General features: G+C 55.4%; 60 protein-coding genes and 1 pseudogene (1 of these 61 cut by a window edge). 56 read left to right on the forward strand and 5 right to left on the reverse strand.

Annotated features, from left to right (window positions below; translation table 11 throughout):
• Positions 1-161: 161 nt before the first annotated feature.
• From trkA to EV680_RS06250, 9 genes are all read left to right on the forward strand, one after another.
• Positions 162-1562, forward strand: a complete 1401-nt coding sequence (gene trkA / locus EV680_RS06210) for a Trk system potassium transporter TrkA (RefSeq protein ID WP_132953880.1) — start codon at positions 162-164, stop codon at positions 1560-1562.
• Positions 1563-1730: 168 nt separating this feature from the next.
• The gene (gene phoU / locus EV680_RS06215; protein WP_132953881.1) at positions 1731-2432 is read left to right on the forward strand and encodes a phosphate signaling complex protein PhoU; all 702 of its coding nucleotides are present in this window, start codon (positions 1731-1733) and stop codon (positions 2430-2432) included.
• Between the two features lie 455 nt (positions 2433-2887).
• Entirely contained in the window at positions 2888-3997 is a 1110-nt protein-coding gene (gene pstS / locus EV680_RS06220) for a phosphate ABC transporter substrate-binding protein PstS (RefSeq protein WP_132953882.1), read from the forward strand.
• A 120-nt stretch (positions 3998-4117) separates the two neighbouring features.
• Positions 4118-5074 (forward strand): phosphate ABC transporter permease subunit PstC, encoded by a 957-nt coding sequence (gene pstC / locus EV680_RS06225; RefSeq protein ID WP_132953883.1) that lies wholly within the window; start codon positions 4118-4120, stop codon positions 5072-5074.
• Positions 5075-5103: 29 nt separating this feature from the next.
• Positions 5104-5943: a phosphate ABC transporter permease PstA gene (gene pstA / locus EV680_RS06230; RefSeq protein ID WP_207894301.1), complete on the forward strand. Its 840-nt coding sequence runs from the start codon at positions 5104-5106 to the stop codon at positions 5941-5943.
• A gap of 62 nt (positions 5944-6005) precedes the next feature.
• Complete coding sequence (gene pstB, locus EV680_RS06235; protein ID WP_132953885.1) at positions 6006-6761, forward strand: phosphate ABC transporter ATP-binding protein PstB; 756 nt, start codon at positions 6006-6008, stop codon at positions 6759-6761.
• Positions 6762-7010: 249 nt separating this feature from the next.
• Complete coding sequence (locus tag EV680_RS06240; RefSeq protein ID WP_132953886.1) at positions 7011-8468, forward strand: TrkH family potassium uptake protein; 1458 nt, start codon at positions 7011-7013, stop codon at positions 8466-8468.
• A gap of 260 nt (positions 8469-8728) precedes the next feature.
• Positions 8729-10570, forward strand: a complete 1842-nt coding sequence (locus EV680_RS06245; RefSeq protein WP_132953887.1) for a lytic transglycosylase domain-containing protein — start codon at positions 8729-8731, stop codon at positions 10568-10570.
• A gap of 146 nt (positions 10571-10716) precedes the next feature.
• A complete protein-coding gene (locus EV680_RS06250; protein ID WP_132953888.1) occupies positions 10717-11013 on the forward strand; it encodes a hypothetical protein in 297 nt (98 codons plus the stop codon).
• 9 nt (positions 11014-11022) lie between these two features.
• On the opposite strand, the gene EV680_RS06255 is transcribed toward EV680_RS06250, so the two are convergent.
• Positions 11023-11406: a hypothetical protein gene (locus tag EV680_RS06255; protein ID WP_132953889.1), complete on the reverse strand. Its 384-nt coding sequence runs from the start codon at positions 11404-11406 to the stop codon at positions 11023-11025.
• Positions 11407-11589: 183 nt separating this feature from the next.
• Positions 11590-12660, reverse strand: a complete 1071-nt coding sequence (gene tsaD / locus EV680_RS06260) for a tRNA (adenosine(37)-N6)-threonylcarbamoyltransferase complex transferase subunit TsaD (RefSeq protein ID WP_132953890.1) — start codon at positions 12658-12660, stop codon at positions 11590-11592.
• 204 nt (positions 12661-12864) lie between these two features.
• Between tsaD and queC the strand changes: the two genes are divergently transcribed.
• From queC to hemE, 33 genes and pseudogenes are all read left to right on the forward strand, one after another.
• The gene (gene queC / locus EV680_RS06265) at positions 12865-13521 is read left to right on the forward strand and encodes a 7-cyano-7-deazaguanine synthase QueC (RefSeq protein ID WP_132953891.1); all 657 of its coding nucleotides are present in this window, start codon (positions 12865-12867) and stop codon (positions 13519-13521) included.
• A 172-nt stretch (positions 13522-13693) separates the two neighbouring features.
• The gene (locus EV680_RS06270) at positions 13694-13981 is read left to right on the forward strand and encodes a GIY-YIG nuclease family protein (RefSeq protein ID WP_132953946.1); all 288 of its coding nucleotides are present in this window, start codon (positions 13694-13696) and stop codon (positions 13979-13981) included.
• A 61-nt stretch (positions 13982-14042) separates the two neighbouring features.
• The gene (queD, locus tag EV680_RS06275) at positions 14043-14465 is read left to right on the forward strand and encodes a 6-carboxytetrahydropterin synthase QueD (protein WP_132953947.1); all 423 of its coding nucleotides are present in this window, start codon (positions 14043-14045) and stop codon (positions 14463-14465) included.
• A gap of 11 nt (positions 14466-14476) precedes the next feature.
• On the forward strand, positions 14477-15109 hold the full coding sequence (locus tag EV680_RS06280) for a 7-carboxy-7-deazaguanine synthase QueE (RefSeq protein WP_132953892.1): 633 nt from the start codon (positions 14477-14479) through the stop codon (positions 15107-15109).
• A gap of 456 nt (positions 15110-15565) precedes the next feature.
• Positions 15566-16648, forward strand: coding sequence for a histidinol-phosphate transaminase (gene hisC / locus EV680_RS06285; RefSeq protein WP_132953893.1), 1083 nt, complete (start codon positions 15566-15568; stop codon positions 16646-16648).
• Positions 16649-16727: 79 nt separating this feature from the next.
• Positions 16728-17642: an imidazoleglycerol-phosphate dehydratase HisB gene (gene hisB, locus EV680_RS06290; protein ID WP_132953894.1), complete on the forward strand. Its 915-nt coding sequence runs from the start codon at positions 16728-16730 to the stop codon at positions 17640-17642.
• 209 nt (positions 17643-17851) lie between these two features.
• Positions 17852-18235 (forward strand): hypothetical protein, encoded by a 384-nt coding sequence (locus EV680_RS06295; protein ID WP_132953895.1) that lies wholly within the window; start codon positions 17852-17854, stop codon positions 18233-18235.
• A 325-nt stretch (positions 18236-18560) separates the two neighbouring features.
• Positions 18561-19511 carry a transporter substrate-binding domain-containing protein gene (locus EV680_RS06300; protein ID WP_481557202.1) on the forward strand — a complete coding sequence of 317 codons (951 nt, stop codon included), beginning with the start codon at positions 18561-18563 and terminating at the stop codon, positions 19509-19511.
• A gap of 385 nt (positions 19512-19896) precedes the next feature.
• Positions 19897-20640, forward strand: a complete 744-nt coding sequence (locus EV680_RS06305; RefSeq protein ID WP_132953897.1) for an amino acid ABC transporter permease — start codon at positions 19897-19899, stop codon at positions 20638-20640.
• Position 20641: 1 nt separating this feature from the next.
• Positions 20642-21316, forward strand: a complete 675-nt coding sequence (locus EV680_RS06310) for an amino acid ABC transporter permease (RefSeq protein WP_132953898.1) — start codon at positions 20642-20644, stop codon at positions 21314-21316.
• Between the two features lie 2 nt (positions 21317-21318).
• Positions 21319-22047, forward strand: coding sequence for an amino acid ABC transporter ATP-binding protein (locus EV680_RS06315; RefSeq protein ID WP_132953899.1), 729 nt, complete (start codon positions 21319-21321; stop codon positions 22045-22047).
• Between the two features lie 241 nt (positions 22048-22288).
• Entirely contained in the window at positions 22289-22711 is a 423-nt protein-coding gene (locus tag EV680_RS06320) for a hypothetical protein (RefSeq protein WP_132953900.1), read from the forward strand.
• A 7-nt stretch (positions 22712-22718) separates the two neighbouring features.
• Complete coding sequence (locus EV680_RS06325; protein ID WP_132953901.1) at positions 22719-23024, forward strand: hypothetical protein; 306 nt, start codon at positions 22719-22721, stop codon at positions 23022-23024.
• A 344-nt stretch (positions 23025-23368) separates the two neighbouring features.
• A complete protein-coding gene (gene hisH, locus EV680_RS06330) occupies positions 23369-24013 on the forward strand; it encodes an imidazole glycerol phosphate synthase subunit HisH (RefSeq protein WP_132953902.1) in 645 nt (214 codons plus the stop codon).
• 124 nt (positions 24014-24137) lie between these two features.
• On the forward strand, positions 24138-24878 hold the full coding sequence (gene hisA, locus EV680_RS06335; protein WP_132953903.1) for a 1-(5-phosphoribosyl)-5-[(5-phosphoribosylamino)methylideneamino]imidazole-4-carboxamide isomerase: 741 nt from the start codon (positions 24138-24140) through the stop codon (positions 24876-24878).
• Positions 24879-24968: 90 nt separating this feature from the next.
• The gene (locus EV680_RS06340) at positions 24969-25286 is read left to right on the forward strand and encodes a multidrug transporter MatE (protein WP_132953904.1); all 318 of its coding nucleotides are present in this window, start codon (positions 24969-24971) and stop codon (positions 25284-25286) included.
• A gap of 34 nt (positions 25287-25320) precedes the next feature.
• Positions 25321-26088, forward strand: a complete 768-nt coding sequence (hisF, locus tag EV680_RS06345; RefSeq protein ID WP_132953905.1) for an imidazole glycerol phosphate synthase subunit HisF — start codon at positions 25321-25323, stop codon at positions 26086-26088.
• A 316-nt stretch (positions 26089-26404) separates the two neighbouring features.
• Positions 26405-27004 (forward strand): hypothetical protein, encoded by a 600-nt coding sequence (locus EV680_RS06350; RefSeq protein ID WP_132953906.1) that lies wholly within the window; start codon positions 26405-26407, stop codon positions 27002-27004.
• Positions 27005-27146: 142 nt separating this feature from the next.
• On the forward strand, positions 27147-27905 hold the full coding sequence (locus tag EV680_RS06355) for a sulfite exporter TauE/SafE family protein (protein WP_132953907.1): 759 nt from the start codon (positions 27147-27149) through the stop codon (positions 27903-27905).
• A gap of 64 nt (positions 27906-27969) precedes the next feature.
• The gene (locus tag EV680_RS06360) at positions 27970-29460 is read left to right on the forward strand and encodes an amidase (RefSeq protein WP_132953908.1); all 1491 of its coding nucleotides are present in this window, start codon (positions 27970-27972) and stop codon (positions 29458-29460) included.
• A 23-nt stretch (positions 29461-29483) separates the two neighbouring features.
• Positions 29484-29885 (forward strand): phosphoribosyl-AMP cyclohydrolase, encoded by a 402-nt coding sequence (hisI, locus tag EV680_RS06365; protein ID WP_132953909.1) that lies wholly within the window; start codon positions 29484-29486, stop codon positions 29883-29885.
• 41 nt (positions 29886-29926) lie between these two features.
• Complete coding sequence (locus EV680_RS06370; RefSeq protein WP_132953910.1) at positions 29927-30691, forward strand: RsiV family protein; 765 nt, start codon at positions 29927-29929, stop codon at positions 30689-30691.
• 64 nt (positions 30692-30755) lie between these two features.
• Positions 30756-31076 carry a phosphoribosyl-ATP diphosphatase gene (locus EV680_RS06375; RefSeq protein WP_132953911.1) on the forward strand — a complete coding sequence of 107 codons (321 nt, stop codon included), beginning with the start codon at positions 30756-30758 and terminating at the stop codon, positions 31074-31076.
• 85 nt (positions 31077-31161) lie between these two features.
• A complete protein-coding gene (locus EV680_RS06380) occupies positions 31162-31485 on the forward strand; it encodes a histidine triad nucleotide-binding protein (protein WP_132953912.1) in 324 nt (107 codons plus the stop codon).
• A gap of 41 nt (positions 31486-31526) precedes the next feature.
• Positions 31527-31730 carry a Sec-independent protein translocase subunit TatA gene (gene tatA, locus EV680_RS06385; RefSeq protein ID WP_132953913.1) on the forward strand — a complete coding sequence of 68 codons (204 nt, stop codon included), beginning with the start codon at positions 31527-31529 and terminating at the stop codon, positions 31728-31730.
• A gap of 2 nt (positions 31731-31732) precedes the next feature.
• On the forward strand, positions 31733-32287 hold the full coding sequence (gene tatB / locus EV680_RS06390; protein WP_132953914.1) for a Sec-independent protein translocase protein TatB: 555 nt from the start codon (positions 31733-31735) through the stop codon (positions 32285-32287).
• 6 nt (positions 32288-32293) lie between these two features.
• Positions 32294-33034 carry a twin-arginine translocase subunit TatC gene (gene tatC / locus EV680_RS06395; RefSeq protein ID WP_132953915.1) on the forward strand — a complete coding sequence of 247 codons (741 nt, stop codon included), beginning with the start codon at positions 32294-32296 and terminating at the stop codon, positions 33032-33034.
• Between the two features lie 117 nt (positions 33035-33151).
• Entirely contained in the window at positions 33152-33523 is a 372-nt protein-coding gene (locus EV680_RS06400; RefSeq protein WP_132953916.1) for a DUF2069 domain-containing protein, read from the forward strand.
• Positions 33516-35333 (forward strand): PglL family O-oligosaccharyltransferase, encoded by a 1818-nt coding sequence (locus tag EV680_RS06405; protein ID WP_132953917.1) that lies wholly within the window; start codon positions 33516-33518, stop codon positions 35331-35333. The genes EV680_RS06400 and EV680_RS06405 overlap by 8 nt, the downstream gene beginning before the upstream one ends.
• A 162-nt stretch (positions 35334-35495) precedes the next feature.
• Positions 35496-36173, forward strand: a complete 678-nt coding sequence (locus tag EV680_RS06410) for a response regulator transcription factor (protein ID WP_132953918.1) — start codon at positions 35496-35498, stop codon at positions 36171-36173.
• Between the two features lie 23 nt (positions 36174-36196).
• On the forward strand, positions 36197-37642 hold the full coding sequence (locus tag EV680_RS06415) for a HAMP domain-containing sensor histidine kinase (protein WP_132953919.1): 1446 nt from the start codon (positions 36197-36199) through the stop codon (positions 37640-37642).
• 100 nt (positions 37643-37742) lie between these two features.
• A pseudogene (locus EV680_RS12220) lies at positions 37743-37864 on the forward strand (IS3 family transposase); the annotation flags it as partial.
• A 168-nt stretch (positions 37865-38032) separates the two neighbouring features.
• Positions 38033-39094, forward strand: a complete 1062-nt coding sequence (hemE, locus tag EV680_RS06425; protein WP_132953921.1) for a uroporphyrinogen decarboxylase — start codon at positions 38033-38035, stop codon at positions 39092-39094.
• Positions 39095-39343: 249 nt separating this feature from the next.
• Here hemE and EV680_RS06430 read toward each other — a convergent pair whose 3' ends face one another.
• Positions 39344-40288, reverse strand: a complete 945-nt coding sequence (locus EV680_RS06430) for a serine hydrolase (RefSeq protein WP_132953922.1) — start codon at positions 40286-40288, stop codon at positions 39344-39346.
• A 317-nt stretch (positions 40289-40605) separates the two neighbouring features.
• Between EV680_RS06430 and clpX the strand changes: the two genes are divergently transcribed.
• Complete coding sequence (clpX, locus tag EV680_RS06435; RefSeq protein WP_132953923.1) at positions 40606-41907, forward strand: ATP-dependent Clp protease ATP-binding subunit ClpX; 1302 nt, start codon at positions 40606-40608, stop codon at positions 41905-41907.
• A 460-nt stretch (positions 41908-42367) separates the two neighbouring features.
• On the opposite strand, the gene EV680_RS06440 is transcribed toward clpX, so the two are convergent.
• A complete protein-coding gene (locus tag EV680_RS06440; RefSeq protein WP_243650347.1) occupies positions 42368-42838 on the reverse strand; it encodes a type IV pilin protein in 471 nt (156 codons plus the stop codon).
• 263 nt (positions 42839-43101) lie between these two features.
• Positions 43102-43521 carry a type IV pilin protein gene (locus tag EV680_RS06445; RefSeq protein ID WP_132953924.1) on the reverse strand — a complete coding sequence of 140 codons (420 nt, stop codon included), beginning with the start codon at positions 43519-43521 and terminating at the stop codon, positions 43102-43104.
• Between the two features lie 396 nt (positions 43522-43917).
• On the opposite strand from EV680_RS06445, the gene EV680_RS06450 reads away from it, so the two are divergent.
• The 13 genes from EV680_RS06450 to EV680_RS06510 all read left to right on the forward strand — a co-directional run.
• Positions 43918-45093 (forward strand): efflux RND transporter periplasmic adaptor subunit, encoded by a 1176-nt coding sequence (locus tag EV680_RS06450; RefSeq protein ID WP_132953949.1) that lies wholly within the window; start codon positions 43918-43920, stop codon positions 45091-45093.
• Positions 45094-45106: 13 nt separating this feature from the next.
• Entirely contained in the window at positions 45107-47044 is a 1938-nt protein-coding gene (locus tag EV680_RS06455; RefSeq protein WP_132953925.1) for a MacB family efflux pump subunit, read from the forward strand.
• A gap of 67 nt (positions 47045-47111) precedes the next feature.
• Positions 47112-48503: a TolC family protein gene (locus EV680_RS06460; protein ID WP_132953926.1), complete on the forward strand. Its 1392-nt coding sequence runs from the start codon at positions 47112-47114 to the stop codon at positions 48501-48503.
• Between the two features lie 412 nt (positions 48504-48915).
• Positions 48916-49662: a DNA repair protein RecO gene (gene recO, locus EV680_RS06465; RefSeq protein ID WP_132953927.1), complete on the forward strand. Its 747-nt coding sequence runs from the start codon at positions 48916-48918 to the stop codon at positions 49660-49662.
• A 35-nt stretch (positions 49663-49697) separates the two neighbouring features.
• A complete protein-coding gene (gene pdxJ / locus EV680_RS06470; protein ID WP_132953928.1) occupies positions 49698-50429 on the forward strand; it encodes a pyridoxine 5'-phosphate synthase in 732 nt (243 codons plus the stop codon).
• Between the two features lie 53 nt (positions 50430-50482).
• The gene (gene acpS / locus EV680_RS06475) at positions 50483-50863 is read left to right on the forward strand and encodes a holo-ACP synthase (RefSeq protein ID WP_132953929.1); all 381 of its coding nucleotides are present in this window, start codon (positions 50483-50485) and stop codon (positions 50861-50863) included.
• Between the two features lie 21 nt (positions 50864-50884).
• Positions 50885-51688: an NUDIX domain-containing protein gene (locus EV680_RS06480; protein WP_132953930.1), complete on the forward strand. Its 804-nt coding sequence runs from the start codon at positions 50885-50887 to the stop codon at positions 51686-51688.
• A gap of 12 nt (positions 51689-51700) precedes the next feature.
• Positions 51701-52141, forward strand: a complete 441-nt coding sequence (locus tag EV680_RS06485; RefSeq protein ID WP_132953931.1) for a hypothetical protein — start codon at positions 51701-51703, stop codon at positions 52139-52141.
• Positions 52142-52217: 76 nt separating this feature from the next.
• Complete coding sequence (locus EV680_RS06490; protein ID WP_341539394.1) at positions 52218-52520, forward strand: accessory factor UbiK family protein; 303 nt, start codon at positions 52218-52220, stop codon at positions 52518-52520.
• A 15-nt stretch (positions 52521-52535) separates the two neighbouring features.
• Positions 52536-54029 (forward strand): YifB family Mg chelatase-like AAA ATPase, encoded by a 1494-nt coding sequence (locus tag EV680_RS06495; RefSeq protein WP_132953932.1) that lies wholly within the window; start codon positions 52536-52538, stop codon positions 54027-54029.
• A gap of 118 nt (positions 54030-54147) precedes the next feature.
• Entirely contained in the window at positions 54148-54897 is a 750-nt protein-coding gene (locus EV680_RS06500) for an SPOR domain-containing protein (RefSeq protein WP_132953933.1), read from the forward strand.
• Between the two features lie 39 nt (positions 54898-54936).
• Positions 54937-55353: a VOC family protein gene (locus tag EV680_RS06505; protein ID WP_132953934.1), complete on the forward strand. Its 417-nt coding sequence runs from the start codon at positions 54937-54939 to the stop codon at positions 55351-55353.
• A 66-nt stretch (positions 55354-55419) separates the two neighbouring features.
• Positions 55420-55969 carry the 5' portion of a thiol:disulfide interchange protein DsbA/DsbL gene (locus EV680_RS06510; protein WP_132953935.1) on the forward strand. The gene runs 149 nt beyond the window's last position, so the window shows 550 of its 699 coding nt (coding positions 1-550); it begins with the start codon at positions 55420-55422; its stop codon lies beyond the right edge, outside the window.

A 55969-nucleotide genomic window follows, 5' to 3' on the forward strand; every position in this document is an offset into this window, starting at 1 on the left:
AGCCGCTACGATAAGCTAAAGCGCAACTTCCACAGCACGGTTTTATTGGGATGCATTGTGATGTGGCTACCTTTATGACAAGTAATTGTGAACAGCCCCTAGGCCGTCTGAAACAAGTGGTTTACAATAGCTGCTGTTTCTTTGAATAACGGCATTCAAACGTGAAAATCCTCATTCTCGGCAGCGGCCAGGTCGGCTCGACCGTGGCGCAAAATCTGGCCAGCATGCCCAATAACGATGTGACCATTATCGATATCGACGAAACGGCGCTGCACAATTTGGGCAGCAAGCTCGATGTGCAAACGCTGCACGGCAATGCCGCGTCGCCCATGGTGCTGGAGCGCGCCGGTGCGGCCGATGCCGATTTGATGCTGGCGCTCACCCGCAGCGATGAAACCAATCTGGTGGCCTGCAAGCTGGGCGCGGATATGTTTAACATTCCCAGCCGCATCGCGCGCGTGCGCTCGGTGGATTATCTGGAATACCAGCCCGATGAAGAAGAATGCGGCAGCAGCCTGAAGGTGTTTGACGTTACCGAATCCATCAGCCCCGAGCAGCTCGTTACCGAGCGGCTGGCAGGGCTGATCAACTATACCAGCACTTTGCAGGTGCTGCGTTTTGCCGACGATAAAGCCAAAATGGTGATTGTGCAGGCGCACAAAGGCGGCTTGCTGGTGAATAAGGAAATCGCCGAAATCAACCGCCACCTGCCCGATAATGTGGATTGCCAGATTTGCGCCATCTACCGCAACAACCGCTTTATCGTGCCCTCGGCGCAAACCGTGATTATCGAGGGCGACGAAGTGTGTTTTGTGGCAGCTGCGGCCAATGTGAAAACCATTATGCGCGAATTGCGCCCGCTGGAGCAGCGCACCCGCCGCGTGATGATTGCCGGCGGCGGCAACATCGGCTACCGGCTGGCCAAACAGCTAGAAGCGCAATACGACATTAAAATCATCGAATTCAACCCCGGCCGCGCCGAATGGCTGGCCGAGCATTTGGATAATGCACTGGTGTTGCAGGGCACGGCCACCGACGAATCGCTGCTCGATGAAGAATACATTGATGAAATCGACGTGTTTTGCGCGCTCACCAATGATGATGAAAACAACATCATGGCCAGCCTGCTGGCGAAAAACCTCGGTGCCAAGCGCGTGATTGCGATTGTGAACCGCTCGAGCTATGTGGATTTGCTCGAAGGCAACAAAATCGACATTGTGGTGTCGCCGCATTTGGTCACCATCGGCTCGATTTTGGCGCACATCCGCCGCGGCGACGTGGTGGCGGTGCACCCCTTGCGCCGCGGCACCGCCGAAGCGATTGAAGTGGTGGCGCACGGCGACCCGCAAACTTCCGCGCTGGTGGGGCGGCGCGTGTCGGAAGTGAAGTGGCCGCAAGGCTGCCATTTCGCCGCGCTGGTGCGCGATGACGAAGTGATTATGGGCCACAAAGAAGATGCGGTGATGGCCGATGGCGATCACCTCATTTTCTTCGTGTCGCGCCGGCGCGTGCTGCGCGAGCTGGAAAAGTTGATTCAGGTGAAGATGGGCTTTTTCGGCTGAATATGAAAGGCCGTCTGAAAGAAAAGTTTCAGACGGCCTTATGCATCATTTTCAGCGCAGTAAAGATTCTGTCATCAAACTGTTTTATCATGCTCCGATGCAGCCGAAAGCTTTGCAGCAGCGCCCGCGCGGCCGGCTTCGGCGTTTACACACAACAGGAGAGAGGCTATGGCCGAACATATTTCATCCCATTTCAATCAAGAGCTGGAAAACGTGCGCAGCGAAGTGATGCGCATGGGCGGGCTGGTGGAAGCGCGTTTGCAGCAAGTGCTGGCCGCTTTAGACGAAGGCAGCAGCAGCGGGCTCACCGAAGTAATTGATGGCGATGCCGACATCAACAAGCTCGAAGTGGAAATCGACGATGCCTGCCAAACCATTATCGCGCGCCGCCAGCCGGCTGCCGGTGATTTGCGTTTTGTGCTGGCGGTGAGCCGGGTGATTGTGGATTTGGAGCGCATCGGCGATGAGGTGAAAAAAATAGCCCTCAAAGCACACGAGCTTTTGGGCAACAACCGCGTGGCCGCGCCCGAGCTTTACAACACCCACCGCATGGGCACGGTCACGCTGGGCATGATACACCGCGCGCTGGATGCGTTTGCCCGGCTCGACACCGGCGCCGTGATCGAGCTTTCCGAAACCGACAAACACCTCGATGCCGATTACCGCGCCCAATTGCGCAGCCTGATTACCTTTATGATGGAAGACCCGCGCAGCATCAGCGCCACCATCGACATTATGTTTATGAACAAATCCATCGAGCGCATCGGCGATCATGCCGAAAACATTGCCGAGCATGTGGTGTATCTCACCCGCGGCATTGATGTGCGCCACCGACCGCTGGAGCAGATTAAGGCCGATTTGTCAGAATAGTTTCAGCGCTTTCTTTAGCAGCCTTCGGGCTGCTTTTTTGTGGGCGCAAATGTTTCATACCCATTCAAAAAATAATAAACAAACAGGCAGCCTGTAGGTCGGATTCTCGAATCCGACACTTGTTCGCAGAACAAGGCACGCACATTGCTTTGGCCGATGGCCAAACGTCGGATTCAAGAATCCGACCTACGCGTATGATGCTGCCGAACTGCTTTTATTTTGTAAGGTTATTTTTGGAATGGGTATCAGACGGCCTTTGCCAAAACCGACACGCTGCCCTGAAACGCTTTGCCGGATGAAGGTTGTTTCATTTGAAATTTAATTAAAATCAATTGCTTATTAAATGTTTCAGCGAATATGTAAGGCTTTGTAAGTTTTGTCACACAGTTGAAACAAAGCTTGCTTAAACTGGCAACGTTTGAAACCGCCCCTTCTTTACGATAGAGAGAAACATTATGCAAATCCGTATTTTGAGCGCTGCGCTGATCGCCGCTTTCGCCCTGGCCGCCTGCGGCGGCTCCAACAACACTGCTCCGGCCGCACAAGAGGGCGCTTCTGCCGCTTCGCCTGCTGCCGCTTCCGATAAAGTGGTGCTGGACATCACCGGCGCCGGTGCTTCGTTTCCGCAGCCGATTTATGTGCAATGGGCGCAAGCCTATCAGGCGGCAAGCGGCGGCCGCATTAATTATCAATCTATCGGCTCTTCGGGCGGCGTGAAACAGATTGCCGCCAAAACCGTGGATTTCGGCGCGTCTGATTCGCCCCTGAAAGCGGAAGATTTGGAAAAAGAAGGCTTGGTGCAGTTTCCGACTGTGATCGGCGGCGTGGTGCCGGTGGTAAATGTGGAAGGCATCAAGCCGGGTGAATTGAAGCTCACCGGCGAGGTGTTGGCCGATATTTATCTGGGCACCATCAGCAAATGGAACGACCCGAAAATCGCCGCTTTAAACGAAGGCCTGAAGCTGCCTGATGCGCCGATTACCACCGTGTTCCGCTCCGACGGCTCGGGCACCAGCTTTATTTTCACCACTTATCTGAGCCAGGTTTCGCCCAAGTGGCAGGAATCGGTGGGCGCGGCCAACACGGTGAAATGGCCCACTTCCAGCTCGGGCGCGGCCGGCAAGGGCAATGAAGGCGTGTCGACTTATGTAAACCGCGTGAAAAATTCCATCGGCTATGTGGAATATGCTTATGCCAAGCAAAACAATATGTCGCACGTGCAGCTGCAAAACAAAGCCGGCCATTTTGTGCAGCCTTCGCAAGAGAGCTTTGCCGCTGCGGCCGATGTGGATTGGAAAAGCGTGCCGGGCTTCAGCTTGGTGCTGACCAATCAGCCGGCTGAAAAAGCGTGGCCCTTGGCTGCCGCCACCTTTATTTTGGTGCACAAAAAAGCCGATGATGCGGCCAAAGCCAAAGCGGCGCTGAGCTTCTTCGACTGGGCTTATCAAAACGGCGACGATGCGGCTGCCAAGCTTGATTATGTGCCGCTGCCCGCATCGGTGAAAGATTTGGTGCGCGCCGAGTGGAAGCAGATCACCGATGCCAACGGTGCGGCGATCTACTGATGAAGCAAAAGGCCGTCTGAACGGCAATCCGGCGGTTGCGGATTGTTTCAGACGGCCTTTTTAAAGTTGTGCAAACGATGGTGCTTGTGCAGCAAACACTTATGCAAAAGAACACATCTTATGAGCTCACTCCAACAAAAGCTCAAGCAGCAGCGCCTGCTTGACACCTTATTTGTCGGCACCACCCGTTTGTTTGCCTTTTTGGTGCTGGCCAGCTTGGGCGGCATTCTGATTTCGCTGGTGATCGGCGCTTTGCCCAGCATGCGCGAATTCGGCTTCGGCTTTTTTACATCTTCCAATTGGGACACGGTGCAAGGCCAATATGGCGCACTCGCGCCCATCTACGGCACTTTGGTTACCTCGGCCATCGCCTTGCTGATTGCCGTGCCGGTGAGCTTCGGCATTGCCGTGTTTCTCACCGAATTGTGCCCGGCATTTTTGCGCCGGCCGCTGGGCATTGCGGTGGAACTTTTAGCGGGCATTCCCTCGATTATCTACGGCATGTGGGGCTTGTTTGTGTTTGCACCCGTGTTTGCCGATTATATCCAGCCGTTTTTCATTAAATATTTCGGCGATCTGCCGCTGATCGGCATGCTGTTTCAAGGCGCGCCCATGGGCATCGGCATGTTTGCCGCCGGCCTGATTCTGGCGATTATGATTATTCCGTTTATCGCCTCGGTGATGCGCGATGTGTTTGAGGTAACGCCGCCGATGCTGAAAGAATCGGCCTACGGCTTGGGCAGCACCACTTGGGAAGTGGTGCGCCATGTGGTGCTGCCTTACACCAAAGCCGGTGTGGTGGGCGGCATCATTCTCGGCCTCGGTCGCGCGTTGGGCGAAACCATGGCGGTTACCTTTATTATCGGCAACACCTTCAACATCAGCGCCAGCCTGTATAACTCGGGCGTGTCGATCACCTCGGCGCTGGCCAACGAATTTGCCGAAGCGGTGGACCCGTTGCATTTATCATCGCTCTTATATCTGGGCCTGATTCTCTTCCTGATTACCTTTGTGGTGTTGTGCATTTCCAAAGTGATGTTGTTGCGCATGCAGCGCAATGAAGGCCGCTCACACTAAAGCTCGAGGAAAACCTGATGCAAAGCAATATGAATAACGCGGTTTACCGCCGCCGCCGCTTGGTGAGCCGCTTCAATCTCACCATGGCATGGCTCACAATGGCCTTCGGCCTTTTCTGGCTGGGTTGGATTTTCTACACCTTGTTTTATGAAGGCTTCAGCGGCCTGGGCACGCATATTTTCACGCTCGACACACCGCCGCCGGGCATGGAAGGCGGCTTGCGCAATGCCATTTTGGGCAGCCTGATGATTACGCTCTTCGGCCTTTTGATCGGCACACCCATCGGCATTTTGTGCGGCATTTTTCTGGCCGAATTCGGCCAGCGCAGCAAATTGGCCGCCGCCACCCGCTTTATGAACGACATTTTGCTCTCCGCGCCCTCTATCGTAATCGGCCTGTTTATTTACGAATTGGTGGTGGTGCAGCAAGGCCATTTTTCCGGCTGGGCAGGCTCGCTGGCCTTATCGCTGTTGGTGATTCCGGTGGTGGTGCGCACCACGGAAAACATGCTCAAGCTCGTGCCCAACAGCCTGCGCGAAGCCGCTTATGCGCTGGGCACGCCCAAATGGAAGCTCGTGATGATGGTCACGCTGCGGGCGGCGCAGGCCGGTGTGCTCACCGGCGTGTTGCTGGCATTTGCCCGCATTTCCGGCGAAACCGCGCCCTTGCTCTTCACCGCGCTCAACAACCAATTTTTCAGCACCAACATGAATCAGCCGATTGCCAACCTGCCCAACGTGATTTACCAATTCGCCATGAGCCCTTACAGCGATTGGCACGACTTGGCCTGGGCTGCCGCGCTGCTGATTACGCTCACCGTGCTGATTGCCAATATTCTGGCGCGCTACATCAGCAGCAGAAACAGCTGACCGAGGCCGCCTGAAACACCGAACACTTGCTTACACTTATTTGATTACACCAAGGAATCACAATGGAAACCAAAATCGCCGTGCGCAATTTCAACTTTTACTACGGCTCTTTCCACGCGCTGAAAAACATCAATCTGGATATTCCCGCCAACAAAGTCACCGCCTTTATCGGCCCCTCCGGCTGCGGAAAATCCACCTTGCTGCGCACCTTCAACCGCATGTACGACCTTTATCCGGGCATGAAAGCCGAGGGCGATTTGCTGCTGGACGATAAAAACATTCTCGGCAAAGATATCGACCTGAACCTCTTGCGCGCCAAAGTGGGCATGGTGTTTCAAAAGCCCACGCCCTTTCCCATGTCGATTTACGACAACGTCACCTTCGGCGTGAAGCTTTACGAAAAGCTGAGCAAAAGCGAATTGGACGACCGCGTGGAATGGGCTTTGCGCAAAGCCGCGCTGTGGGGCGAAGTGAAAGACAAGCTCAAGCAAAGCGGCAACTCGCTCTCCGGCGGCCAGCAGCAGCGCCTGTGCATCGCGCGCGCCGTGGCCAACAAGCCCGAAGTGGTGCTGCTCGACGAGCCCACTTCCGCACTCGACCCGATTTCCACCGCCCACATCGAAGAATTGGTAACCGAGCTGAAAAAAGACTACACCATCGCCATGGTCACCCACAACATGCAGCAAGCCGCGCGCGTGTCCGATTTCACCGCCTATATGTATTTGGGCGAATTAATCGAAGTGGACCGCACCGAAAAAGTGTTTAAAAACCCCTCGCGCAAAGAAACCGAAGATTACATCACCGGCAAATTCGGCTGATGGGTTTTGAAGCGGTGGGATGATGAATCTTGCCAAGAGGCCGTCTGAAAACTTTTCAGACGGCCTTGTGGCATCATCAGCCATAAGCCGCGCAACACCTCTTGCGCTGCCCGCTGCCCGATAGCAATGATAGATAGCTTATTCCCTGTATCCGCTATAAAATAAGGTTTCAGACGGCCTCGGGCAAACTAGGCCGTCTGAATGCATTTGTTTTCTTTTAATCAAAGGCCGTCTGAACGCTGTTGCGCCATGCATAAAATTATTCCGATTATCCACGTGCTCTCCAAGCTCGGCGTGTTGTTTTCCGTGCTGCTGTTGGTGCCGACGTTTGTGTCGTATCTGTTTCTCGACGATGCGCTGCCCGCATTCGGCCGCACCGCGCTGGTGACCATTATCGGCTCGGTATCGGTGTGGCTGCTCACCTGGCACTACAACCGCGAGCTGCGCCAGCGCGACGGCTTCACGCTGGTGTTTATGCTGTGGGTGGGCTTTGCCGCCATCGCCGCGATGCCGTTTTATCTTTATTTTCCCAATATGAGCTACACCGATGCGTTTTTCGAGGCGATGTCGGGGCTCACCACCACCGGCGCCAGCGTGATCAACAGCCTCGACACGCTCGCGCCTTCGCTCAATTTTTGGCGCCATATGCTCAATTGGCTCGGCGGCATGGGGATTATCGTGCTGGCGGTGGCGATTCTGCCCATGCTCGGCGTGGGCGGCAGGCAGCTTTTCAAAGCCGAAATCCCGGGCGTGGATAAAGACAGCAAATTGGCACCGCGCATTTCGCAAGTGGCCAAAAAACTGTGGATGGCCTATCTTTCCATCACCGTGGCGTGTTTTTTGGCGCTGCATTGGGCGGGCATGAGCTGGTTTGACGCCATCTGCCACGCCATGTCGGCGGTGTCGCTGGGCGGCTTTTCCACCCACGACAACAGCATTGCCTATTTCAATTCCGTGGCCATTGAAATGGTGATTATCGTGGCCACAGTTACCGGCGCCATCAACTATGCCAGCCATTTCGCCGCCGTGCGCAACCGCTCGCTCAAAAGCTATTGGCGCGATGAAGAATGCCGGGTGATGCTGGTGGTGCTGGGCGGCAGCATTGTCGCCGCCAGCCTTTATCTGTGGCAGCAGCAGTATTACACGAGCCTCTCGGATGCGTTTCGCTTTGTGGGCTTCAATTTTGTGTCTATCGGCTTGGCCAGCGGCTTTGCCAACACCGATTTTGCCACCTGGCCGCTCTTGGCCTCGCTGTGGATGTTTTTCCTCTCCAACCTTTTAGCCAGCTCAGGCTCGATGGGCGGCGGCATTAAAAACGTGCGCGCGCTGGTGCTGTTTAAATTCAGCCTGCGCGAAGTGGTGCTGCTTTTGCACCCGCATGCCGTGCGCACAGTGAAAATCAACAAGCGCAGCATACCCGACCGCACGGCGCTGACGATTTTGGCCTTTATTTCGGTGTATTTCATCACCGTGGTGCTGTTTACCTTTTTGATGATGGCCACCGGGCTCGATTTTATGTCGGCCTTCACCGCCGTGATCGCCTGCATCACCAATGCCGGCCCCGGCTTGGGCGAAGTAGGCCCCGCCAGCAACTATGCCTTGCTCACCGACAGCCAAAAATGGTTTTGCACCATGGTGATGCTGCTGGGGCGGCTGGAAATTTTCACCGTGCTGGTGTTGCTCACCCCCGCTTATTGGAAAAAATAATTTCAGACGGCCTGCATGCACAGGTACGACATGCGTAGGTACGATTAGCGCAGCGTAATCGTACGCATGCCCCCGCCGTGTTGCTTGGTTTTTAGGCCGTCTGAATGCCGGATAATGTAAATCTTCTACCGCACACGCCCGCGCCGCGCCCAAAATGCTTGTCATTCACTATAATGGCCGTCAAAGCCGCATAGGCCAAACCCCTTTCCCGCCACACCATGTGCTGACCCCGTCAGCCCGCATTTATCAAGAGGCCACACATGTCTGCATACCGCACCTTCAAATTCACCGCATTGGCCGCCGCCGCCTTGGCGCTGGCCGCCTGCTCCTCGCCCGAGCAGCCGCTGGAGCCGATCAACACCCGCGACACCTCCGGCGTAAGCCTGCCCGGCAGCCGCAGTGTGGAAACGCCCGCCAAAATCATGTCGGATTACAGCCTTTACCGCAGTGCGCTGGAAGCCGTCAAGCGCAACGATGATGTATTGCCCGCCCAATTTTTAAGCCAAGCCGGCAGCAGCGCCATGGCCGAAACCGTGCGCAACGAATGGCTCAAAAGCCTCGGCCGGCGCGGCCAATGGCCGCAATTTCAGCAGCAATATGCCTTGCTCGATAAAGAAGGGCGCGCGCAAGAAGTGCAATGCTATGCCGACTATATCGGCGGCGGCAAGAGCGCGCTGGCCGATGAATTGGTGCGCGAAATCGGCCGCCTGCCGCAAGGCTGCAACACCTTGCTCGAATCCGCCGCTGCCGGCGGCCGCCTGAACCAGGCCGATGCCTGGCGGCGCGTGCGCGGCTTAATCAGCAACAACCAAATCACCGATGCCCGCAACTTGGCCGCCGCTTTGGGCAGCCCGTTTGAGGGCACAGGGCAGGGCGCGCAGGAATACAGCATGGTCAACATCATCGGCCGCAATGCCAAATCCACGCCCGAAGCCGCCGCCCGCTTAGAAGCCATGTCCGGCAGCCTTAGCCGCGCGCAAAGCGGCTTTGCTTGGGGCGTGCTCGGCCACGCGCAAGCGCTCAACCAAAACATGCCCGCCGCGCTGAGCTATTACAACCGCGCCGATCGCAGCCAGCTTTCCAACGACCAATTCGAATGGTATGCCCGCGCCGCCTTGCGCCTGCAACGATGGAGCGATTTGGCCGGCATCATCAACAGCATGCCCGATAAATTGAAAAACACCCCCGACTGGCGCTATTGGCTCGCCCGCAGCTATGCTGCACAAGGGCAGCAGGCGCGTGCCAAAGCCCTTTATGAAAAAGTGGCCGAGAGCGGGCGCAATTTCTATGCCGTGCTGGCCACCGAAGAGCTGGGCGGGCGCATCAACACCCGCAATAATGTGGGCACAGCGCCCAAAAGCGATGTTAACAAACTTGCACGCGACGGCGCCGTCGACCGCTCGCTCACCCTGTTTCGCGCCGCCCAAAATGGCGATGATTGGAACATGCGCCGCCAAGCGCAAGCCGAATGGCGCTATGCCACCCGTGGTGCCGATGAAAACACTTTGCTCGCCGCCGCCCAATTGGCATTTGACAACCAATTTTACGAAATGGCCATCAACAGCGCCGAGCGCACCGACAAAAAGCTCAACTACAACCTGCGCTATATCTCGCCCTTCCGCGACCTCACCGAACGCTACGCAGCGCAGGCCGGCGTAGATCCGGCCTGGGTATACGGCCTGATCCGCCAGGAAAGCCGCTTTATGATAGGCGCACGCTCCAATGTGGGCGCGCACGGCCTGATGCAGGTGATGCCCGCCACCGCGCGCGAAATCGCCGGCAAAATCGGCATGAGCCCCGACCAATTGCACACCATGGACGGCAACATCCGCATGGGCACTTGGTATTTGGGCGACGCCAAACGCCGCCTGAGCAACGATGAAGTGATGGCCACCGCCGGCTACAACGCAGGCCCCAGCCGCGCGCGCCGCTGGCAGGCCGCCACCCCGCTCGAGGGCGCGATTTATGCCGAAACCATTCCGTTTAACGAAACCCGCGATTACGTGAAAAAAGTGATGACCAACGCCACTTATTACGCCAGCCTCTTCAACGAGCCGCAAACCTCGCTGAAACAGCGCATGGGCACGGTGCCGGGGCGTTAAGCGTTTAGCGGCAAACATCAAAACCAAGGCCGTCTGAAAGTTTTTCAGACGGCCTTGACTTTATCAGCAGCGTAAGCCGCAGCTTTTGCGGTGCAATCGTACACATACAGTCTGTCGCTCCTGCGTAGGCAGGAGCCTGTAGTGGAATGCACGAAAAAGTGACACAACAAGCCCATAGGCCGTCTGAAACGTTGGCTTATCAACATAAGCTGTTCCGTTATAGAGCATTGTTTTGTATCACTTGTTCTTGCATTTCACTATGGCGCAGCAAGGTGAGACAAGGCCGTATGATTATTTTTTGGATTGGCATTAAATTTCATTATGTGCAGCTACGCACGCCGCGCTTTGGCGGCGTCATCATGCGCATGAATATGCATGGCTGCATAAAACGCAAAGGCCGTCTGAAAGTTTTTTCAGACGGCCTGAAACATTGTTTTACCTGAGGGATTGCGTTATCCGCTTTGGCGCGGATTCGTATCCAAATCGGCTTTATAGGCAATCGTGCCGTGCCGGTTGCGACCGATAGACACATCCAGCGCCTGGCCGCGGCGGGTGAATTTCAAATCGGCGTCATCCGGCTCGATGGCCGAGGCCACCACTTTGAAGCCGTGCCGTTGGGCGTGGTTGCGTACTTGCCGCGCCAGCGCCTGCACGCTGTTTTGCCCCGCTTGCAGGCTGAATTCGGCGGCAAATCCGCCGCTGCTTTTTTGGTCGGCCAAAACCGTTTGCGCGCCGCGCGGCTGGAAAATCTCGTTGGGCAGCGCGGCGGAAAAGGCGCTGGCGGAAAAGAGCGCCATAATGCCGGAGAGCGCGAGTGCAGTTGTCGGCTTTTTCATGCTTGTCCTTTCGGGTTGTGCAGAATCGGCTGTTTGGAGTGCGCTTGGGGCAGAGGGTTCGGCAATGTGGGCATTTTCTGCCGGATTTTACGGTTTGATGGCGCGATATGGCATGTTTTGTGGTTTTTTTACACAAACAGGCCGTCTGAATGCGGCGTTCAGACGGCCTGTTTGTTGTTTTTCTCAAGCGCTTTTCACAATCTCGGTGAGCGGCCAGCGCGGCTTCACATTAAACGCGCCGGCGCTGTGGCCGCTTTGCAAACGCATGGCGCCGGCAAAGGCAATCATCGCGCCGTTGTCGGTGCAGTATTCGAGCGGCGGGAAAAACACGTTTATTTTTTCGGCCGCCGGTTTCGGGCGGCCTTTTTCAGACGGCCTGCGCACGCTCAAGCGGGCGAACACTTCGCGCAGCTTCCAGTTGGCACCCACGCCGCCGGCCACCACCAGCGTGCGAAAACCCGTGTCGAGCAGGGCTTTTTGCGCTTTGGCGGCGAGCACGTCCACCACCGCATCTTGAAAAGCGCGGCAGATGTCGTTGCGGGTTTGCGCGGGTATTTCATCGCTGCCGCTTTGCGCGCGCACTTTTTGCACGGCGGTGAGCACGGCGGTTTTGAGGCCGGAAAAGCTCATCTGCAAATCGGGCGAATGCAGCATCGGGCGCGGCAATTGAAAGGCATCGGGCGAGCCGAGCCTGGCCAGCTCGGATAATTTCGCGCCGCCCGGATAAGGCAGGCCGAGCAGCTTGGCGGTTTTGTCGAAGGCTTCGCCGGCCGCGTCGTCGACACTTTCGCCGAGCAAGGTGTAGTCGCCTATGCCGCGCACGGCCATCAATTGCGTGTGGCCGCCGGAAACCAGCAAGGCCACAAAAGGAAATTCGGGCTTTTCAGCGGCCAATAAGGGCGAGAGCAGGTGGCCTTCGAGATGGTGCACCGCAATGGCGGGCTTGCCCAGCGAAAAAGCCAGCGCGTTGGCAAAGCTTGCACCGGCCAAAAGCGCGCCGCCCAAGCCCGGGCCCTGTGTAAAGGCCACGGCATCGATATCGGCATAGCTTTTGCCGGCTTCTTGCAAGGCTGCTTCGGTGAGCGGCACCAGCCGGCGGATGTGGTCGCGGCTGGCCAATTCGGGCACCACGCCGCCGTATTCCGCGTGCATCGCCATTTGCGTGTGCAATTGGTGCGCCAACAAGCCGTGCGTGTGCTCGTAAAGCGCCACGCCGGTTTCATCGCATGAAGATTCGATTCCCAATACCAACATTTGCTGCCAGCTCCTGCCTAAAATAGCGATCGGTTTCAGACGGCCTTTTTTTGTGAATCAACACAGAGGCCGTCTGAAAAGTAAAGCATGATATTTTAACGGATTTCCCGATTGATTTGGCTTATAATGCCGATTCTTTTTTAGCGGCGGTTCGCAACCATCCCGCCCGGAACCTGCGTTCCCAATCAAAACTAGGAAACCGAAATGCCACAGCAAAAAGCCTTGGTTATCTTTTCAGGCGGCCAAGATTCTACCACCTGCCTGATTCAGGCGATTCAAACTTACGGCCGCGAAAATGTCGAGGCCGTCACTTTTCAATACGGCCAGCGCCACGCCGTCGAGCTGGAAAAAGCGCGCTGGATTGCCGCCGATTTGGGCGTGCCGCAAACCGTGCTCGATTTGAGCCTGATGCAGCAAATCACCCACAATGCGCTGATGGACGATAAAGCCGAAATCCGCACCGCCGATAGCGGCCCGCCCAACACGTTTGTAGACGGGCGCAATGCCTTGTTTCTGCTTTATGCCGCGATTTACGCCAAAAGCCGGGATATTGTGCACATCATCACCGGCGTGTGCGAAACCGATTTTTCAGGCTACCCCGACTGCCGCGATGTGTTTGTGAAATCGATGAATGTCACCCTCAATCTGGCGATGGATTATGCTTTTCAAATCCACACGCCGCTGATGTATCTCACCAAAGCGCAAACTTGGGCGCTGGCCGATAATCTGGGCGCGCTCGATTATGTGCGCACCCACACCCACACCTGCTATATGGGCGTGGCCGGCGGCTGCGGTCAATGCCCCAGCTGCGTGCTGCGCGAGCGCGGGCTGGCGGAATATCTGGCGCAAAAAGGCGCTTGAATTTTCAGTAACCGTCATTCGTCATTGTCGGGCTTTGACCCGACAATCCAGAACGCCGATTCCAAAAACGATTCTCTTTGCTCAGTATCCCAACAGACTGGATTGTCGGGTCAAAGCCCGACAATGACGGAATGGAAAGTGTATATCAAAGTGTATATCAATGAATAAAGTCATGCAGCCTGCCGTGTATATCATGGCCAGTCAGCGCAATGGCACGCTGTATATCGGCGTAACCTCCAATCTGATTCAGCGCGTTTACCAACATCGAAATCATCAAGTGGCAGGATTTACCGACCGTTATCAAATATCCCTGCTGGTTTGGTATGAATTGCACGAGAATATGGAAAGTGCGATTGGCCGCGAAAAGCAATTGAAAAAATGGCAGCGTAAATGGAAGCTTGATTTGATTGAACAACATAATTCAGCTTGGCGCGATTTGTGGCCGGATATTATCGGCTAATGTGACAATCTACTTAACAATAGGCCGTCTGAAACCTTCAGACGGCCTCGGAACATAAATGATGAAAATCACCAAAACCTTCTCATTCGACATGGCGCACATGCTCGACCATCACGACGGCAAGTGCAAAAATCTGCACGGCCACACGTATAAACTCGAAGTGGAAATCAGCGGCGATTTGATACTCGGCGGCGCTAAAGACGGCATGGTGATCGACTTTGCCGATTTGAAAACCATCGTGAAAAAGCTGGTGGTAGAGCCGTTTGACCACGCCTTTATCTACCACACCGAAAGCGCGCGCGAGTGCGAAATCGCCGCCATGCTCGAAGGCTGGCAGCTTAAAACCCTGCCGATGGCCAAACGCACCACGGCGGAGAATATGGCGCAATATATGTTTGACCTGCTGCGCAACGAAGGCCGCTTGAACGTATCCGCGCTGCGTTTGTGGGAAACGCCCACTTCTTATTGCGAGTGCAGCGCGTGAGGCCGTCTGAAATGCAAACCATCCACCCCGAAAACCCCGAATTCCGCATTGTGGAAATTTTCGAAAGCCTGCAAGGCGAGGGCTACAACACCGGCATGAGCGCCGTGTTTATCCGCTTGGGCAAATGCAATCTGGCCTGCGCCTGGTGCGACACCGATTACCTGAAATTCGGCATGATGCGCCTGAGCGACATTTTAAGCCGCCTGCAAACCTATGCCGCGCGCAACATCATCATCACCGGCGGCGAGCCCACCATACAGCCGCATTTGAGTGTTTTGCTCGATGCGCTCAAAGCGCAAGGTTATCGTTTGTGCATCGAAACCAACGGCCTCAAGCCTGCGCCCGTGCAAATCGATTATGTGGCCGCCAGCCCCAAAGCCTGCTATGCGGAAAAATACCGGCAGCAATGCATTGAAGCGGCCGATGAAGTGCGCATTGTGGCCGATGGCGATGTGTTGGCTTTTTGCGCCGAAATGGAGCAGAAAATCCGCGCCGCTCATTATTATCTTTCGCCCTGCGAAATCGACGGCCAAATGAATATTTACGACACCATCCGCCAAATCGGCCTGCTCAACGCGCGCGCCGATGCCCAAGTGCATTGGCAGCTCAGCGTGCAAACGCATAAATGGGCGGGCATTGAATAATCAGGTGCTAGGACGCCCTAGAGTCTGTTCACAATTCATCTCGTGGCAATCTTTTGGCTCAAAAACGCGCCTGCCACGTTGAAAATGCTCGCAAGGTGTCCAACCTTGCTGCGCTTTTCGCCTTGCAAACGCGCTTTTGCACTCAAAATCTTACGCACGGATGAAATGTGAACAGACCCTGGTGTTGCAGGCCGTCTGAAACCGCATTTTTCAGACGGCCTGCAATACACGTTCTTTGCCTGCAACACACGCTTTTTTATGATACATTAGGCGCTGTTTATATTTCATTTCGCGGCAATCTTTTGGCGATCAAACGTGCCGGTTGCGCTTTTTGCCTTGCATATACGCTTTTTCGCTCAAAATCTTACCCGCGAATAAATGTAAACAGCCCCGAGCATTTTGTCGACAAAAAAGGCGCGTCGTGTTTCAGACGGCCTGTTTACACCAAAGCCGTTAATGAGCCATTTATCCGATATTATCCGCGCCGACATCCGCGCCATGAGCGCTTATCAAGTGGCCGCGCTGCCCGAAGGCTTCACTAAGCTCGATGCCATGGAAAGCCCGTATCACCCGTTTGCCCACTCGCCCCAATTGCAGGCCGAATGGGCTGCCCGCTTGGCTGAAGCGCCGATTCATCTTTATCCCAATCCTGCCACCAGCGGCCTGCAAGCCGCGCTGCGCCAGGCTTTTGATATTCCGGCCGCTGCCGAAATCGCGCTGGGCAACGGCTCGGATGAATTAATCCAACTCATCACCATGCTGGTGGCCAAGCCCGGTGCTGCGGTGCTGGCGCTGGAGCCGAGCTTTGTGATGTATCGGCACAATGCGCAGGTTTACGGGCTCGATTATATCGGTGTGCCGCTGAACGACGATTTCAGCATGAATCTGCCGGCCGTGCTTGAGGCCATTGCCGCGCATCGGCCGGCGCTGGTGTTTGTGTCGTATCCCAACAACCCCACCGGCGTGGGCTTTTCGCGCGCCCAAGTGCAGGCCATTATCAATGCCGCGCCCGGCGTTGTGGTGGTGGACGAAGCCTATGGCGCATTCAGCGGCGACAGCTTTTTGCCGCAAGCGGGGCAGATTGAAAATTTGGTGCTGATGCGCACCGTGAGCAAAATCGGCTTTGCCGGCATACGCGTGGGCTATGCCGCCGGCTGCGCCGAAATCATCAACGAGCTGGCCAAGATCGTGCCGCCTTATAATATGAACCAGCTGAGCCTGGCCACCGCCAAATTTGCGCTCGAGCATGCCGATGCCATTGCTGCCACCACCGCCAAGCTCAAAGCCGAGCGCGAGCGCATGCTGGCGCAATTGCAGCAAATCGCCGCTATTCAAGCTTTTGAGAGCGAAGCCAATTTCATCACCGTGCGCGTGCCCGATGCAGATCAATTGTTTGACACGCTCAAGCAAAATAAGATTTTAATTAAAAAATTGCACGGCGCGCACCCGCTGCTGGCGCAATGTGTGCGCATCACCATGGGTGCGCCCGGGCAAAACGATGCCGTGTTGGCGCTGATGCGCGCGCTGTATGAAAAATAAAGATAAAATGCAAACAAACCTGAGCGTATTTGCGTTTTGCATTTAAGTGATTGCTTTTATTGATAAAAAAGACCGGATTATGAAAAAAATACAAACCCATCTGCAAAACCTTTATCTGCTGATCGAAGAAGCCGGCTCGCTTGGCGAGCTGGCCCGCCGCAGCGGCTACGACAACCCTTCCGCGCTGTATCAGCTGAAACACCGCCTGGAAAAACAGGCGCAGGATGAAACCGCCAAAGGGCGCGGCATCCAATCGGCCTTGCAGGCCAAGCTAGAAAACGGCATGGGCAAGCCCGCCGGCTGGATGGGCAGAAAGCATCTGTCTAAAGAAGAAAAGGCCGAAAAAGCGGAAAAAGCCGCTGCCGAGGCCGCGCTGGCCATGGCTGCGGAAGCAGCGCAAACGCGCAGCGCCACCGTGAGCCGCCACACCAGCGAAACCCAAATCACCGTGTCCATCAATCTGGATGGCACCGGCCAAAGCCGATTCGACACCGGCGTGCCTTTTCTCGAGCACATGCTCGACCAAATCAGCCGCCACAGCCTGATTGATCTCGACATCACCTGCCGGGGCGATTTGCACATCGACGACCACCACACCGTGGAAGACATCGGCATCACGCTGGGGCAGGCGCTCAAGCAAGCTCTGGGCGACAAAGCCGGCATCTGCCGCTACGGCATGAGCTATGTGCCGCTCGATGAAGCCTTGAGCCGCGTGGTGCTCGATTTGTCCGGCCGCCCGGGCTTGGTGTACAACCTCGAATTCACCCGCGCCATGATCGGCAAATTCGATGTGGATTTATTCAGCGAATTTTTCCACGGCTTGGTCAACCACAGCATGATGACGCTGCATATCGACAACCTGCGCGGCATCAATGCACACCATCAAGCCGAAACCGTGTTTAAAGCGTTTGGCCGCGCGCTGCGCATGGCCGTGGCGCACGATGAGCGCATGGCCGGTCAAATGCCCTCCACCAAAGGCACGCTCACCGCCTGATGCAGCTTGCTGTTTATATCAGGCCGTCTGAAAGTGCAGGGTTTCAGACGGCCTGATTGGCTTTATGCTCGAATGATGTCGGCATTCAGGCATCGGTTAAATCTTGCTAAAGGCCGTCTGAAAGCTTTCAGACGGCCTTTTTCTTGTTATGATAAAAACACTTGAGCCTTGCCGCTCATTCACACAATAACTGCCACAAGGAGAAAATCATGAATAAGCCCAACCCCACGCACGCCCAAGTAATGGAATCGCAAGAGTGCGATGCGGTAATACAAGAGCGCTGCGATGATTACCTGCACCGCGAAGCCGCCCAAGCCGAGCAGGCGCAGGCCGGCAGCGTGGCAGCGGGCGAGCAGGATTTCGATGCCATCAAGCCGCAAGTAGAGCTCAACACCGACCAGATTTCCGAATGCCACGAGCCCACCACCGCTGATGAAATGGAAGCGGAAGAGCGCGAATTGGTGATTGAAGATTCGGTGGACGATGCCATTACCTATGCGCAAAAGCCCCTGAGCGATGAGGAAATCCGCCGCAAAGCGCTCACCCGTCTCGACCAAATCGACCCCAATCCGAAAGACGGCAATCATTGCTGAAGCGCGCCGGATAAATGATTATATGTTCATAAAAAGGCCGTCTGAAACATTCAGACGGCCTTTTTGGTGATGGGGATTAAGATGAATATTGTTTGCAATGTAGTGAAAAGTAGCTTTTTATTGTTAACAATCAAATCGATAGCGGTAAAATATTCTGATTTTATTGATTGAATAATATCAGCCACTTATGATTTGAGTGTGTTAATCGGGTTGTCAAATAAAATAGGTTAAGCTAGGATAAATTCCATCAAGGCGGGGCGGCTTTTTTGCGGCGGCTGCGGGCTTGTGCAGAATAACGACAACAACATAGGAGCAAGAAATGAAATTGACAGCACTCAAACCTTTCAGCCTCGCCTGCTTGGCGGCATTGAGCTTGGCGGCTTGCGGCGGCGAAGCATCGAAACCGGCCGAAAGCAGCGCATCAGGCGCCGCGCCGGCCGCAGCAGGGCAGGGCACTTTGGAGAAAATCAAATCGTCGGGCACCATTGTGTTGGGGCACCGTGATTCTTCCATTCCGTTTTCCTACATTGCCGATCAGCCCAATCAACCGGTAGGCTATGCCCATGATTTGCAGCTCAAAGTGGTGGAAGCGGTGAAAAAAGAGCTCAACATGCCCGATTTGAAAGTGCGCTACAACTTGGTTACCTCGCAAAACCGCATCCCGCTGGTGAGCAACGGCACGGTAGATTTGGAATGCGGCTCCACCACCAACAATCTCGAGCGTCAAAAGCAGGTGGATTTTTCCAATGCTTTCTTTGAAATCGGCACCCGCCTGATGGCCGCCAAAGATGCCGGCATCAACGGCTTTGGCGATTTGAAAGGCAAAACCGTGGTCACCACGGCCGGCACCACTTCCGAGCGTTTGTTGAAAGAATATAACGACAAAGAAAAGCTCGGCATGAACATTATTTCCGCCAAAGACCACGGCGAAGCCGCGCTGATGCTGTTTAACGGCCGCGCGCAAGCCTTTATGATGGATGATATTTTACTGGCGGGCGAGCGTGCCAAAACGCCCAACCCCGATAATTGGGTGATTGTGGGCGAGCCGATGTCGTTTGAGCGCTACGGCTGCATGGTGCGCAAAGGCGATGCGCCGTTTAAAGCGGTGGTGGATGGTGCGCTGGATGCCACGTTTAAAAACACCGCCGAAATCGATGCGCTGTATAAAAAATGGTTTGAAAGCCCGATTCCGCCCAAAGGCGTGAATTTGGCATTTCCGATGTCGGCGCAGGTAAAAGAAATTATCGCCAACCCCACCGATAGAGCCGCAGAGTAAACATTTCAAACAGCCGGCACATCATGTGGCAAAAGGCGGCGGGTTTGAAAAGCCCGCCGCCTTCTTTAGATGGCCGGTGCGAGCCGGATGGTTTTCAGACGGCCTGAGACTTTTGCAAAACCGGATATCTGTCGCATCCGCGCAGGCAGGTGCCCGGTGCAAAGCAGCGCTTTGCTTGCCTCACACATTTCTGAAAATAAAAGATTCTCTATAAAATCAAATATTTGATTTTATGTGTTGATGGTAGCTAGCTGCCCGACAACTGAAGCTGCGCTTCAGGCTGTGCTCCTGCCTACGCAGGAGCGACGGAAAGGGCGTTTGGTGTATATAAAAGCCAATATTCTGCCGTATCAGGGCAGAATCCAAACAACAGAAGGAACGGAATATGGGCTATTCCTGGAACTGGGGCGTGCTGTTTGACAGCACCGGCATCGGCAACGAAACCTATTTGAGCTGGATGCTCTCGGGCCTCGGCTGGCTGTTTTTAATCGGCGGCATCGCTTGGCTTATCGCGCTCACGCTGGGCACGGTGTTGGGCATTATGCGTACGCTGCCCAATAAGCCGCTGCAAACCATCGCTTCGGCCTATGTGAGCCTGTTTCGCAACGTGCCTTTGCTGGTGCAGCTTTTTATCTGGTATTACGTGGTGCCGGGCTTTTTTCCCGAAGGCTTGCGCCAATGGTGGTATTTCGGCCTTGCGCCCAACACCTCGGCCATGCTCTCGGCCAGCGTGGGCTTGGGGCTTTTCACCGCCGCGCGCATTGCCGAGCAGGTGCGCACCGGCATTCAGTCGCTGCCGCAGGGGCAGAGCCACGCCGCTTATGCGCTGGGATTCAGCACTGCTCAAGTTTACCGGCAAGTGCTGCTGCCGCAGGCTTTCCGGGTGATTTTGCCGCCCATGAGCTCGGAATTGACCAACTGCTTTAAAAACGCCTCGGTGGCATCGCTGGTGGGCGTTGCCGAATTAATCAGCCAAACCAAAACCATTGCCGAATACACGCAAAACAATTTTGAAATCTACACCTATGCCACGCTGATTTATTTGGTGATTAATTTGGTTTTGATTATGTTAATGAATTTTCTCGAGCGCAAATACAGAGTGCCGGGCTTGATGGCGGAGGGCAAATAAGATGGCTTTCGGAATTGCAGAATTGCAGGCGGCATCGCCCGGCCTTTTGGCCGGCATCACCACCACGCTGGAAATCGTGGCGATTGCTGTGGCCGGCGGCATGGTCATCGGCACGCTGCTGGCGCTGGCGCGTTTATCGCCTTTTAAAATCTTGTCGCTGCCGGCCAAGCTTTATGTGAATTTTTTCCGCTCGGTGCCTTTGCTTTTGGTGCTGATCTGGTTTTACTTCGCCGTGCCGATGATGTACAACTGGGCCACCGGGCGCTATCTCACCATCAACGTGGCTTTTGCTTCGTGCGCGGTGGCGTTTATGGTGTTTGAGGCGGCTTATTTTGCCGAAGTGGTGCGCGCGGGCATACAGTCGATTTCCAAAGGGCAGGTGAATGCGGCCAAAGCACTGGGCATGACTTACAGCCAAACCATGCGGCTCGTGATTCTGCCGCAGGCTTTCCGCAAAATGCTGCCGCTGATTTTGCAGCAGAGCATTATTCTGTTTCAAGATACCACGCTAGTGTTTGCTATCGGCTTGGTGGATTTCTTCCGCGCCTCTTATGTGCGCGGCGATTTGATGGGCATGCTCACGCCGTATATTCTGTTTGCCGGTGCGGTGTATTTTGCGGTGAGCGCGATTGCCACTTTTGGTGTGAAACGTTTGCAAAAAAGATTGCGGGTGTAAAAATGATTGAAATCAACAATGTGAATAAATGGTATGGCGATTTTCAGGTGCTCACCGATTGCAGCACCCGCATTGCCAAAGGCGATGTGGTGGTGGTGTGCGGCCCTTCGGGCAGCGGCAAATCCACGCTGATTAAATGTGTAAACGGGTTGGAGCCTTTCCAAAAAGGCGAAATCGTGATCGACGGCACGTCGGTGGGGCATCCGCAAACCGATTTACCCAAGCTGCGCAGCCGCGTGGGCATGGTGTTTCAGCATTTCGAGCTGTTTCCGCATCTGAGCATCACCGACAACCTCACCGTGGCGCAAATTAAGGTGCTTGGCCGCAGCAAGCAAGAAGCGCTTAAAAAAGGGCTGGCCTATCTCGACCGCGTGGGCTTGAGCGCGCAGGCGCACAAATATCCGGCCGAATTGTCAGGCGGCCAGCAGCAGCGGGTGGCGATTGCGCGTGCGCTGGCCATGGATCCGGTGGCTATGCTGTTTGACGAGCCCACTTCCGCGCTTGATCCGGAAATGATTCAGGAAGTGCTCGATGTGATGGTGGGCTTGGCTAAAGAGGGCATGACCATGATGTGTGTTACCCACGAAATGGGCTTTGCCAAGCAAGTGGCCAATAAAGTGGTGTTTATGGATGCCGGCCAGATTGTGGAAGATTGCAGCACTGAAGAATTCTTCGGCAGCCCGCGCAGCGAGCGGGCGCAGCAATTTTTGTCGAAAATTTTGAACCATTAAATCGAAAAGGAGGCGGCCGAAGAATCGGCGCTTTCTTCAGGAAACACTTGGCAATCAGGCCGTCTGAAACATACAATCGCTTTTCAGACGGCCTGCCGGTTTTCGCAGGCTGCATCTAATACCCATTCAAAAAAGTAAGCTAACAAGGCGGCGAGCCGAAGACAGTACAGATAGTATGGCAAGGCGAGACAACGAAGTTAGGTTATTTTTTGGGATTGGTATAACACTATGAAAGGCCACGATGTTTATCACCTTGCTGTTGGTTACATTTGTGCTGGCGCTGGCGGTGTCGGCCTTAGTGGCGCGTTTGTTTGCGCAGCCGCTGCACAATATCCTCACCCGCATTATCGACGACCCCATCAGCGAAGCCTGGGTGCGCTATATGAAGTTTGCCATTTTGGTGGTGGGCGTGTCGGCCGGCGTGCGTATCGGCGAGCTGGAAAAATACATCACGCCGTGGCGCTGGGATGAAAAAGCCCAAATCGTGCCGCTTACCGGCGAGCGCTGGGTGCTCGAAGTGTATCGCACCATTATCGAATCGCTGCAAGGCATCGCTTGGATGCTGCTGGTGTTTTTCGTGGTGGCGCTGATGGCTTATGTGGTGGTGCGCTTGGGCGAGCTCAAACGCCGCCGTGCGGATACGCAAAATCAAACCCTTAACTGAACCGATTATGTTGCCTAGTGTGTTGTTGTTGATTTTTGGAAAATTGCAGGATTATGTGGGCCGCAACGGCCCGGTTTGGCCGTGGGCGCTATCCTACGGCTTGTGTTTGGGCGTGGCGGGCTTTGTGGTGGTGGGCGGCGAGATGTCGCCGATTGCCGCAGCCGCTTTCGGCTTTTATTGTTGGGCTTATCTGGTGCTGCTGCGCCAATGGCGCAGCGAGCGGGTCCGCTGGCTCTCGCTTTATTGGTTTGGCGCTTTGTTGCCGCTGGTGATTGTGTTGGTGTCGTTTTCGGTGATGCAGCGCAGCCTGTAGGGTATCCTGACATTTCGATTTATGGGTGTATTTCGTCCCTGAAAACGCATCTGCTGCGTTAAAAAGCCTCGCAAGGTGTCCAACCTTGCTGCGTTTTTTGCCTTGCATCTGCATTTGCAGGAACAAAATCCTCCTCATAAACGAAATGTCAGGATACCCCAGGGTCTGTTCACAATTCATCTCGTGGCAATCTTTTGGCTCAAAAACGCGCCTGCTGCGTTGAAAATGCTCGCAAGGTGTTCAACCTTGCTGTGCTTTTCGCCTTGCAGCCACGCTTTTGCGCTCAAAATCTTACGCACGGGTGAAATGTGAACAGCCCCTAACGCAGAAAAAAGGAAAATCGCATGAAAGTGGTGGTGGTGGATTACGGCATGGGCAATCTGCATTCGGTGCTCAAATCGGTACAGGCGGCGCAGAAGCTCGCCGGTGTGCGCGCAGAAATCGAGCTCACCGATGCGCCCGAAAAAGTGTTTGCCGCAGATAAAATCATTTTTCCCGGCCAAGGCGCGATGCCCGACTGCATGGCCGCGCTGCAACAAAGCGGCTTGGGCGAAGCGGTTTCAGACGGCCTGAAAAACAAACCTTTTTTCGGCATTTGCGTGGGCGCGCAATTGTTGTTCGACCACAGCGAAGAGGGCAACACACCGGGCTTGGGCTGGTTTGCCGGCGAGGTGAAACGCTTTGCCGCCAATCAGCACGATGCGCACGGCGACAAGCTCAAAGTACCGCATATGGGCTGGAACACGGTGCACCAAACGCAGGCGCATCCTTTGTTTGAAGGCATTGCGCAAGACACGCGTTTTTACTTTGTGCACAGCTATTATTTCGCCCCGGCCGCGCCCGATATTGTGCTGGGCAGCAGCGAATATCCGCATGAATTCGCCTGCGTGGTGGGCAAGGATAATGTGTTTGCCACGCAATTTCACACCGAAAAAAGCCACGATGGCGGCTTGCTGCTTTTGCGTAATTTTTTGCGCTGGAACGGCTAAATTGTGTAAAATACATTTATGTATGTTTTCAGACGGCCTGTGCGATTGCGCGGCCGTCTGAAACTGTGTCTGCATAAAAGGCCGTCTGAAAATATTCAGGCCGCTTAAACCCTATGGAAATAAAATGTTACTGATTCCTGCAATCGATTTAAAAGAAGGCAGCTGCGTGCGCCTGAAGCAAGGCCTGATGGATCAGGCCACTGTGTTTTCCGACGAGCCTGCCGAAATGGCGTTGCATTGGGTGAAACAAGGCGCGCGCCGCCTTCATTTGGTGGACTTGGACGGCGCCTTCGCCGGCAAACCGAAAAACCTCGAAGCCATCAGCGCCATTTTGCAGGAAGTGGGCAAAACCCTGCCCGTGCAGCTGGGCGGCGGCATCCGTGATTTGGCCACCATCGAAAAATACCTCGATTTGGGGCTCACCGATGTGATTATCGGCACCGCTGCGGTGAAAAACCCGCAGTTTGTGCGCGAAGCCTGTAAAGCCTTTGCCGGCCATATTATTGTGGGGCTGGATGCCAAAGAGGGCATGGTGGCGATTGACGGCTGGGCCACAGTAACCGAGCACCATGTGGCCGATTTGGGGTGGCAATTTGCCGACGACGGCGTCAACAGCATTATCTACACCGACATCGGCCGCGACGGCATGATGAGCGGCGTGAACATCGAAGCCACCGTCAAGCTGGCCGAAGCCGTGGGCATACCGGTGATTGCTTCGGGCGGCCTCACTAATCTCGACGACATCCGCGCCTTGTGTGCCGTCGAGCCACAAGGTGTTGCCGGTGCGATTACCGGCCGCGCGATTTACGAGGGCAGCATTGATTTTGCCCAAGCGCAAAAGCTGGCCGACGAGCTGGCCGTCTGAAAGCGCGATGCGGCAGTTTGCCGCAATATCAGGCAGCCGTTTGGGAGCGGCTGCCCGCCATACCACAGCATTCAGATTTAAGGGAATCTCATGCTTGAAGCATTTATTTTGGGCTTTTGGACGATATGGTCGTCCAATCGCGACATCTACGCGCTCACCGAAAGCCTGGGCTTTATGATATTGGTGGTGTTGCTGCGCACGGCCATCGCTTTCCAGTTGCCGCACATCGATTTGGGTTGGGGCATCAGCATGGGTTTGTTGTGGGCTTATGTGGGGCTGTCTTTTTGGGTGGTCAACCGCTTTGCCACCAGCTTTATGACCACATTGGGCTTTGCCATGGTGTCGGCCATCGGCTATTTCCAGCTCTCCGCCCATGTGGAAACCTGGGTGGCCGGCTGGCTGGCGTGAATTAGGCAAGGCCGCATTTTCAGAGTAAACAATTATGGCATTAGCAAAACGCATTATCCCCTGCCTCGATGTGGACAACGGCCGCGTGGTGAAAGGCGTGAATTTTGTCGGCCTGCGCGATGCGGGCAACCCCGTGGACGTGGCCAAACGCTACAACGACGAGGGTGCCGACGAATTGACTTTTCTCGACATTACCGCCAGCAGCGACAACCGCGACACCATTTTGCATGTGATTGAAGAAGTGGCTTCGCAAGTGTTTATTCCGCTCACCGTCGGCGGCGGCGTGCGCAGCGTGGCCGATGTGCGCCGCCTGCTCAATGCCGGTGCCGATAAGGCCGGCATCAACACCGCCGCCGTGACCAACCCCGATTTAATCAACGAAGCCAGCGGCTTTTTCGGCTCGCAGGCGATTGTGGTGGCGATCGACGCCAAAGCAGTCAACCCCGAAAACACGCGCTGGGAAGTGTTTACCCACGGCGGGCGCAAGGCCACCGGCATTGATGCGGTGGAATGGGCGCTCAATATGCAGGCGCGCGGCGCCGGCGAGATTCTGCTCACCAGCATGGATAGAGACGGCACCAAAATCGGCTTCAATCTGGCGCTCACTCGCGCCGTGAGCGAAGCGCTGGATATTCCGGTGATTGCATCGGGCGGCGTGGGCAATGTGCAGCATTTGGTTGAAGGCGTGAAAGAGGGTAAAGCCGATGCCGTGTTGGCGGCGAGCATTTTCCACTTCGGCGAAGTGCGCATCAGCGAAGCCAAAGCAGCCATGCGCGCTGCCGGGATTGAAGTGCGGCTGTGAACACAACAACAAGGCGGGTGCAAACCTGCCTTGTTTTTTGCCGGACGGGCAGCCGCCGGTAAAACGGGCGGGTGCGTTGAATCAGAAAAAGGTGGGGCAACGCAGCGCCGGTTTGGAACGTGCCGCTATAAAATGCGCAGACACACACAAGGCAGCATAAGCGTGTGTATAAAAAAGGCCGTCTGAAAGCCGCGAACCGGTATTTAAAATAGCCGTGCCGGTTGAAGCTGCGCGGTTTTCAGACGGCCTTTGATTCGAATTATTATTTTAATTTTTATTTTCAATGCTTTATTGGGTTGGTGCAAGAGGGGGTATTATGAAAATAGGGTGGATAGCCATCATCGGCGCTGCTTCTGTGGCCTTATCCGGTTGCTTTATGGCGCAAAAATCAACTTTGGTGCACAAGCAGGAAGCGTATCAGCCATCAAGCGATGCCCGAATCCGCCTTTATGGTGCATACGGCAATCAGGAAATCCGCCTATACCGCAACAGCAGCTGCGCCGATTGGCAACCGCAGGCAGCTCAACGCGTGCACACCCGTATGGTCAACGGCTTGCCCAAGCGCATTCGCAATTATACGGTCGGTATGCCCGATACCGTGCGCAGCGTGGCCGCCAATCAGGATAAGGGCGTGGTGTTTCGTGATTCTTATCAGGAATTTGTGATTTCGGCCGGCAAACCGTTGGTGTTGGATGGCTCGAAATCTGCCACCACCGACAGCCGCCATCAAAGTTGCCGCACCGGCGTGAGCTTTGTGCCCCGAGCCGGTAAAGATTATGAAGCGGCTTTTCGCTGGTTGGAAAAGGGATGTGTGGTAGATGTGTTTGAGATTGGCGCCAAAGTTGACGATAAAAATGTGTATCCAACGGTTGCGCAAATGCCGGAACAATGTCGAAAACCGCGCACCAGCATTTAAAAAATAAGGGTGCTGATTGGAAACTGGATAGCTTTCAGACGGCCTTTGATTCGAATAGGTATAATGCCAAAATGCAGCAAGCCTATCCGGCGGCAGGGCTGTTTTGGCAGGGCTGTTTTGAAGGTGTGAAAGCAGAAAACGCATGGATTTAAATGTTTACCAATATCTCTTGCTGGCCGCGCTCGGTGTGGCAGCGGGGGTGATCAATATGATGGCCGGCGGCGGCTCCAACCTGATTTTGCCGGTGTTGATGATGTTCGGCGTGCCGGCCGATATCGCCAACGGCAGCAACCGCGTGGGCGTGTTGCTGCAATCGGTGTCGGGCTTGCAGGGTTTCCGCCATGCGGGTAAATTGCCGACGCAGGATTTGCCGGCGATTTTGTGGCCGACCTTAATCGGCGGGCTGTTTGGTGCGCTAGTGGCTTCGTTTGCGCCGGTGGCGGTGTTAAAGCCCATGCTGCTGATTACCATGTTGTCGGTGGCGGCATTTGCTTTTTTCAAACGCTCGGCGCTGGTGCATCCGAGCGGCACTTTGCCGATTACGGTGGCAGAAAACCCGAAATCGCGTATCGGCTTGTGGCTGGTGGGCGTGTATGGCGGCTTTGTGCAAGCCGGCGCGGGCTTTGTGATGCTGCCGGTGCTCGCCGGCATGCTGCGCTATGATCTGGTGCGCGCCAATGCGCTCAAAGTGTGCTGCACCCTCGGCTTCACGCTGGTGTCGCTGGCGGTGTTTATATGGCGCGGGCAAGTGTGGTGGGATATCGGCCTGGTGCTGGCCGCCGGTAGCATTATCGGTGCCAAAATCGGCGTGAAAACCACGGTGAAGCTCAAGCCAAACACGCTGCGCTGGATTTTGTTTGTGATGACTTTGGTGGCGGTGGTGATGGCCTTAATCAATTGATTTCAAAAATATTCAGGCCATCTGAACGCTGTTGACAAGCTTTGTTGATAAAGGGGGAGCAGCCATGCAGTTTCAAGAATACTGCCAATATGACGCCATTGGGCTTGCCGAACTGATCCGCACTGGCGCAGTGAGCGCGGATGAAGTGTTGCAGGCGGCGCTTGCGCGGCTGGATGAGGTAAACCCTTTGCTGCAATTGGCTGCGCAAGATTGCCGCAAGCGTGCTTTGGCTTGGCAGATGCCGTCTGAAGCAGCGCCGCTGGCCGGTGTGCCGTTTGCCCTGAAAGATTTGCTGGCCGATTGGCGCGGCGTGCCCACTTTATCGGGCTCGCGCATGATGCGTACGCACATTGCCGCGCGCAACAGCCATTTGGTGGATGCTTATGAGCGCGCCGGCTTGCGTGTGTTTGCCAAAACCACCGTGCCCGAATGGGGGCTGATGCCCTACACGGAAAGCGAGCAACACGGCATCACCCGCAATCCGTGGGATGCTGCGCACACCCCCGGCGGCAGCAGCGGCGGCGCGGCCGCGGCGGTGGCCGCCGGCGTGATACCGGCGGCGCACGGCAGCGACGGCGGCGGCTCGATACGCATTCCCGCGCACAATTGCGGCTTGTTCGGCTTAAAGCCGAGCCGCGGCCGCGTGGACAGCGGCCCTTTGTTGGACGAAGGTTGGCAGGGCATGGTGTGCGAACACGCGCTCACCCGCAGCGTGCGCGACAGCGCTTTGCTGCTCGACATCGCCGCGCAAACACAGCCTTATGCGCTTTATGCCTGCAACACGCCGGCAGTTTCGTTTTCAGACGGCCTCAAGCAGCCTTTGCGCCGCTTGAAAATCGCCTATTGCGTGCAGCCTTGGCTGGGCGGCAAGATTGATGACGCCACCAAAAACGCGTTTGCCCACAGCCTGAAATTGCTGGCCGATGCCGGCCACGAGCTGGAAGAAGCCGCGCCGGCTTTTGCCGATGCCGACACTTTAGCGCGTGCGATGCTGGTGCTGGTGGCCACCGAAGCGGCCAAAACCCGCCTGCGTTTCGAGCAACTTTCCGGCCGAAAGCCGGGCTATCAGGAAGTGGAGCCGGCCACTTGGTCGCTGATGGTTTACGGCAGCCGCCTGCGCGCGGTGGAAGCCTTGTGGGCGCGTGAAGTGGTGCTGGCGCAGCGGCGGGCGGCTGCCGAATTCCACCGCCGCTATGATGTGCTGGTCACGCCCGTGTGTCCGCGCATCACACCCAAAACGGGTGAGCTGGCGCCGCCGCAAGAGCAGCTGCGCATGAGCAACCTGCTGTTGGGCAAGATGGATTTGGGCTGGCTGATGGCACACAATCCGCTGGTGGAGCAGCAAAGCCTCAAAGCCTTGCAATATGTGGGCTTCACCGCGCCGTTTAATATGAGCGGCCAGCCGGCCATGAGCGTGCCGCTTTATTGGCATGAAAACCGCCTGCCGGTGGGCACGCAATTTGCCGCCGCGCACGGCAACGAGCAATTGCTGCTACAATTGGCGGCCGAGCTGGAGCAAATCCAGCCGTGGGCGCTCAGGCAGCCGCCGCTTTAAAAGGCGGGCAAAGGAACAAGAAAATGAATGAAAACGCTTTATTGGCAGATGTGAAATTTGATGAAAAAGGGCTGGTGTGCGCCATTGCCCAAGATGCGCAAACCTTGCGCGTGCTGATGGTGGCGTGGATGAATGCCGAAGCTTTGCAGCAAACCGCTGCCACCGGCTTTGCCCACTACTACAGCCGCTCGCGCCAAAAGCAGTGGATGAAGGGCGAAGAATCGGGCCACACCCAAAAAGTGCACGAATTGCGCCTTGATTGCGACGGCGATGCGGTGATTATGCTGATTGAGCAAGCCGGCGGCATTGCCTGCCACACCGGCCGCGAAAGCTGTTTTTACCGCGTGTGGCGCGATGGCGCATGGCATATCGTGGATGCGGTGTTGAAAAACGAGCAAGAGATTTACGGCCACACGCATGGTTGAACAGGCCGTCTGAAAAACAGTAATCCAATCGGAGAAATAAAATGAAAGCTTTGATGATTGCGGCATGCGCGCTGGTGTTGGGCGGCTGCCAAACCGTTTCGTTGCAAGGCACAGATCCTGATGTGGTGTCGGCCAAAGCCGTTTCCCTGATTAAAGAGAAAGGCTGCCTCGCCAAAGGCGACAGCCGTTGCTACGATTTGAATGTTGCCCGCCTGGAAACCAATCTGCCTTGGCTCAACCAGCAATTGCAGCAGCTGATGGTTGAAAAAGACATTCCGCTCAACGCCGCCGAAGCGGTGCGCAACACGCGCGCCGAGTTACAGGATTACCCGGCCGATGCGGCCAGCTCGCAAATCGAGCTGATGTACCGCCAAAACTATATCGGCCAGCGCGGCGCGGTGGCAATGTTTCAAGAAGAAGGCTATAGCTACACCGGCGGTGCACACGGCTATGGCAGCACTACCTACAGCAATTTCGATTTGGCCGCCGGTAAAAAAATCAGCGTGCAAGATGTGGTGCAGCCGGGCGCTCAGGCAGCCTTGGCCGCCAAGCTGACCGAAATCTACCGCCAACACGATGCGATGCGCGATTTGGATGAAGCGCAACGGCGTGAATTTATGCGCGATTGGGCAAGCGAAATCCAGCAATCGTTTGCCGCGCCCGATAATTTTACCTTCGCTGCCAACGGCATTGTGTTCAGCTTTCCGCCTTATGCCATCGGCCCTTATGCCTTCGGACAGGTGGATTTGCTCTTACCTTATCATGAAGCGCGCGGGCTGGTGCAGCAGCGGTGGTTGCCGCAATAAAGGCTGTTGGGCGGCAGGATTTAACGGGGCGGTGCAACAGGCCGTCTGAAAACAGGTGGGAAACATGAACGAAGTATTGAGCCAAATTCAGAATGTGATCGACAGCCGCAAAGGCACCGAGCCCGAAAGCTCTTATGTGGCGCAGCTTTTGCACAAAGGTGAAGACAAAATTCTGAAAAAAGTGATTGAAGAAGCCGGCGAAGTGCTGATGGCCTCGAAAGACGGCGGCGGCGAACATTTGATTTACGAAGCGGCCGATTTGTGGTTTCACACCATGGTGCTGCTCGCGCATCACGGCTTGCGCGTGGAAGCGGTGGTGGCCGAGCTGGCGCGCCGCCAGGGTTTGTCGGGGCTGGCCGAAAAGGCGGCGCGACAAGAGGGCTGAAGTGTATTAGAATCTGCCTCGCAAACTATTGAGGCCGTCTGAACGCGGTTTGTGCTTTTCAGATGGCCGCCCTTTGGAGAATAAAATGAGCGATTGTATTTTCTGCAAAATTGCCGCTAAGCAGATTCCCGCCGGCGTGGTGTATGAAGATGAAAATATGTTGTGTTTCAAAGACATCAATCCTTCTGCACCCGTGCATTTGCTGCTGATTCCGAAAAAACACATCGATTCGCTGGCGCACCTTGAGGGCGGCGATGCGGCTTTGGTGGCGGAAATGATGCTGAAAGTGCCGCAAATCGCCGCGGCAAACGGCTTGACGCACGGCTTCAAAACGCAGATCAACACCGGCAAAGGCGGCGGGCAGGAAGTGTTTCACCTGCATATTCATATTCTCGGCCGGCCTGCCTGAATCAGGCCGTCTGAAACCATTTTCGATAAAAGGATAACATCATGGGCAGCTTTTCCATTTGGCATTGGGTGATTGTGTTGGTGATTGTGGTGCTGGTGTTCGGCACGAAAAAACTGCGCAATGTCGGCAAAGATCTCGGCGGCGCGGTGCACGATTTCAAGCAAGGCCTCAATGAGAGCGACGAAAAAGCCAAAAAAGACGTGATTGAGCACGAAAAAGACAAAGACGACAACAAACCGGCCTGAATATGTTTGATTTCGGTTTCAGCGAGCTTTTGCTGATCGGCGTGATTGCGCTGGTGGTGCTCGGCCCCGAGCGGCTGCCCAAAGCGGCGCGCATGGCCGGCCAATTGGTCGGGCGCGTGCAGCGCATGGTGGGCAGCGTCAAGCAGGAATTAAGCAGCCAGCTCGAAATGGATGAATTGCGCCGTGCCAAAGATGAATTCGAGGCCACGGCGCATTCGGTGCGCGATGAAATTGCCGGTATAGGCGCACAGGCACAAAGCGATTTGCACGATATTTCAGACGGCCTCTCGCCCGATAAACGCCCCGCATGGGAGCGCTTGCCCGAGCAGCGCACGCCGGCCGATTTCGGTGTGGATGAGCAGGGAAAGCCGCTGGCGCAAAACACACAAAGTGCGCAAGACGCCGCTTGGCAGCAATATTTGATGCCGTCTGAAAAGCCGACTGCCGCCGCGCACGGTTTTCAGACGGCCTCGTTGCGCCAGCAGGCCATGCGGCGCAAGCGCGACATGCGCCCGCGTTTCCGACCCCAACCTCAGCTGCGCGCGCGCAAGAAGTGAGTCAACGTGTCTGAAGAAACCCAACAAACCGCCCAGCCGCTGATCGAGCATTTGCTGGAGCTGCGCCGCCGCCTGATGTGGACGATAGGCGGCTTGTTGCTGTGTTTTCTGGCCTTGATGCCGTTTGCGCAGCAGCTCTACACTTTTGTGGCGCAGCCTCTGATGGCCACGCTGCCGGCGGGCACCAGCATGATTGCCACCGATGTGATCGCGCCTTTTTTCGTGCCGGTGAAGGTAACGCTGATGGCGGCTTTTTTGCTGTCGCTGCCGCACACACTTTATCAGGTATGGGCGTTTATCGCGCCGGCGCTTTATCAAAATGAAAAGCGCTTGGTGATGCCGCTGGTGCTCTCGAGCGTGTTGCTGTTTTTTGCCGGCATGGCGTTTGCTTATTTTCTGGTGTTTCCGCTGGTGTTTAAATTTCTCGCCGGTGTGACGCCGGTGGGTGTGAACATGGCCACCGATATCGACAAATACCTGTCGTTTATTCTCGGCATGTTTGTGGCTTTCGGCGCTACTTTCGAGGTGCCGGTGGTGGTGGTGCTGCTCAACCGCATGGGCGTGGTGTCGCTGGCGCAATTGCGCCTGGCGCGGCCTTATGTGATTGTGGGCGCTTTTGTGCTGGCCGCCGTGATTACGCCGCCCGATGTGATTTCGCAAGTGTTGCTGGCGGTGCCGCTGATTGTGCTTTATGAAGCGGGGCTGTGGTTTTGCCGCTTTATCCGCCCGCGTGTGCGGGATGAATGAAATGTGCAGGCCGTCTGAAAATCAATAAGGCTTTCAGACGGCCTGATGTGGTGATTTTAAACTTATTTTCTTTCAGGCCGTCTGAATGAAATCGTTCAGACGGCCTGTATTTATCAAATGACAAATCCGACTTCTTCCAAACAACATTGGTCGTACACCGCGGCCGTTGCCAGCCTGGCCGGCCTGATTGCGGTGAGCCTGGCATGGGAATTATGGCTCGCGCCGTTGCGCCCGGGCGGCTCATGGCTGGCGCTCAAAGCCTTGCCTTTATGCCTGCCGCTGGCGGGCATACTCAAGGGCAAGGTCTATACTTATCAATGGACCTGCCTTTTGGTGCTGGCCTATTTTGCCGAAGCGGTGATGCGCTTGTTTGACGCTGGTGCGGCCAGCCGCTGGTGCGCGGCGGCAGCCTTGCTGTGCAGCACGGTGCTGTTTGTGGCCTGTTTGGTTTTTGTGAAACAAAGCAGAAAGGCGGCGGCGCATGTTTAAACAACATTCAAGCAGCAGTGCGACAGATTGGCCGCTGTGGTTTTGCTTTTGGCTGATGGCGGTGGCGCCGTTTTTATCGCTCTACCGGGTGGGGCCTTTATCGAGCTTTTTTCTGGAGGCCGGCGCTTTGCTCGCGGCCTTGGTGTTGGTGTTGCTCAGCGCTTTTTATGGCCGTTTGAACGTGCGTTTGCCTGCCGCCGGCCTGTATTTTCTGCTGCTGGCGGCCGGATTGTGGCTGCAAGCCCGGCTGATGGAGCTTGTCTACCCGGGTTTCAGCGATTTGGCGGTGTGGACTTTTGTGATATTGGCGCTCACCGTTTGGGCGTGCCGCGGCTGGGTGGCGGCCTTGGGGCAGGAGCGGGTGGTGGCGGTGTTGGCGTGGGTTTTGCTGCTCGGCGCGCTCTTGCAGGCTGTGGTGGCGCTGATGCAGTTTACCGGGCTGGCATCGTGGGAACCTTTGCGCGGCGTGGTGGCTTATCGCGGTTTGCGCGAGGTGAGCGGCCAGCTCGGCCAGCGCAACCATTTGGGGCATTATTTGATGTGGGGCGTGCTCGCTGCGGCTTATTTGTGGTCGCAGCGGCGGCTGCAAGGCTGGCTGGGCTGCTTGGCGGTGTTGGCGCTCACAGCGGTGCTGGCGCTCGTGAATTCGCGCACTATCTTTACTTATGTGCTGGCCGTTGCGCTGCTGCTGCCGCTGTGGCGTTGGCGTGCAGGTGCATCGGCGCGGCGCATGGTGTGGATTACGGCGTTTGCGCTGTTGATGACGGTGCTGATGCAGTTTGCGCTCAATGCCGCTTTGGGCTGGTTTACGGATGTGCAATACGATACGGCTTTAGATCGCGTGGAAGCCAGCGGCTTTGCCATGTCGGCGCGCGATATCGAATGGCGCAAGGCCTGGCAAATCTTTTTGGCCGCACCGTTGTGGGGGCACGGTTGGGGCAGCTATGCTTTGCAGGGCTTTTTAACCCATCCGTTTCCGCAGCAGGTTTATAGTAATAATCAACTGAATGTGCTGTTTACCCATTCGCACAATATCGTGTTGCAATTGCTGGCCGAAACCGGCATTGCCGGCACAGCGCTGGCGGGGTTGGGCTATCTGGCCGCCATCGGCCGCCTGTTCAGACGGCCTGCCGGTGATGCATCGCTGGTGCTGCTGGCGATGATGACGGTGTCGTTGTGCCACAGCCTGTTGGAATATCCCTTGTGGTATGTTTACTTTTTGGTGCCTTTCGCGCTGATGATGAGCCTGTCGCCTGCCGATGTGCGTGATGAAGCCGCCGCCGTCGATAGCCGCTGGCAGCGCTTGGGCGGCGGTGTGCTGGCGCTGCTGCTGATTACGGGTTTGCTGCGCTTGGCTTGGGTGTATCACGATTTGACCGCATTTAGCGTACAGGGCAAAAACGACAGCGCCGCCACCATCGTGCAGAAAACCGAAGGCTTGCTGAAAATCGCCGAAACCGAGCCTCTGCTGCGCTATTATGCGCAACTATCGCTCACCCGCCGTGCCAATCCTGCCGACCCGATGGTGCAGCCGTGGGCAGAAGAAGCGGCTCTTCAAGCCTTGTATTTCCGCCCTTATGCCAACACTTACCAAGTGGGCTTGTATCAGCAGCGCAGCGGGCAAGCGAAAGAAGCGGCCGAGTGGCTGCAAAAAACTTATGAATACTACCCCTATATGCTGCCGCTCTACAGCGAGCGCATTTATGCTTCGCCGTATTTCCACAGCTTGCGCGCCCAAGTGGCTGAAAATTGCCGCGCTTTTGCCCAAAGCCGTGCCGAAACCAAACCATGCACGGCGGTGAAGCCCTGAGCGTTTAATCGGAATGTAAATGCCTTTACATTCATTGCAAAAACGCGCAAAAGCAAAAACACGCTATATACAAGCACAGATTGCATGTTAAGATTGACGCGTTCCGCATACCTGAGCATTTGTGCGGGCGCACCAAAACAAGATAAATCTAAAGGATAAACCATGAGTCGCGTATTGCTGGTTGATGATGACGCCCTGTTAACCGAACTGCTGACCGAATACCTCTCTGCCGAAGGCCTTGATGTACACAGCGTGCCTGATGGCGAGGCCGGTGTGCAGGAAATCCTGTCGGGCCAGTATGATGTGGTGGTGCTGGATTCGATGATGCCGAAAATGAACGGTTTGGACGTGCTGAAAAACGTGCGCAGCCAAAGCACCGTGCCGGTGATTATGCTTACCGCCAAAGGCGATGATATCGACCGCATTATCGGCCTGGAAATGGGTGCCGACGATTATGTGCCCAAGCCCTGCACCCCGCGCGAATTGCTGGCGCGCATCAACGCCATTTTGCGCCGCGCCCAACAATCGGGCGAGCAAAACAACAGTCCCAACAGCATTGCCGTGAGCAATGTCACCCTTTATCCGGCCAAGCGCCAGGCCACCATCGGCGAAGCGCCGCTGGAATTGACCAGCACCGAATTCAACTTGCTTGAAGTGTTGATGCGCCATGCCGGCCAAGTGGTGAGCAAGGAAACGCTCTCGATTGAAGCGCTCGACCGCAAGCTGGCCAAATTCGACCGCAGCATTGATGTGCATATTTCCAGCATTCGCCACAAGCTGGGCGATGCCTCGCTGATTCAAACCGTGCGCGGTTTGGGCTATTTGTTTGTGAAAAACTGATTTTGAAAACAGCCTGCTAAAAAATGAAACTGTTTCAACGCATCTTCGCCACGTTTTGCGCCGTGATTATCTGCGCCATATTCGTGGCGAGTTTTTCTTTCTGGCTGGTGCAAAACACCATAGCCGAAAACCATTTCCAGCAGCAGCGCACCATCGAAACCACGCTGCTGGGCAGCATTGTGTCGGCCTTTAACGTACGCGGCGAGCAGGGTGCGCGCGAAATTTTGGTGGAATGGAAAGACAATCCGGTTGCCCAAAACGTGTATGTGATTACCGGCGACAATAAAAAAGATATTCTCAACCGCCCGATCGACCCGCGCCTGATTGAAGCCGCCCGCTTTTTTGCACTCGATAATCCCCATTCCCAGCTGGCGCATATCGAATTCGACCGCTGGGGCGAAGAATATCTGTTTTTCATCCGCGGCTGGAACAACCCGCAAATTCAGCGTCCGCCCAGCCCGCTGTTTATTCCCGGCCTGCAATTGGCGCCGATTTGGCATGAATTCATTATTCTGACCTTTATCATTTTGGTGGGGCTTTTGTTGGCCTATATTTTGGCCAACAACATCACCAAGCCCATTCGCATTCTCGATCGCGGCATGAGCCGCTTGGCTTCGGGCGATTTGGAAACGCGCATTTCCCAGCAAGTGGACGACCGCGACGACGAGCTTTCCAATCTGGCTTTGCAGTTTGACAAAATGGCGCAGCAGCTGCAAAAACTGGTGGAAAAAGAGCGCCACCTGCTGCACCATGTGTCGCACGAAATGCGCTCGCCCTTGGCGCGCATGCAGGCGATTGTGGGGCTGATTCAGGCGCAGCCGCAAAAGCAGGAGCAATATTTGCAGCGGCTCGAAAGCGAGCTCACGCGCATGGATGCGCTGGTGGGCGAATTACTCACCTTGTCGAGGCTGGAAACCGCTCATGTGCAGATGGAAAAAGACCGCCTCAAGCTGCTGCCGCTGCTGCGCCAATTGGTGGAAGACTGCCAAAGCATCGCCGAGCAAAACCACCAGCGGGTGAGCCTGGTGATTGCCCCGAAAATGCAGGAAGATGCCTGCCTGATGGCCAACGAAAGTTATCTCTACCGCGCTTTTGATAATGTGATTCGCAATGCCATGGCCTACAGCCCCGAGGGCAGCACCATTCAAGTGAGCCTGGGGCAGGATGCGCGCCATTGGCTGATTGATATTGCCGACAACGGCCCGGGCGTGGACGAATCGCAGCTACCGCATATTTTCACCGCGTTTTACCGCGCCGACAGCAGCGCCCACAAGCCCGGCACCGGCTTGGGGTTGGCCTTGACCAAGCACATTGTCGGCCAGCACGGCGGCAAAATCATCGCCGAAAACCTACAGCCCAACGGTTTGAGAATGCGCATCAGCCTGCCCAAAACCAAGCCGCTCAAAGGCTTGGAAGCGAAAGAGGCGAAAAATGCCGAGGCCAAAGAGAAAGAAACCGAGCCTGAGTAATAAGCGTGTGCACAAACATTTGAGGCCGTCTGAAACTTGAACTGCACCTCAAAAGTTGGCCCCTTCCCCCCATCCAATCCATAACCGGACATTTGCTTCGATAGAAGCATTGGAAGCGGAAATACACGAGTATATCCGCTACTACAACCATGAAAGATTGAGTTTGAAATTGAAAAACTGAATCCTGTGGCATACAGCACCCAGTTTGCAACCGCTGCTTGAAAAATGATGGATTCAGTGGCTTAAAAATGCCCAAGATTGCGGGGCAGTTCATATTTTCAGACGGCCTCTTGTTAGCTATCGCAACACGATTTAAACCCATATAGCGCCATCGCCCTGCCGGCGATTATGCTATGATGCGCGCTGAACCAAACAGACGGAAAACCGAATATGACTGCCTTGAAAAACGACACTTTTTTGCGCGCATTGTTAAAAGAGCCGGTGGAATACACGCCGGTGTGGATGATGCGCCAGGCCGGCCGCTATCTGCCTGAATACAAAGCCACCCGCGCGCAAGCGGGCAGCTTTCTCGATTTGTGCAAAAACACCGAATTGGCCACGGAAGTAACCATCCAGCCGCTGGAGCGCTTCGATTTGGACGCGGCGATTTTGTTTTCCGACATCCTCACCGTGCCCGATGCCATGGGGCTGGGCCTCTATTTCGCCGAGGGTGAGGGGCCTAAATTTGAACGGGTGTTGCAGCACGAGGCCGATATCGCCAAACTGGAAGTGCCCGATATGGTGAAGCTGCGCTATGTGTTTGATGCGGTGGCTTCTATCCGCAGCGCGCTTGATGGCCGCGTGCCGCTGATCGGTTTTTCCGGCAGCCCGTTTACGCTGGCCTGCTATATGGTGGAAGGCGGCAGCAGCAAGGAATTTCGCACCATTAAAAGTATGATGTATGCGCGCCCCGATTTGCTGCACAAAATTTTGGACGTGAATGCGCAGGCCGTTACGGCTTATCTGAATGCGCAAATCGATGCCGGTGCACAAGCGGTGCAGATTTTCGACACTTGGGGCGGCGTGCTCAGCGATGCGGCGTTTGCCGAATTCAGCCTGCACTATATGCAGCAGATTATCAGCGGCTTGAAGCGCGAAAACGAAGGCCGCCGCGTGCCGGTGATTGTGTTCACCAAAGGCGGCGGCTTGTGGCTGGAGCAAATGGCCGCCATCGGCGCCGATGCGCTCGGCCTCGATTGGACGTGCAACATCGGCCAGGCGCGCAGCCGCGTGGGCAGCCAAGTGGCGCTGCAAGGCAATTTCGACCCGTTTGCGCTGTTTGGCACACCTGATAGCATACGCGCCGAAACCGCGCGCATTCTGGCGGCTTATGGCGAGGGCAGCGGCCATGTGTTCAACCTCGGCCACGGCATCAACCAGCATGCCGATCCCGAGCATGCCAAAATTTTGGTGGATGCGGTGCATGAATTGTCGCGCCCTTATCACCGTTAAACACCGATATTCATCTAATACCCATTCAAAAAAATAATATACAAACAGGCAGCCTGTAGGTCGGATTCTCGAATCCGACACTTGTTCGCAGAACAAGGCACGCACATCGCTTTGGCCGTTGGCCAAACTACGCGGATGATGCTGCCGAACTGCTTTTATTTTGTAAGGTTATTTTTTTAGAATTGGTATAAAACAAAACAGGCCGTCTGAAAGCTTTCAGACGGCCTGTTTGATGATGGCAAAGCAATATCAAGAGGGGCGTTGCAACATCCACGATTCGATTTTGCGCGCATCGTTTACGCGGCTGAGCGAAGAGGGCGAGTTGAGCAACACAATGGTGACCGGCTGATTTTGCACGCTGGCTTTCACCACCATCGAGCGGCCGGCTTCGCGGATGTAGCCCGTTTTTTGCAGCTCGATATTCCAGCCGCCTTCGCGCACCAAGGCATTGGAATTTTTATAGCTTTGCTGGCGGCCGTTGCTGGTGTAAACCGAGCCGTAATTCGAGGTGCTGTTGCGGCTGATCAGCGGGTAGCGGCTGGCGGCCTGCACGAGCTTGTTCAAATCGCTGGCGGTGGACACATTGCGGAAATCCAAGCCGGTGGGCTCGTAAAAGCGTGAATTGCTCATGCCCAGGCTCTGCGCTTTGCGGTTCATCGCCTCAACAAAAGCACTCATGCCACCCGGATAATTGCGGCCGAGCGCATGGGTGGCGCGGTTTTCGCTGCTCATCAGGCTCAAGTGCAGCAATTCGCTGCGCGTGAGTGTGGTGCCGATGGAAAGGCGGCTGCCGGTGCCTTTGAGGCGGTCGATTTCCGCATCGGTGATGGTGATGCGCTCATTCATGTTTTGGCCGGCATCCAGCACCACAATGGCCGACATCAGCTTGGAAATCGAGGCAATCGGCATCACGCGGTTGGGGTTTTTCTGGAAAAGCACTTCGCCGGTGCGGTTGTTGACGATAAGCGCCGATTGCGAAGTGAGCAGGGGGCCTGCCATGGCGGCTTGCGCTTCAATTTGGCCGGCGGGGTTTTGCAGGGCGAATGCGCCTAAAGGATCATCCTGGGTGGGAAAATTTTGCTCCAAGAATTGACCCAATACATCCAAATCGTCGGCGGCGGCGGGCAGGCTGGCAAGCAGCCCCAAGCCGAGGCAGGCGGCCATGATTTTTTTGCTGATACGGGTAATGGTCATGATGTCGGTTTCCGGCAGAGAGGGTTTTGAAAAAGACGGTGCGGAAAAATGCGTACGCTGAAAGGCTTATCGGTCGCATAAAAATAAGTATGTAATTCATTGTGGTGAAATTTAACTTGCTTGTAAAGCATTGTGGAAAATTTTTTTCGTTTGTTTGCATATAGTTTGGTAGTTTGTTGCGGATAAGGGCATAAGGCCGTCTGAAAAGTTAAGAATAAAGCGCCAAACAACAGCCGCCGGTTTGATAATCGGGCGGATACTTATTATACTAGGCGTTTTGGCGGGCGCGAGCCTGCATTGAATGGCGAATCGGAAATATGTCTGACGAAAAACGCAGTTGCTCTTTTTGTGGCAAGCAAGAGCATGAAGTGAAAAATTTGATTGAAGGCGAGCATGCTTTCATTTGCAACGAATGTGTGGAAACCTGCGGCGTGATGCTGCAAGGCCAATTTGATGATGCCGATGAAGCGCAAGATGCGGCCGACGCCGGCAAGCTGCCCACGCCTGCCGAAATCGTGTCCAACCTCAACGAGCACGTTATCGGCCAAGAGCAGGCGAAAAAAGCCTTAGCGGTGGCGGTGTATAACCACTACAAGCGCCTGCGTCACCCGAAAAGCGGCGACAGAGTGGAGCTTTCAAAAAGCAATATTCTGCTGATAGGCCCCACCGGCTCGGGCAAAACGCTGTTGGCGCAATCGCTGGCGCGCAAGCTGGATGTGCCTTTTGTGATGGCCGATGCCACCACGCTCACCGAGGCAGGCTATGTGGGTGAAGATGTGGAGCAAATCATCACCAAGCTTTTGAGCAAGTGCGATTTCGATGTGGAAAAAGCCCAACGCGGCATTGTGTATATCGATGAAATCGACAAAATTTCACGTAAAAGCGACAATCCTTCGATCACCCGCGATGTGTCGGGCGAGGGTGTGCAACAGGCTTTGCTGAAGCTGGTTGAAGGCACGGTGGCTTCGGTGCCGCCGCAAGGCGGGCGCAAGCACCCGAACCAGGAATTTATCAATGTCGACACCACCAATATCCTGTTTATCTGCGGCGGCGCGTTTGCCGGGCTGGAAAAAGTGATCCGCCAGCGCACGGAAAAAGGCGGCATCGGCTTTGGTGCGGTGGTGAGCAGCAAAGATGAAAACATCAATATTTCCGAGCTGTTTGAAACGGTGGAGCCGGAAGACTTGATTAAATTCGGCCTGATTCCCGAGCTGATCGGCCGCCTGCCGGTGATTGCCACTTTGGCTGAATTGGACGAAGAAGCGCTGATCAATATCCTCACCGAGCCGAAAAATGCCTTGGTGAAACAATATCAGGCTTTGTTTGCGATGGAAGGCGTGGAGCTGGAAATTCTGCCTTCGGCGTTGCACAGTATTGCCAAGCTGGCGATGGAGCGCAAAACCGGCGCACGCGGCCTGCGCTCGATTGTGGAACGCAGCCTGCTCGATACTATGTATCAATTGCCGGATTTGAAAGACGTGAAAAAAGTGGTGATTAACGAGCAGGTGATTGAGCGCGGCGTGGCGCCCAAGCTGCTCAAAGCCGATGGTAGCCTTTATCAGGCCGGTGAAACTGAAACCAAGGCGGTTAAAAAAGCGGCCAAAAGGCCGGCGGCTTGATGGTTTGAATAGGCTTTGCCATTAAAAAGGCCGTCTGAAAGTGTAGACTTTCAGACGGCCTTTCTTTGTTAATGCCCATTCGAAAAAATAACCTTACAAAATAAAAGCAGTTCGGCAGCATCATCCGCGTAGGTCGGATTCTTGAATCCGACGTTTGGCCAACGGCCAAAGCGATGTGCGTGCCTTGTTCTGCGAACAAGTGTCGGATTCGAGAATCCGACCTACAGGCTGCCTGTTTGTATATTATTTTTTTTGAATGGGTATAACTCAGGTTTACACAGTAGCAGGTTTAACCGCAGGCATATGAAAGGCCGTCTGAAAATGCTTGAGCCCGAATCTGCCAAGCTGTATCTGGCATGCTCGTGCCTGCCGTGTGCGTCTATACACTTGCTGCGACTTGAGCAGGCTGGCGGAATGTGAATCTCGGGCTTCTTGATAACTTTATATAATCGGCTGTTGCTTAGCGGAACACCGTGCAGGTTTTGTCTACCCGGTTGTCGCCGCGAAAGTAAGTGTGTTCGTCTTCGCAAGTGCTGGTGGTGGTTTCACAGATAAAGGTGTTGAGCGATTCGTTGATTTTCAGCGTGCGCGGCTCGCGGTTTTTGTCGAAGGCTACGGCCTTGAGTGTGAATTTGCCATCAAGCGCGCCGCGGGCCAGGCCTTGCGGGCGGATGCAGAAATCGGCGGTGGCGGTGAGCGGCAGAGCCGGCCAGGTGGTGGAGGTTTGTTTGAAGGTTTTGTGTTGCTGGTAAAAGCGCTCCATAAATTGGGCGTTTTCCATCAGAGCGCTTCTGGCTTGCTGAAGCTTGCTTTTGCGCACATGGTTTTGATAGGCGGGCAGGCTGATGGCAAGCAGAATGGCCATCACGATCAGGGTGAGCAAGAGTTGCGGCAGCGTGAAGCCGCCGGATGAAGGCGCGGTAAACATCATATTCCCCTTTGATTTTATTGTGAATATAACTTTGGGTATTATGCGGGTGAAAAATGAATGTGTAAAGAAGGTGTGTTTATGCTGAAAAGTTGTCGCTGTGATGTGTGGTGCAGTGCGATGGCATGAATAATATAGTGGATTAAATTTGAATCAATACTGCGTTGGCTCGCCGCCTTGTCTTGATTCAAATTTAATCCACAATAAAAGGCCGTCTGAAAGGTTTCAGACGGCCTTTTATTGTGGATTTTCTTGTTTAAAGGGCATTATCGGGCTGTGCAGCTGCAGGTGCTTTTGCTGTCGGAATTGGGACACACCACCACCACCACGCCGTTGTGGCTCAGGCGCATCATTCGGTTTTCATTCACGTTTTTTTCATTGGGCGTGGCCTGCAATTGGTAGCCGATATCGGCGGCGCTGGCGGTTTGGTCAATAAAGGAAATGTCGAAATAATCGTTTTCTTTCAGGCCGGGTATGCTGGCCTTTTTCTCTGGAAACCGATGATTTTGCGCATAATAGCGCTCCATCAGCTGGGCGTTGGCGAGCAAATCGGCGCGCGCGTTTTCGAGGCGGCTGTTGCACACGAAAGTGTCGTAGGAAGGGTAGGCAATGGTGGCCAAAATGGCCAGCAAAAGCACCACAATCATAAGCTCGGCCAAGGTGAAGCCGTGTTGCAAATGTTTCATATTGAATAAGCGCTGGGTAAATGTGTTTAAAAACGCGCTTTGAATACAGGGCGTTTTGTGATTAAAAGTGATTATTTCAAATTGTAGCGTAATTTCATAGGCTTTGTATATTTATCTGCGCGTTTTGCTACAAAGCGGGTGCAAAATGGCCGTCTGAAAAACGTTATAATGTGAACAGATGGTGTTTTTTGTTAGCTGCGTGTTGGGCGGTGTAAAAACAAATGGGCTGTTTTTTGAAATAGCAAAAATGCACTGGTTTTATATGCCATTTATCGGCTTGGCGCTGACAGGTAATTCCAGTACACTTTGCCCGATTTGCTTTAGACGCAAATCAATATTATTTGATAGTGCTGCCGGTCGTGGCGCGGAGTGCAGCAAGATAAAGGCATGTAAATGATGAAAAAAGTAACAAAGTGGGGCATCGCGCTTTTGGCGGTTGCGGCGCTGGCGGCCGGCGCGTGGTGGTGGCTCAAGCCGAAAAACGAAATCAACTACTTAACCGAGCCGGTGGTGCGCACCAACATCGCACAAACAGTGAGCGCTACGGGCGAAATATCGGCGGCGCAATTGGTGGATGTGGGCGCGCAGGCTTCGGGGCAGATTAAAAAGCTGCACGTCACCCTGGGGCAGCAGGTGAAAAAAGGCGATTTGATTGCAGAAATCGATTCCACGAGCCAGCTCAATAATTTAAACACCAATAAAGCCAAGCTTGACACTTATCAGGCGCAATTGGTTTCCGCCGAGATTGCTTTGCGCAGCGCTGATAAAAAATATCAGCGCGAGCAGGCTTTGTGGAAAGAAGACGCCACCTCGCGTGAAGCGCTGGAAGATGCGCAAGATGCGTTTGCCGCGGCCAAAGCTTCGGTGGCCGAGCTGAAATCGTCTATCCGCCAAACCCAGATTGCCATCAACACCGCCGAAGCCGATTTGGGCTACACCCGCATCACTGCGCCGATGGATGGCACGGTGGTGGCGATTCCGGTGGAAGAGGGGCAAACGGTAAACGCCAATCAAACTACGCCCACCATCGTGCAAGTGGCCGATTTGAGCACCATGCTCAATAAAATGCAGATTGCCGAGGGTGATGTAAACAAAGTGAAGGCAGGCATGAAGCTCACCTTTACCACGCTCTCGCAGCCGGATAATGTGCGCGAAGCCACGCTTGAGAGCATCGACCCAGGCTTAACCACTATGTCGCAAGGCAGCTACACCACCAGCACCGACACCACCGATTCGGCGATTTATTACTATGCCCGCTCGCTCGTGCCCAATAAAGATAATGTGCTGCATATCGGCATGACCACGGAAAACACCATCATCATCAATCAGGCCGAAAAAGTGCTGGCGGTGCCCAAACTGGCCGTTAAGCAGCGCGGCGGCAAGCAATATGTGCGCGTGCTCGGTGAAAATAACCAGCCGCAAGAAAAAGAAATCACCACCGGCCTGAGCGACAATATGAACACCGAAGTGAAATCCGGCCTCGGCGAAGGTGAAAGCGTGATTATTTCCGAAGCCGCTGCCGGCGAAACCAGCGATTCGGTAGGCCGCGGCATGGGCCGCCCGCCGATGTGAGCCGGAGGGCATAATGAGCTTAATTGAATGTAACAACATCAACCGCTATTTCGGCAGCGGCGAAAACCGCGTGCATGTGCTCAAAAACATCAGCCTGAACATAGAAAAAGGCGATTTTGTGGCCATTATCGGCCAATCCGGCTCGGGCAAATCCACGCTGATGAATATTCTCGGCTGCCTCGACACCGCCTCTTCCGGCTCTTACCGGGTGGAGGGCACGGAAACCTCGGCCATGAGCGCCGATGAGCTGGCCGGGCTTCGGCGCAAGCGTTTCGGTTTTATTTTCCAGCGCTACAATCTGCTCAGCGCCATCAATGCGCGCGACAATGTGGCGTTGCCGGCGGTGTATGCCGGCATCGAGCACGACGAGCGGGTGGCGCGCGCCAATCAATTGCTGGACGATTTCGGGCTGGCAGGCAAAGAAGACAACAAACCCAACGAGCTTTCAGGCGGCCAGCAGCAGCGCGTGAGCATCGCCCGCGCGTTGATGAACGGCGGTGAAATCATTCTGGCCGACGAGCCCACCGGCGCGCTCGACACCGAAAGCGGCGCCAATGTGATGCAGATTATTCACGATTTGCACGCGCAGGGGCACACCGTGATTTTGGTGACGCACGATCCGGGCATTGCCGCCAACGCCAACCGCGTGATTGAAATCCGCGATGGCGAAATCATTGCCGACAGCAGCAAAAGCACCGAAATCGGCCCGAGCAAAGTAAAAAGCATTCAAGAGCAGGTTTCGTGGTCGTTTTACAAAGACCAATTTATGGAATCGTTCCGCATGTCGGTGCAGGCGATTTTGGCGCACAAAATGCGCTCACTGCTCACCATGCTCGGCATCATTATCGGCATCGCTTCAGTGGTGTCGGTGGTGGCGCTGGGGCGCGGCTCGCAGGAAAAAATCTTGGCCGATATCAATTCGATGGGCACCAACACCATCAGCATTTATCCGGGCAAAGGTTTTGGCGACAGGCGCTCCGGCCGCATCAAAACGCTCACGGTGGATGATGCCAATGTAATCGGGCGGCAAAGCTATGTGGAAAGCGCCACGCCGCTCACCTCGAGCAACGGCACGCTCACCTACCGCAACACCGACCTTTCTGCCCAGCTCTACGGCGCCGGTGCGCAATATTTCGATGTGCGCGGCATCAAGCTCAAAGCCGGGCGCTTTTATGACCGCGCCGACGTGGCCGAGAGCGCCCAAGTGGTGGTGATTGACGACAACACGCAAAAGCAGCTTTTCCCCGCCGGCACCGACCCGTTGGGCAAAACCATTTTGTTCAACAAGCGCCCGCTCAATGTGATCGGCATCACCGAAACCGACACCAGCGGCTTTGGCAGCAGCGACCAGCTGCAAATGTGGGCGCCTTACACCACGGTGATGCAGCAAATCACCGGCGAGCGCTACATCAGCTCGATTACCGTGAAAGTGAAAGACAATGTCAGCTCGCAAGTGGCCGAAAAAAGCCTGAAAGATTTGCTGATTTCGCGCCACGGCACGGAAGACTTCTTCATGCGCAACACCGACAGCATCAAGCAAACCATCGAGAGCACCACCAGCACCATGACGCTTTTGATTTCGTGCATTGCCCTGATTTCGCTGGTGGTGGGCGGCATCGGCGTGATGAACATCATGCTCGTGTCGGTAACCGAGCGCACCAAAGAAATCGGCGTGCGCATGGCCATCGGCGCGCGCCAATCGAATATTTTGCAGCAATTTCTGATAGAAGCCGTGCTGATCTGCCTGATTGGCGGCTTGGTGGGTGTGTTGCTCTCTTATTTGATCAGCGTGGTGTTTAATATGTTGGTCACAAGCTTTGCCATGTCGTTTTCCGTGGCATCGATTATCGCCGCCGTGGCCTGCTCCACCATTATCGGCGTGGTTTTTGGTTTTATGCCGGCCAAACGCGCCTCACAGCTCAACCCGATTGATGCGCTTGCGCATGATTAAAAATCTTTCAGACGGCCTTTATTTATCCAGCACAAGAAAAGGCCGTCTGAAAGATTCAGGAAACCCCATGAACCGCAAATTATTCTTTCAGACGGCCTCAGGCATCAGCCTTGCCATGATTTTGAGCGGCTGCGCCATTCCCCATAAAGCCGACCCGAGCCTCACGCTGGCCGCCGGCGGCCAAGTGATGAGCGCCGCCGAAACCGCCGAGCGCTACGATATCAACGGCGATTGGTGGCAGGTGTATCAAAGCCCGCAATTGAATGCGCTGGTTAATCAAGCGCTGGCCAATAATACCGATTTGCGCCAGGCCGCCATCAATGTGAACAAAGCGCTTTATCAGGCCAATATTCTCGGCGCCAACCTGGTGCCCGCGTTTAACGGCTCGCTGGGTGCTTCCACTTCGCAAAACCTCAAAAGCGGCAGCAGCACCAATAGCTTCAGCAGCCAACTCGGCCTGAGCTACGAATTGGATTTATGGCAAAAGCTCGGTGCGCAAGCCGATGCGCAAGTGTGGACTTATCAAGCCACCCAGCAAGATTTGGCCGGCACGCGCCTCACGCTGATTAATAACGTGGCCGATGCTTATTTCAATATCGCCTATCTCAACGAAGCAATGGCGCTTAGCGAAAAATCGGTGCGGCAATATCAGGAAATCGCCCGCATTTCCGAAGCCAAATACCGCTACGGCAAAGTGGACGCCAGCGAGCCCACCCAATCCAACCAATCGCTGCTTTCCGCCCGCAACAACCTGATTTCCCTGCAAAACAGCCGCAACACGCTTGAAGAAACCCTGCGCAATCTGCTCAATCTCAAGCCCGGCGAAGCCATCGCCGCCGAGCCTGCGCAATACACCTTATTGCCGGCCAAAGGCGTGAATCTGGAAGTGCCCATTTCCGTGCTCGCCAATCGCCCCGACTTGCGCGCCGCCGAATACCGCTTACAATCGGCCATGCGCAGCGTGGAAGTGCAGCAACGAAGCTGGTATCCCAGCATCACATTAGGCGCGAGCCTGAGCACTTCATCGAGCAAGGCGCGCACCCTGTTTGACATTCCCTTTCTCGGCGGCACGGCGCAAATCAACCTGCCGTTTCTCAATTGGCAAACCCTCAAATGGGAAGACAAAACCGCCGAAGCCAACTTCGACAGCGCCAAGCTGAGCTTCGAGCAAGCGCTCACCACCGCGCTCAACGAAGTGAATACCAACTATCTTCACTATCAAAATGCTGAAAACACATTGGAAAATCTGCAAAAACGCTATGCGCTCGACCAGAAAAACAGCCGTTATTACCAAGTGCGCTACCAATACGGCAAAAACGAATTGAAAGACTGGCTCACCGCGCTCAACAGCGAATACAGCTCGGCACAAAGCCTGCTCAACCAGCGCTATGAAGTGTTGAAATATGAAAACATGGTGTATAAAGCCATGGCCGGGCGCTACACGCCCAAAGCCGATTGAGGCGGGCTTTTGGGGTAAATCTTTGGTGTGCCAGCTTCATCACCGCACCAAGTGTGTAGATCATCGGATTTTCGAATCCGACACTTGTTCGTAGAACAAGATTTTCAGCCGTGTAGCGTGGGCTCTGCCCGCGCTACAAAAGTGCGTAGGTACGATTAGCGCAGCGTAATCGTACGCATGGATAAGGCCGTCTGAATGTTTCAAGAGCGTGATTCATGCGAATGATTTCATCGCGACCACTATAAACAAAACATGCCGCGAGCCCGTCTTTATTTCGATGAGTGATTAAAAAAAATCCATCAAGTGCATACCCAATCCGCGCCGCCGGATTATTTTGGCGAATGGCGATAAACCCCGCCGCGGCCAACAGCCTTGCAGTATAATCAACGCTTGTTCACACGCCCCGCACAATATGGCCGCACCTTCCCAACGCATCAACCACGAGCCCGCTTTTCTGCTTGCCGCCACGCCTTGGCGCGAGAGCAGCTTGTGGCTGGAAATGTTCAGCCGCCGTTATGGCCGCGTGGCCATGCTCGCCCGCAGCGCGCGCAAGCGCCAGAGTGAGTTGCGCGGCGTGTTGGTGCCCTTTGTGCCGGTGAGCGCTTCGTGGTATGGCGCGCAAGAATTGAAAACGCTGCACCGAGCCGAATGGCTGGGCGGCTGGCCGCAGCCGCAGGGGCGCGCTTTGTTCAGCGGCCTTTATGCCAACGAATTGGTGCTCAAGCTCACCGCCCGCGAAGACCCGCACCCCGCGCTTTACGATGCGCTGCACAACGTGATGGCGGCCATCGCCACCGAGCCCAACCATGTGGCAGCGTTGCGCCGCTTCGAATGGGCGCTGCTCACCGCGCTTGGCTTTGCCCCTGATTTGCAGCATGATGAGCGCGGGCTGCCGGTTGAAGCCGCGCAAACTTATTGGCTGCGCCCCGAGCATCCGCTGCTGCCGCTGGCTGAAGCCGCGGGGCTGGCTGCGGCAGAAGCCGCCGGCGTGGCGGTGCAGGGCAGCACCGTGCTGCAACTGGCCGCAGGCGCTTTAAGCGGCGGCGATGCTTTGCAGGAAGCGCTGAAAATCACCCGCCTGCTGCTCGATTTCCGCTTGCCCGAGGGCATTAAATCGCGGCAGATATTGCAGCAAATGCAAAGCTTTCAGACGGCCTGAAGCAGGCCGTCTGAAAAAATATCGAAAGGAATATCATGCTTTTAGGTGTTAATATCGATCATGTGGCCACCTTGCGCAATGCACGCGGCACGCCTTATCCCAGCCCGCTCGAAGCGGCGCTGATTGCCGAAACCCACGGCGCCGATTTGATTACCCTGCACTTGCGCGAAGACCGCCGCCACATCAAAGATGCCGATGTGTTTGCCATCAAGCAGGCCATCCGCACGCGCATGAATCTGGAAATGGCGCTCACCGAAGAAATGCTTGAAAACGCGCTCAAAGTGATGCCCGCCGATGTGTGCATCGTGCCCGAAAAGCGCGAAGAAATCACCACCGAAGGCGGCTTGGACGTGCTGGCGCAGCAAGAAAAAATCGCCGCTTTCACCCACACGCTCAGCCAAGCCGGCATACGTGTGTCGCTCTTTATCGATGCCGACGAAGCGCAAATCCAAGCCGCCAAAGAGGTTGGCGCGCCGGTGATTGAATTGCACACAGGCGCTTATGCCGATGCCGCCACGCCCTCTGAGCGGGCGCAGCAATTGGCGCGCATTGAAAACGGCGCCCATTTCGGCAGCGAATCGGGGCTGGTGGTGAACGCCGGCCATGGCCTTACCATACACAACGTGAGCCCGGTGGCGAAAATTTTGGCCATACACGAATTGAACATTGGCCACTCGCTGATGGCGCAAGCGCTTTTCCTCGGCCTGCCCGAAGCCATCCGTCAGATGAAAGACGTGATGTTTAAAGCGCGCGCGCTGCCTTATTGAGTAGAGCGTGAAGGCCGTCTGAAAACAAACAAAATAATCGCAAAGGAGAGAGCATGATTTACGGAATCGGCACCGATATCGTTGATGTGAAGCGGATTGAAAAGCTGTATAAAAAATACGGCCAAACCTTTGCCGAGCGCATTTTAAGCCCGTTGGAAATGCACGATTGGCCGGGCATCGGCCGGCCGGTGAAAGTGCTGGCCAAGCGTTTTGCCGCCAAAGAAGCCTTCGCCAAAGCCGTGGGCACCGGCATACGCGCACCGGTCACTTTTCACGCCATCAGCGTCGGCCACGACGAATGGGGCAAGCCTGAATTTATCTGCGCCCCCGAGTTGCAAAAATGGCTCGATAAAAAAGACATCAAGCATGTGCATTTGAGCATGAGTGATGAAGAAGATACGGTGGTGGCTTTTGTGGTGGCTGAGGCCGTCTGAAAATATTGGCGGTAAATAAACATGAATCCAGATAAACGTCCTTTGCTGCGCGTGGTGGCCGGTGTGCTGCTCAATCATCAAGGCGAATACCTGCTCAGCTCGCGCCCCGAGGGCAAGCCTTATGCCGGCTATTGGGAATTTGCCGGCGGCAAGGTCGAGCCGTCTGAAAGCGAAACCGATGCACTCAAGCGCGAATTTGCCGAAGAGCTGGGTATCGCCATCCACCGTGCCATACCGTGGCTCACCAAAATCCATGCTTACGAGCATGCGCATGTGCATCTGCGCTTTTTTCGTGTGGCCGCCGAAGATTGGTCGGGTGAATTGCAGGCCAAAGAAGGGCAGCAATGGTCGTGGCAGAAGGCCGGCGATTTCACCGTGTCGCCGATGTTGCCCGCCAATGGCGCTTTGCTGAAAGCGCTGGCGGTGCCCACCGAATTGGCAGGCCGTCTGAACACAGGCTTGCGCGGCGAAAACAGCATGGGTGAATATCGCGTGGTGCCGTTTGACATGGCAGAGCCGCGGCATGCGCATGTGCTGATCGAAGAGCGTGAATTGCGCCGCATCGGCAAGCTGCCGGCCGCCAAGAGCGTGTGGGTGGTGATGGATGAGGCAGCGCAATGGCCGCGCGTGCAAGATGCCGATGCGGTGGTGTGGCGGGTGGAAAATTTGGCCGCCGCCCAAGCGCTGGCGGCTGTGTTGGCGCAAGGCGTATCTATGCCGCTGGTGGTGTATGCTGCGCCTGATTTGTTAACGCAATACGGCGCCGCTTGGCGCGCAGCGGGCGCACACGCATTGGTGGCCGCCGAAGAAATTGCGCAAGTGTGAGGCCGTCTGAACATGTCCAAGCTTAGCCCTAAGCAAAAAATCTTGATTGCCGTGCTGCTGCTGGTGTTTGCCGGTGTGAAAATTGCGGCGCTTTTGTGGTGGCAGAAGCAGCAGCCGGCGCTCACGGTGCTGAGTGCGGCCGAATGCAATGTGCATGCGGGCTGCGCGTTGCCTAATGGTGCGGTGGTGAAATTCAGCGACACGGTGCAGGCCAAAGCGCCGTTTGATATCGAAGTGCGCGGCGTGGCGGCCGATGTGGCCGAAGTGTATGTGAGCTTCACCATGCAGGATATGGATATGGGTTTTAACCGCTACAAGCTCTTGCGCCAGGGCGACGGCACTTGGCGGGCGGCGCAAATCCGCCTGCCCATATGCGTGCAAAACCGGCATGATTATCTGGCCGATATCCACATCGGCGGCAAAGTGTTTCAAGCGGCCTTTACCGCGCAATAACAAGCATCGGTTTTCAGACGGCCTGAATGGCTATACAATAAGCCGGTGCAACGATTTATCAACAAGGAATACCATCATGATCGGCAAAAAAATCTTTGAAGAAGTGTCGGCCAAATTGAGCGAAACCATCGCCAACAGCCCGGCCAAAGATGTGGAAAAAAATGTGAAATCCATGCTCGGCAGCGCGTTTAACCGCATGGATCTGATTACCCGAGAAGAATTCGACATCCAGCAGCAAGTGCTGATCAAAACCCGCACCAAGCTCGCCGAGCTTGAAGCGCGCCTGGCCAAACTCGAAGGCGGCAGCCCGCTCGAGCAGGTGGAAACCGTTGCGCCGGATGCGGATGAAGTAGAAACCGTGCCCGAGCAAAAAGACTGAGCCTGCTGAGCGCGCATGTCTTTAGCCGTGATCTACAGCCGCGCTTTAAGCGGCATGCAAGCGCCGTTGGTTGAAGTGGAAGCCCACTTGGCCAACGGCTTGCCTGCGTTCAACATCGTCGGCCTGCCCGACACCGAAGTGAAAGAAAGCCGCGACCGCGTGCGCGCGGCGATTTTGCAGAGCGGCTTCGATTTTCCCGCCAAAAAAATCACCGTTAATCTTGCCCCCGCCGATTTGCCGAAAGAATCGGGGCGCTTCGATTTGCCGATTGCCTTGGGCGTGTTGGCCGCTTCCGGCCAGATTGCGCCCGATAAATTGGCGGCCTACGAATTTGCCGGCGAGCTGGCGCTATCCGGTGCATTGCGCCCGGTGCGCGGCGCCTTGGCTATGGCCTGGCAGGGCATGCAGGCGGGCAGGGCATTTGTGCTGCCCGCCGATAATGCCAAACAGGCCGCGCTGATGCAGGGCATTGCCGTGTTTGGCGCGGAAAGCCTGGGGCAGGTGGCGGCACATCTCAACGGCATCGAGCCTTTGGCACAAGCCTTGCCCGATATTCAAGAGCGGCCGTCTGAACACAAACTGCCCGATTTGCAAGATGTGAAAGGCCAGCACACCGCGCGGCTGGCGCTGGAAATTGCCGCTGCCGGCGGCCACAGTCTGCTGATGATGGGGCCGCCGGGCACGGGCAAATCGATGCTGGCGCAGCGCCTGGCCGGCATTTTGCCGCCTCTGGATGAAGAAGAATTGATTTCTGTGTGGGCATTGCGCTCGTTGCTGCCGCAGCACCGGCAAGAATTGCAGCGCAGCCGCCCGTTTCGCTCGCCGCACCACAGCGCCAGCGCCGCAGCTATGGTGGGCGGGGGCTCCGACCCGCGCCCGGGCGAAATTTCATTGGCGCATCATGGCGTACTGTTTCTCGATGAATTGCCCGAGTTCGACCGCAAAGTGTTGGAAGTGTTGCGCGAGCCGCTGGAAAACGGCGAAATCCATATCTCCCGCGCCGCCCGCCAAGCTGTGTATCCGGCCAAATTCCAGCTGGTGGCCGCGATGAACCCCTGCCCGTGCGGCTATCTGGGCCATCCGGTGAAGCCGTGTCGCTGCACACCCGATGCCGTGGCCCGCTACCGCAGCAAAATTTCTGGCCCTCTGCTTGACCGCATCGATTTAACCATCGAAGTGCCCAGCCTCTCCGCCGCCGAATTGATGCAGCAAGAAGCGGGCGAATCCAGCGCCGATGTGCTGGCGCGGGTAGAAGCGGCGCGTGCGCGCCAATATGCGCGCCAAGGCAAAGTGAATGCTGCTTTGAGCGTAACGGAACTGGACGGCGTGGCCGCGGTCAGTAAAGAGGCCGGCCAGGCCTTGGGCGAATTGTTAGAAAAGCTCTCGCTTTCGGCGCGCAGCTTCCACCGAATTATGCGGGTGGCGCGCACGCTGGCCGATTTGGCCGGCGATGAGGTGGTGGGGCGCAGCCATGTGTTGCGCGCAGTAAGTTTTCGTAGAGCTTTGTAAGTTTGCCGGCAGAGTGCGCAGAGCATGGCATAATTTGCTAAAATACACGGCCGGATATTTTCAGGCCGCCGCTTTTTTTCAGACGGCCTGTATTCAATATGACTATTAAGGTGTTTCAATGAACATAAATAAACAACACGGCAAAGGCTTATCGGGCTTTATGTTGGGTTTGCTCTTGGCCACGCTGGTGATTGCCGCCATTTTGTTTTTCCTCAACAGAAGCAGCAAAGACAGCTTCAAGCAGCAAGAGCCGGTGGTAATCACTCCGCCCGTGCCGGAAATATTGACACCGAAAGAGAGCGCTTCTATGCCCGATCTGAGCGCCAGCAGCGCTTCTGATCTCGCGGCTTCGGGCGTGGATGTACTGGAAGGCTTTATTTTGGAACAAACCGCGTCCGAGCCGCAAACCGCGCCCGTGACACCTGCTGTGCCGGTTGCGCCGAAAGCGGAAAAGCCGGCCGCCAAGCCCACGCAGCAACCCAAAGCGGAAGCCAAGCCCAAGCCTAAAACCAAGCCTGCGCCTGCGGCCAAGCCCTCACCTGAACAGATTCTCGACAGCGGCAGCATTGAAAAAGCCCACAAAGAGGCACAAAAAGAAGCTGCTCAAAAAGCCGAGCGCAAACCGGCACCGGCTGCCGGCGGCAACCTGATTTTGCAGATGGGCTCGTTTGGCGATCAGCAAAGCGCCGATGCGCAACGTGCTAAATTGGCGATGATGGGCGTGTCCTCAAGTGTGGTGCAGGCCACGGTAAACGGCAAAACGGTGTATCGCGTGCAAAGCGGGCGCCTGAGCCGTGCAGAAGCCGAGCGCACCCGCCAAACCCTGAAGCAAAACGGCGTGGACAGCCTCACCCGCAACGCCAACTAAGCGCTGCTACGGCCTTGCGGTGCGGTAAAGGAGCGTGTGATGACATTTGCCATTCTCGGCCTGGATCATGTGGTGCTGCGCATCCGCGACCGAGGCCGTATGCTGCACTTTTATTGTGATCTGCTCGGCTGCACGCTGGAGCGCGAGCTGGAAGATTTGGGGCTGATTCAATTGCGCGCCGGTGCGTCGATTATCGATTTACTGCCCATTGATAAGCCCTTGGGGCAGGCGCGGCAGGGTGAGCCTTTGCCGCAACATGCTAATCTGGAGCATTTTTGCCTGCGCATCGAGCCGTTTGACGAAGCGGCTTTGCGCCGCCATTTTCAGGCGCACGGCATGGCATTTGAGCCTGCCGAGGTGCGTTACGGTGCCGATGGTTTCGGCTTGTCGGTGTATCTCACCGATCCGGAAGGCAATATTGTTGAATTAAAAGGGCCGCCGCAAAAGGCCGCTTGAAACTTAATCTAAACCCGTTCGCCGGCCATGAAAAGCGGCCGGCTGATGCATACCAAAGGAAAACCGATGAAACTGAAAACCGTATTTTTAGCCGCCGCTCTCGCGTTGGCTGCCAATGCCCACGCCGCTTTGGTGGAAGGGCAGGATTACACTGTGCTGCCCAAGCCGATTCCTCAAGCTCAGGCCGATAAAATCGAAGTGCTGGAGTTTTTCGGCTATTTCTGCGTGCATTGCTACCATCTTGATCCGATTTTGCTCAAGCACGCCCAATCTTTCCCCGCCGACACTTATCTGCGCACCGAGCATGTGGTGTGGCAGCCGGAAATGCTGGGCTTGGCGCGCGTGGCCGCAGCCGTGAATCAATCGGGCTTGAAATATCAGGCTAATTCGGCGGTGTTCCAAGCCGTGTATGAGCAGAAAATCAATTTGGCCGATACAGCCACTTTCAAGCAATGGGCGGCGCAGCAAAAAAGCTTTGACGGCCAAAAACTGATTGCCGCTTATGATTCGTTCAGCAACCAGGCGCAAGCCAAGAAAATGGAAGAGCTGACCAACACCTATCAAATCAGCGGCACGCCCACGGTGATTGTGGGCGGCAAATATCAGGTGAAATTCA

Source organism: Uruburuella suis (assembly GCF_004341385.1).
In the GTDB taxonomy this organism is placed as follows: domain Bacteria; phylum Pseudomonadota; class Gammaproteobacteria; order Burkholderiales; family Neisseriaceae; genus Neisseria; species Neisseria suis.

Bases quoted from the DNA above. Each gene is read 5' to 3' on its own strand.
- pstB (WP_132953885.1), top strand. From the start codon at position 6,006: ATGGAAACCAAAATCGCCGTGCGCAATTTCAACTTTTACTACGGCTCT.
- EV680_RS06410 (WP_132953918.1), top strand. From the start codon at position 35,496: ATGAGTCGCGTATTGCTGGTTGATGATGACGCCCTGTTAACCGAACTG.
- EV680_RS06490 (WP_341539394.1), top strand. From the start codon at position 52,218: ATGATCGGCAAAAAAATCTTTGAAGAAGTGTCGGCCAAATTGAGCGAA.
- clpX (WP_132953923.1), top strand. From the start codon at position 40,606: ATGTCTGACGAAAAACGCAGTTGCTCTTTTTGTGGCAAGCAAGAGCAT.
- EV680_RS06495 (WP_132953932.1), top strand. From the start codon at position 52,536: ATGTCTTTAGCCGTGATCTACAGCCGCGCTTTAAGCGGCATGCAAGCG.
- tsaD (WP_132953890.1), bottom strand. From the start codon at position 12,660: ATGTTGGTATTGGGAATCGAATCTTCATGCGATGAAACCGGCGTGGCG.
- EV680_RS06500 (WP_132953933.1), top strand. From the start codon at position 54,148: ATGAACATAAATAAACAACACGGCAAAGGCTTATCGGGCTTTATGTTG.
- hisI (WP_132953909.1), top strand. From the start codon at position 29,484: ATGAATGAAAACGCTTTATTGGCAGATGTGAAATTTGATGAAAAAGGG.
- EV680_RS06295 (WP_132953895.1), top strand. From the start codon at position 17,852: ATGAATAAGCCCAACCCCACGCACGCCCAAGTAATGGAATCGCAAGAG.
- EV680_RS06505 (WP_132953934.1), top strand. From the start codon at position 54,937: ATGACATTTGCCATTCTCGGCCTGGATCATGTGGTGCTGCGCATCCGC.
- EV680_RS06350 (WP_132953906.1), top strand. From the start codon at position 26,405: ATGAAAATAGGGTGGATAGCCATCATCGGCGCTGCTTCTGTGGCCTTA.
- queC (WP_132953891.1), top strand. From the start codon at position 12,865: ATGCCACAGCAAAAAGCCTTGGTTATCTTTTCAGGCGGCCAAGATTCT.
- EV680_RS06485 (WP_132953931.1), top strand. From the start codon at position 51,701: ATGTCCAAGCTTAGCCCTAAGCAAAAAATCTTGATTGCCGTGCTGCTG.
- EV680_RS06400 (WP_132953916.1), top strand. From the start codon at position 33,152: ATGACAAATCCGACTTCTTCCAAACAACATTGGTCGTACACCGCGGCC.
- EV680_RS06320 (WP_132953900.1), top strand. From the start codon at position 22,289: ATGTTTATCACCTTGCTGTTGGTTACATTTGTGCTGGCGCTGGCGGTG.
- hemE (WP_132953921.1), top strand. From the start codon at position 38,033: ATGACTGCCTTGAAAAACGACACTTTTTTGCGCGCATTGTTAAAAGAG.
- EV680_RS06370 (WP_132953910.1), top strand. From the start codon at position 29,927: ATGAAAGCTTTGATGATTGCGGCATGCGCGCTGGTGTTGGGCGGCTGC.
- recO (WP_132953927.1), top strand. From the start codon at position 48,916: ATGGCCGCACCTTCCCAACGCATCAACCACGAGCCCGCTTTTCTGCTT.
- EV680_RS06245 (WP_132953887.1), top strand. From the start codon at position 8,729: ATGTCTGCATACCGCACCTTCAAATTCACCGCATTGGCCGCCGCCGCC.
- EV680_RS06415 (WP_132953919.1), top strand. From the start codon at position 36,197: ATGAAACTGTTTCAACGCATCTTCGCCACGTTTTGCGCCGTGATTATC.
- phoU (WP_132953881.1), top strand. From the start codon at position 1,731: ATGGCCGAACATATTTCATCCCATTTCAATCAAGAGCTGGAAAACGTG.
- hisF (WP_132953905.1), top strand. From the start codon at position 25,321: ATGGCATTAGCAAAACGCATTATCCCCTGCCTCGATGTGGACAACGGC.
- EV680_RS06440 (WP_243650347.1), bottom strand. From the start codon at position 42,838: ATGATGTTTACCGCGCCTTCATCCGGCGGCTTCACGCTGCCGCAACTC.
- hisA (WP_132953903.1), top strand. From the start codon at position 24,138: ATGTTACTGATTCCTGCAATCGATTTAAAAGAAGGCAGCTGCGTGCGC.
- tatA (WP_132953913.1), top strand. From the start codon at position 31,527: ATGGGCAGCTTTTCCATTTGGCATTGGGTGATTGTGTTGGTGATTGTG.
- EV680_RS06305 (WP_132953897.1), top strand. From the start codon at position 19,897: ATGGGCTATTCCTGGAACTGGGGCGTGCTGTTTGACAGCACCGGCATC.
- EV680_RS06315 (WP_132953899.1), top strand. From the start codon at position 21,319: ATGATTGAAATCAACAATGTGAATAAATGGTATGGCGATTTTCAGGTG.
- EV680_RS06375 (WP_132953911.1), top strand. From the start codon at position 30,756: ATGAACGAAGTATTGAGCCAAATTCAGAATGTGATCGACAGCCGCAAA.
- tatB (WP_132953914.1), top strand. From the start codon at position 31,733: ATGTTTGATTTCGGTTTCAGCGAGCTTTTGCTGATCGGCGTGATTGCG.
- EV680_RS06280 (WP_132953892.1), top strand. From the start codon at position 14,477: ATGCAAACCATCCACCCCGAAAACCCCGAATTCCGCATTGTGGAAATT.
- EV680_RS06445 (WP_132953924.1), bottom strand. From the start codon at position 43,521: ATGAAACATTTGCAACACGGCTTCACCTTGGCCGAGCTTATGATTGTG.
- queD (WP_132953947.1), top strand. From the start codon at position 14,043: ATGAAAATCACCAAAACCTTCTCATTCGACATGGCGCACATGCTCGAC.
- EV680_RS06240 (WP_132953886.1), top strand. From the start codon at position 7,011: ATGCATAAAATTATTCCGATTATCCACGTGCTCTCCAAGCTCGGCGTG.
- EV680_RS06325 (WP_132953901.1), top strand. From the start codon at position 22,719: ATGTTGCCTAGTGTGTTGTTGTTGATTTTTGGAAAATTGCAGGATTAT.
- hisH (WP_132953902.1), top strand. From the start codon at position 23,369: ATGAAAGTGGTGGTGGTGGATTACGGCATGGGCAATCTGCATTCGGTG.
- EV680_RS06405 (WP_132953917.1), top strand. From the start codon at position 33,516: ATGTTTAAACAACATTCAAGCAGCAGTGCGACAGATTGGCCGCTGTGG.
- EV680_RS06455 (WP_132953925.1), top strand. From the start codon at position 45,107: ATGAGCTTAATTGAATGTAACAACATCAACCGCTATTTCGGCAGCGGC.
- pstC (WP_132953883.1), top strand. From the start codon at position 4,118: ATGAGCTCACTCCAACAAAAGCTCAAGCAGCAGCGCCTGCTTGACACC.
- hisB (WP_132953894.1), top strand. From the start codon at position 16,728: ATGAAAAAAATACAAACCCATCTGCAAAACCTTTATCTGCTGATCGAA.
- EV680_RS06380 (WP_132953912.1), top strand. From the start codon at position 31,162: ATGAGCGATTGTATTTTCTGCAAAATTGCCGCTAAGCAGATTCCCGCC.
- pstS (WP_132953882.1), top strand. From the start codon at position 2,888: ATGCAAATCCGTATTTTGAGCGCTGCGCTGATCGCCGCTTTCGCCCTG.
- EV680_RS06310 (WP_132953898.1), top strand. From the start codon at position 20,642: ATGGCTTTCGGAATTGCAGAATTGCAGGCGGCATCGCCCGGCCTTTTG.
- EV680_RS06250 (WP_132953888.1), top strand. From the start codon at position 10,717: ATGCACGAAAAAGTGACACAACAAGCCCATAGGCCGTCTGAAACGTTG.
- pdxJ (WP_132953928.1), top strand. From the start codon at position 49,698: ATGCTTTTAGGTGTTAATATCGATCATGTGGCCACCTTGCGCAATGCA.
- EV680_RS06460 (WP_132953926.1), top strand. From the start codon at position 47,112: ATGAACCGCAAATTATTCTTTCAGACGGCCTCAGGCATCAGCCTTGCC.
- EV680_RS06255 (WP_132953889.1), bottom strand. From the start codon at position 11,406: ATGAAAAAGCCGACAACTGCACTCGCGCTCTCCGGCATTATGGCGCTC.
- EV680_RS06355 (WP_132953907.1), top strand. From the start codon at position 27,147: ATGGATTTAAATGTTTACCAATATCTCTTGCTGGCCGCGCTCGGTGTG.
- acpS (WP_132953929.1), top strand. From the start codon at position 50,483: ATGATTTACGGAATCGGCACCGATATCGTTGATGTGAAGCGGATTGAA.
- EV680_RS06450 (WP_132953949.1), top strand. From the start codon at position 43,918: ATGAAAAAAGTAACAAAGTGGGGCATCGCGCTTTTGGCGGTTGCGGCG.
- EV680_RS06340 (WP_132953904.1), top strand. From the start codon at position 24,969: ATGCTTGAAGCATTTATTTTGGGCTTTTGGACGATATGGTCGTCCAAT.
- pstA (WP_207894301.1), top strand. From the start codon at position 5,104: ATGAATAACGCGGTTTACCGCCGCCGCCGCTTGGTGAGCCGCTTCAAT.
- hisC (WP_132953893.1), top strand. From the start codon at position 15,566: ATGAGCCATTTATCCGATATTATCCGCGCCGACATCCGCGCCATGAGC.
- EV680_RS06480 (WP_132953930.1), top strand. From the start codon at position 50,885: ATGAATCCAGATAAACGTCCTTTGCTGCGCGTGGTGGCCGGTGTGCTG.
- EV680_RS06360 (WP_132953908.1), top strand. From the start codon at position 27,970: ATGCAGTTTCAAGAATACTGCCAATATGACGCCATTGGGCTTGCCGAA.
- EV680_RS06270 (WP_132953946.1), top strand. From the start codon at position 13,694: ATGCAGCCTGCCGTGTATATCATGGCCAGTCAGCGCAATGGCACGCTG.
- EV680_RS06430 (WP_132953922.1), bottom strand. From the start codon at position 40,288: ATGACCATTACCCGTATCAGCAAAAAAATCATGGCCGCCTGCCTCGGC.